56 protein-coding genes (1 of these 56 running past the window's edge) are annotated in these 57,671 nt (G+C 37.1%); 6 read left to right on the top strand and 50 right to left on the bottom strand.

Annotated features, from left to right (window positions below; translation table 11 throughout):
* The 32 genes from tsf to BAU28_RS13875 form a co-directional block, all read right to left on the bottom strand.
* A protein-coding gene (tsf, locus tag BAU28_RS14030; RefSeq protein ID WP_001018579.1) for a translation elongation factor Ts crosses the window boundary here: on the bottom strand, positions 1 to 518 show its 5' portion. Its footprint begins 370 nt before the window's first position; only the first 518 of its 888 coding nucleotides appear in the window; its start codon is at positions 516 to 518; its stop codon lies beyond the left edge, outside the window.
* A 103-nt stretch (positions 519 to 621) separates the two neighbouring features.
* The gene (gene rpsB / locus BAU28_RS14025; RefSeq protein ID WP_000111485.1) at positions 622 to 1,323 is read right to left on the bottom strand and encodes a 30S ribosomal protein S2; all 702 of its coding nucleotides are present in this window, start codon (positions 1,321 to 1,323) and stop codon (positions 622 to 624) included.
* Positions 1,324 to 1,673: 350 nt separating this feature from the next.
* Positions 1,674 to 2,453 (bottom strand): GTP-sensing pleiotropic transcriptional regulator CodY, encoded by a 780-nt coding sequence (gene codY, locus BAU28_RS14020; protein WP_000421290.1) that lies wholly within the window; start codon positions 2,451 to 2,453, stop codon positions 1,674 to 1,676.
* A 77-nt stretch (positions 2,454 to 2,530) separates the two neighbouring features.
* Positions 2,531 to 3,922 carry an ATP-dependent protease ATPase subunit HslU gene (gene hslU, locus BAU28_RS14015; RefSeq protein WP_002173094.1) on the bottom strand — a complete coding sequence of 464 codons (1,392 nt, stop codon included), beginning with the start codon at positions 3,920 to 3,922 and terminating at the stop codon, positions 2,531 to 2,533.
* A 22-nt stretch (positions 3,923 to 3,944) separates the two neighbouring features.
* On the bottom strand, positions 3,945 to 4,487 hold the full coding sequence (gene hslV / locus BAU28_RS14010; RefSeq protein WP_071718856.1) for an ATP-dependent protease proteolytic subunit HslV: 543 nt from the start codon (positions 4,485 to 4,487) through the stop codon (positions 3,945 to 3,947).
* 42 nt (positions 4,488 to 4,529) lie between these two features.
* The gene (gene xerC, locus BAU28_RS14005; RefSeq protein WP_082147959.1) at positions 4,530 to 5,429 is read right to left on the bottom strand and encodes a tyrosine recombinase XerC; all 900 of its coding nucleotides are present in this window, start codon (positions 5,427 to 5,429) and stop codon (positions 4,530 to 4,532) included.
* Positions 5,430 to 5,500: 71 nt separating this feature from the next.
* The gene (trmFO, locus tag BAU28_RS14000) at positions 5,501 to 6,805 is read right to left on the bottom strand and encodes an FADH(2)-oxidizing methylenetetrahydrofolate--tRNA-(uracil(54)-C(5))-methyltransferase TrmFO (RefSeq protein ID WP_071718855.1); all 1,305 of its coding nucleotides are present in this window, start codon (positions 6,803 to 6,805) and stop codon (positions 5,501 to 5,503) included.
* A 48-nt stretch (positions 6,806 to 6,853) separates the two neighbouring features.
* Positions 6,854 to 8,932: a type I DNA topoisomerase gene (gene topA / locus BAU28_RS13995; protein WP_002173098.1), complete on the bottom strand. Its 2,079-nt coding sequence runs from the start codon at positions 8,930 to 8,932 to the stop codon at positions 6,854 to 6,856.
* A 144-nt stretch (positions 8,933 to 9,076) separates the two neighbouring features.
* On the bottom strand, positions 9,077 to 9,946 hold the full coding sequence (gene dprA, locus BAU28_RS13990) for a DNA-processing protein DprA (RefSeq protein WP_071718854.1): 870 nt from the start codon (positions 9,944 to 9,946) through the stop codon (positions 9,077 to 9,079).
* Positions 9,947 to 10,034: 88 nt separating this feature from the next.
* Complete coding sequence (sucD, locus tag BAU28_RS13985) at positions 10,035 to 10,937, bottom strand: succinate--CoA ligase subunit alpha (RefSeq protein ID WP_000115186.1); 903 nt, start codon at positions 10,935 to 10,937, stop codon at positions 10,035 to 10,037.
* A gap of 19 nt (positions 10,938 to 10,956) precedes the next feature.
* Positions 10,957 to 12,117, bottom strand: coding sequence for an ADP-forming succinate--CoA ligase subunit beta (sucC, locus tag BAU28_RS13980; protein WP_002173100.1), 1,161 nt, complete (start codon positions 12,115 to 12,117; stop codon positions 10,957 to 10,959).
* A 194-nt stretch (positions 12,118 to 12,311) separates the two neighbouring features.
* Positions 12,312 to 13,085 carry a ribonuclease HII gene (locus BAU28_RS13975; RefSeq protein WP_071718853.1) on the bottom strand — a complete coding sequence of 258 codons (774 nt, stop codon included), beginning with the start codon at positions 13,083 to 13,085 and terminating at the stop codon, positions 12,312 to 12,314.
* A 56-nt stretch (positions 13,086 to 13,141) separates the two neighbouring features.
* Positions 13,142 to 14,032, bottom strand: a complete 891-nt coding sequence (ylqF, locus tag BAU28_RS13970; RefSeq protein WP_002173102.1) for a ribosome biogenesis GTPase YlqF — start codon at positions 14,030 to 14,032, stop codon at positions 13,142 to 13,144.
* Between the two features lie 20 nt (positions 14,033 to 14,052).
* Positions 14,053 to 14,604, bottom strand: coding sequence for a signal peptidase I (gene lepB, locus BAU28_RS13965; RefSeq protein ID WP_025148333.1), 552 nt, complete (start codon positions 14,602 to 14,604; stop codon positions 14,053 to 14,055).
* Positions 14,605 to 14,705: 101 nt separating this feature from the next.
* The gene (gene rplS, locus BAU28_RS13960) at positions 14,706 to 15,050 is read right to left on the bottom strand and encodes a 50S ribosomal protein L19 (RefSeq protein ID WP_001186516.1); all 345 of its coding nucleotides are present in this window, start codon (positions 15,048 to 15,050) and stop codon (positions 14,706 to 14,708) included.
* 146 nt (positions 15,051 to 15,196) lie between these two features.
* The gene (gene trmD / locus BAU28_RS13955) at positions 15,197 to 15,931 is read right to left on the bottom strand and encodes a tRNA (guanosine(37)-N1)-methyltransferase TrmD (protein WP_002173104.1); all 735 of its coding nucleotides are present in this window, start codon (positions 15,929 to 15,931) and stop codon (positions 15,197 to 15,199) included.
* Positions 15,931 to 16,446 (bottom strand): ribosome maturation factor RimM, encoded by a 516-nt coding sequence (gene rimM / locus BAU28_RS13950; RefSeq protein WP_071718852.1) that lies wholly within the window; start codon positions 16,444 to 16,446, stop codon positions 15,931 to 15,933. The genes trmD and rimM overlap by 1 nt, the downstream gene beginning before the upstream one ends.
* A 121-nt stretch (positions 16,447 to 16,567) precedes the next feature.
* Positions 16,568 to 16,795, bottom strand: coding sequence for a KH domain-containing protein (locus tag BAU28_RS13945; RefSeq protein ID WP_000737397.1), 228 nt, complete (start codon positions 16,793 to 16,795; stop codon positions 16,568 to 16,570).
* 14 nt (positions 16,796 to 16,809) lie between these two features.
* Positions 16,810 to 17,082, bottom strand: coding sequence for a 30S ribosomal protein S16 (gene rpsP, locus BAU28_RS13940; RefSeq protein WP_000268750.1), 273 nt, complete (start codon positions 17,080 to 17,082; stop codon positions 16,810 to 16,812).
* Between the two features lie 101 nt (positions 17,083 to 17,183).
* Positions 17,184 to 18,533 (bottom strand): signal recognition particle protein, encoded by a 1,350-nt coding sequence (ffh, locus tag BAU28_RS13935; RefSeq protein WP_071718851.1) that lies wholly within the window; start codon positions 18,531 to 18,533, stop codon positions 17,184 to 17,186.
* Positions 18,534 to 18,545: 12 nt separating this feature from the next.
* Entirely contained in the window at positions 18,546 to 18,878 is a 333-nt protein-coding gene (locus tag BAU28_RS13930; protein WP_000891061.1) for a putative DNA-binding protein, read from the bottom strand.
* A gap of 134 nt (positions 18,879 to 19,012) precedes the next feature.
* The gene (gene ftsY / locus BAU28_RS13925) at positions 19,013 to 20,002 is read right to left on the bottom strand and encodes a signal recognition particle-docking protein FtsY (protein ID WP_071718850.1); all 990 of its coding nucleotides are present in this window, start codon (positions 20,000 to 20,002) and stop codon (positions 19,013 to 19,015) included.
* A 14-nt stretch (positions 20,003 to 20,016) separates the two neighbouring features.
* Positions 20,017 to 23,586 (bottom strand): chromosome segregation protein SMC, encoded by a 3,570-nt coding sequence (gene smc / locus BAU28_RS13920; RefSeq protein ID WP_071718849.1) that lies wholly within the window; start codon positions 23,584 to 23,586, stop codon positions 20,017 to 20,019.
* Positions 23,587 to 23,734: 148 nt separating this feature from the next.
* The gene (gene rncS / locus BAU28_RS13915; RefSeq protein WP_025148326.1) at positions 23,735 to 24,472 is read right to left on the bottom strand and encodes a ribonuclease III; all 738 of its coding nucleotides are present in this window, start codon (positions 24,470 to 24,472) and stop codon (positions 23,735 to 23,737) included.
* Between the two features lie 59 nt (positions 24,473 to 24,531).
* Positions 24,532 to 24,765: an acyl carrier protein gene (gene acpP, locus BAU28_RS13910; RefSeq protein WP_000786062.1), complete on the bottom strand. Its 234-nt coding sequence runs from the start codon at positions 24,763 to 24,765 to the stop codon at positions 24,532 to 24,534.
* A 69-nt stretch (positions 24,766 to 24,834) separates the two neighbouring features.
* On the bottom strand, positions 24,835 to 25,575 hold the full coding sequence (gene fabG / locus BAU28_RS13905) for a 3-oxoacyl-[acyl-carrier-protein] reductase (RefSeq protein WP_048373926.1): 741 nt from the start codon (positions 25,573 to 25,575) through the stop codon (positions 24,835 to 24,837).
* Positions 25,575 to 26,519 (bottom strand): ACP S-malonyltransferase, encoded by a 945-nt coding sequence (gene fabD / locus BAU28_RS13900; RefSeq protein ID WP_025148324.1) that lies wholly within the window; start codon positions 26,517 to 26,519, stop codon positions 25,575 to 25,577. Before fabD ends, fabG begins: the two co-directional genes overlap by 1 nt.
* Positions 26,520 to 26,533: 14 nt before the next feature.
* Entirely contained in the window at positions 26,534 to 27,526 is a 993-nt protein-coding gene (plsX, locus tag BAU28_RS13895; RefSeq protein WP_071718848.1) for a phosphate acyltransferase PlsX, read from the bottom strand.
* Positions 27,523 to 28,116 carry a transcription factor FapR gene (gene fapR / locus BAU28_RS13890; RefSeq protein ID WP_000747352.1) on the bottom strand — a complete coding sequence of 198 codons (594 nt, stop codon included), beginning with the start codon at positions 28,114 to 28,116 and terminating at the stop codon, positions 27,523 to 27,525. The genes plsX and fapR overlap by 4 nt, the downstream gene beginning before the upstream one ends.
* Before the next feature lie 88 nt (positions 28,117 to 28,204).
* A complete protein-coding gene (gene recG, locus BAU28_RS13885; protein WP_071718847.1) occupies positions 28,205 to 30,253 on the bottom strand; it encodes an ATP-dependent DNA helicase RecG in 2,049 nt (682 codons plus the stop codon).
* Positions 30,254 to 30,566: 313 nt separating this feature from the next.
* A complete protein-coding gene (locus tag BAU28_RS13880) occupies positions 30,567 to 32,243 on the bottom strand; it encodes a DAK2 domain-containing protein (protein ID WP_048373932.1) in 1,677 nt (558 codons plus the stop codon).
* A 22-nt stretch (positions 32,244 to 32,265) separates the two neighbouring features.
* Complete coding sequence (locus BAU28_RS13875; protein WP_002173116.1) at positions 32,266 to 32,628, bottom strand: Asp23/Gls24 family envelope stress response protein; 363 nt, start codon at positions 32,626 to 32,628, stop codon at positions 32,266 to 32,268.
* 377 nt (positions 32,629 to 33,005) lie between these two features.
* On the opposite strand from BAU28_RS13875, the gene rpmB reads away from it, so the two are divergent.
* The gene (gene rpmB, locus BAU28_RS13870) at positions 33,006 to 33,194 is read left to right on the top strand and encodes a 50S ribosomal protein L28 (protein WP_000124776.1); all 189 of its coding nucleotides are present in this window, start codon (positions 33,006 to 33,008) and stop codon (positions 33,192 to 33,194) included.
* A gap of 73 nt (positions 33,195 to 33,267) precedes the next feature.
* Here the strand turns inward: rpmB and spoVM are convergent, their stop codons facing one another.
* From spoVM to BAU28_RS13785, 17 genes are all read right to left on the bottom strand, one after another.
* A complete protein-coding gene (gene spoVM, locus BAU28_RS13865) occupies positions 33,268 to 33,348 on the bottom strand; it encodes a stage V sporulation protein SpoVM (RefSeq protein WP_001213599.1) in 81 nt (26 codons plus the stop codon).
* A gap of 66 nt (positions 33,349 to 33,414) precedes the next feature.
* Entirely contained in the window at positions 33,415 to 34,095 is a 681-nt protein-coding gene (locus BAU28_RS13860; protein WP_071718846.1) for a thiamine diphosphokinase, read from the bottom strand.
* Positions 34,096 to 34,195: 100 nt separating this feature from the next.
* Entirely contained in the window at positions 34,196 to 34,840 is a 645-nt protein-coding gene (gene rpe, locus BAU28_RS13855; RefSeq protein WP_025148319.1) for a ribulose-phosphate 3-epimerase, read from the bottom strand.
* A gap of 2 nt (positions 34,841 to 34,842) precedes the next feature.
* Positions 34,843 to 35,724: a ribosome small subunit-dependent GTPase A gene (rsgA, locus tag BAU28_RS13850; RefSeq protein ID WP_025148318.1), complete on the bottom strand. Its 882-nt coding sequence runs from the start codon at positions 35,722 to 35,724 to the stop codon at positions 34,843 to 34,845.
* Between the two features lie 296 nt (positions 35,725 to 36,020).
* Positions 36,021 to 37,994, bottom strand: a complete 1,974-nt coding sequence (gene pknB / locus BAU28_RS13845) for a Stk1 family PASTA domain-containing Ser/Thr kinase (protein WP_071718845.1) — start codon at positions 37,992 to 37,994, stop codon at positions 36,021 to 36,023.
* Positions 37,995 to 38,002: 8 nt separating this feature from the next.
* Complete coding sequence (locus BAU28_RS13840; RefSeq protein WP_071718844.1) at positions 38,003 to 38,755, bottom strand: Stp1/IreP family PP2C-type Ser/Thr phosphatase; 753 nt, start codon at positions 38,753 to 38,755, stop codon at positions 38,003 to 38,005.
* Between the two features lie 4 nt (positions 38,756 to 38,759).
* Positions 38,760 to 39,848 carry a dual-specificity RNA methyltransferase RlmN gene (gene rlmN / locus BAU28_RS13835; protein ID WP_025148315.1) on the bottom strand — a complete coding sequence of 363 codons (1,089 nt, stop codon included), beginning with the start codon at positions 39,846 to 39,848 and terminating at the stop codon, positions 38,760 to 38,762.
* 4 nt (positions 39,849 to 39,852) lie between these two features.
* On the bottom strand, positions 39,853 to 41,187 hold the full coding sequence (gene rsmB / locus BAU28_RS13830; RefSeq protein ID WP_071718843.1) for a 16S rRNA (cytosine(967)-C(5))-methyltransferase RsmB: 1,335 nt from the start codon (positions 41,185 to 41,187) through the stop codon (positions 39,853 to 39,855).
* Positions 41,184 to 42,128: a methionyl-tRNA formyltransferase gene (gene fmt / locus BAU28_RS13825; protein ID WP_071718842.1), complete on the bottom strand. Its 945-nt coding sequence runs from the start codon at positions 42,126 to 42,128 to the stop codon at positions 41,184 to 41,186. The genes rsmB and fmt overlap by 4 nt, the downstream gene beginning before the upstream one ends.
* Before the next feature lie 23 nt (positions 42,129 to 42,151).
* Entirely contained in the window at positions 42,152 to 42,622 is a 471-nt protein-coding gene (gene def, locus BAU28_RS13820) for a peptide deformylase (RefSeq protein ID WP_002173124.1), read from the bottom strand.
* Between the two features lie 11 nt (positions 42,623 to 42,633).
* Positions 42,634 to 45,039: a primosomal protein N' gene (gene priA, locus BAU28_RS13815; protein ID WP_071718841.1), complete on the bottom strand. Its 2,406-nt coding sequence runs from the start codon at positions 45,037 to 45,039 to the stop codon at positions 42,634 to 42,636.
* A complete protein-coding gene (gene coaBC / locus BAU28_RS13810) occupies positions 45,036 to 46,241 on the bottom strand; it encodes a bifunctional phosphopantothenoylcysteine decarboxylase/phosphopantothenate--cysteine ligase CoaBC (RefSeq protein WP_002173126.1) in 1,206 nt (401 codons plus the stop codon). Before coaBC ends, priA begins: the two co-directional genes overlap by 4 nt.
* A gap of 200 nt (positions 46,242 to 46,441) precedes the next feature.
* Entirely contained in the window at positions 46,442 to 46,654 is a 213-nt protein-coding gene (rpoZ, locus tag BAU28_RS13805; RefSeq protein WP_000933964.1) for a DNA-directed RNA polymerase subunit omega, read from the bottom strand.
* Between the two features lie 2 nt (positions 46,655 to 46,656).
* The gene (gene gmk, locus BAU28_RS13800; protein ID WP_002173127.1) at positions 46,657 to 47,274 is read right to left on the bottom strand and encodes a guanylate kinase; all 618 of its coding nucleotides are present in this window, start codon (positions 47,272 to 47,274) and stop codon (positions 46,657 to 46,659) included.
* A gap of 13 nt (positions 47,275 to 47,287) precedes the next feature.
* Positions 47,288 to 47,551: an extracellular matrix/biofilm regulator RemA gene (gene remA, locus BAU28_RS13795; RefSeq protein ID WP_002173128.1), complete on the bottom strand. Its 264-nt coding sequence runs from the start codon at positions 47,549 to 47,551 to the stop codon at positions 47,288 to 47,290.
* A 67-nt stretch (positions 47,552 to 47,618) separates the two neighbouring features.
* Complete coding sequence (locus tag BAU28_RS13790) at positions 47,619 to 48,494, bottom strand: YicC/YloC family endoribonuclease (protein WP_071718840.1); 876 nt, start codon at positions 48,492 to 48,494, stop codon at positions 47,619 to 47,621.
* A 99-nt stretch (positions 48,495 to 48,593) separates the two neighbouring features.
* Positions 48,594 to 51,317: a calcium-translocating P-type ATPase, SERCA-type gene (locus BAU28_RS13785; RefSeq protein WP_071718839.1), complete on the bottom strand. Its 2,724-nt coding sequence runs from the start codon at positions 51,315 to 51,317 to the stop codon at positions 48,594 to 48,596.
* A 105-nt stretch (positions 51,318 to 51,422) separates the two neighbouring features.
* On the opposite strand from BAU28_RS13785, the gene BAU28_RS13780 reads away from it, so the two are divergent.
* Positions 51,423 to 53,132 carry an Rqc2 family fibronectin-binding protein gene (locus tag BAU28_RS13780; protein ID WP_071718838.1) on the top strand — a complete coding sequence of 570 codons (1,710 nt, stop codon included), beginning with the start codon at positions 51,423 to 51,425 and terminating at the stop codon, positions 53,130 to 53,132.
* Between the two features lie 51 nt (positions 53,133 to 53,183).
* On the opposite strand, the gene BAU28_RS13775 is transcribed toward BAU28_RS13780, so the two are convergent.
* Positions 53,184 to 54,365 (bottom strand): lysozyme inhibitor LprI family protein, encoded by a 1,182-nt coding sequence (locus BAU28_RS13775; protein ID WP_071718837.1) that lies wholly within the window; start codon positions 54,363 to 54,365, stop codon positions 53,184 to 53,186.
* 460 nt (positions 54,366 to 54,825) lie between these two features.
* Here BAU28_RS13775 and BAU28_RS13770 point away from each other — a divergent pair, with 460 nt between their 5' ends.
* The 4 genes from BAU28_RS13770 to BAU28_RS13755 all read left to right on the top strand — a co-directional run bounded on the left by BAU28_RS13770 (position 54,826) and on the right by BAU28_RS13755 (position 57,667).
* On the top strand, positions 54,826 to 55,896 hold the full coding sequence (locus BAU28_RS13770; protein WP_071718836.1) for a M24 family metallopeptidase: 1,071 nt from the start codon (positions 54,826 to 54,828) through the stop codon (positions 55,894 to 55,896).
* A gap of 84 nt (positions 55,897 to 55,980) precedes the next feature.
* Entirely contained in the window at positions 55,981 to 56,505 is a 525-nt protein-coding gene (locus tag BAU28_RS13765; protein ID WP_071718835.1) for a DinB family protein, read from the top strand.
* 207 nt (positions 56,506 to 56,712) lie between these two features.
* The gene (locus tag BAU28_RS13760) at positions 56,713 to 56,967 is read left to right on the top strand and encodes a YbeF family protein (RefSeq protein WP_025148304.1); all 255 of its coding nucleotides are present in this window, start codon (positions 56,713 to 56,715) and stop codon (positions 56,965 to 56,967) included.
* A 22-nt stretch (positions 56,968 to 56,989) separates the two neighbouring features.
* Positions 56,990 to 57,667 carry an HAD family hydrolase gene (locus BAU28_RS13755; RefSeq protein ID WP_071718834.1) on the top strand — a complete coding sequence of 226 codons (678 nt, stop codon included), beginning with the start codon at positions 56,990 to 56,992 and terminating at the stop codon, positions 57,665 to 57,667.
* Positions 57,668 to 57,671: the final 4 nt, after the last annotated feature.

The following is a 57,671-nucleotide window of genomic DNA, read 5'->3' as shown; positions in this document are numbered from 1 at the left end:
TCAGTAGAACCTTCAAGAACTGTTAATACACCAATGCGTCCACCCATGTGTAGGTAAGCACCGAATGCATCTGCATCAGTTTTTGATACGATTTCGAAACGACGAAGTGTAAGTTTTTCACCAATTTTAGCGATTGCTTCATTGATGTGCTCTTCTACTGTTTTGCCACCTTCAATTGTTTGAGCCATAGCTTCTTCAACGTTAGCTGGTTTGTTAGCTAATAAGTGAGCAGCTAATTCTTTAATTAAAGCTTGGAAACCTTCGTTTTTCGCAACGAAATCAGTTTCAGAGTTTAATTCTAAGATTAAACCGTCGTTACCGTTTGTTTCGATGAAAGTTAAACCTTCAGCAGCGATGCGGTCTGCTTTTTTAGCAGCTTTCGCAATACCTTTTTCACGTAAGAAGTCAATTGCTTTCTCCATGTCGCCGTTAGTTTCTGTTAAAGCTTTTTTGCAGTCCATCATACCTGCGCCAGTTTTTTCACGAAGTTCTTTTACCATTTGTGCAGTGATTGCCATATTTTTCATCCTCCTAAAATATGTATTTATACCTTTTATAAAGGTGTTTATACCTTAAAAAAGGTGATAAAAGGCCGAACCCCTTATCACCTTTCCAAATTTGTTACGCAGTAACAGTTTCTTCACCTTGTTTTGCTTCAAGGATCGCGTCTGCCATTTTAGATGTAAGAAGTTTTACAGCACGAATTGCATCATCGTTTGCTGGGATAACGTGATCGATTTCGTCTGGATCACAGTTTGTATCAACGATACCGATGATTGGAATGTGTAATTTGCGTGCTTCAGCAACTGCAATACGCTCTTTACGAGGGTCTACTACGAATAATGCACTTGGAAGACCTTTCATATCTTTAATACCGCCTAAGAATTTCTCAAGACGCTCTAACTCTTTTTTAAGTTGAACAACTTCTTTCTTAGGAAGTACTTCGAAAGTACCATCTTCTTGCATTCTTTCGATGTCTTTAAGACGCTTGATACGCTTTTGGATTGTTTGGAAGTTTGTTAAAGTTCCACCTAACCAACGTTGGTTAACGAAGTACATACCAGCACGAGTTGCTTCTTCTTTAATAGCTTCTTGTGCTTGTTTTTTAGTACCTACGAATAAAATGTCTCCACCTTCAGCAGCGATGTCACGCATCGTTCTGTAAGCTTCCTCAACTTTTTTCACAGTTTTTTGTAAGTCGATGATGTAGATACCGTTACGCTCTGTGAAAATGTAACGCTTCATTTTTGGGTTCCAACGACGAGTTTGATGTCCGAAATGAACACCAGCTTCAAGCAATTGCTTCATAGAAATTACTGACATAATTTAGTTCCTCCTAAATGGTTTTTGATATCCTCCGTTTACTTCATCTCTAAGCGAAACTACGAACGTAGCACCAACACTTAAATCAGTAAACGTGTGTACTTTGTACTGACACCACTGCTTACTATATCATACTGAAATATTACAATCAAGTCGAAAATGCGAACAATGTAAAACTTTCTTTTTTTCACGCTCAAATTCTAGTATTACCAACCTTCAATTCCTTTAAGCAAGGAATTGAAGGTTAATTAATAGTTTTCTAATGCACGTTGTCATGACGCCTTACGTAAGCAAAATCATTCTCTTAAAAAACAAAAAACTCTCCTCAACCGAGGAGAGTTTTTTATAAATTAGTTTGTTTTTAATTTAGCAAGTTCCTGTAGAAACTTGTCGTTTAGCACTTTAATGTATGTTCCTTTCATACCTAAAGAGCGAGACTCAATAACACCAGCACTTTCTAATTTACGTAGTGCATTTACGATTACAGAACGAGTAATTCCTACGCGATCAGCAATTTTACTTGCAACAAGTAAACCTTCTGTTCCATTTAATTCTTCGAAGATATGCTCGATTGCTTCTAACTCACTGTAAGATAATGAGCTAATCGCCATTTGAACAACAGCTTTACTACGTGCTTCCTCTTCGATTTCCTCTGCTTTTTCACGTAAGATTTCCATACCTACAACAGTTGAGCTGTATTCAGCAAGAATCAAATCATCGTCTAAGAACTCTTGACCCAGACGAGCTAAGACTAGTGTACCTAGGCGCTCACCGCCACCAACGATTGGTACGATTGTAGTTAAACCTTGACCGAATAATTCTCTATTTTCTACTGGGAATGCTGTGTAAGCACTGTTCACATCTAAGTTAGAAGATGTTTCTGTAATGTTGAATAAGCTTTGTGTGTACTCTTCTGGGAATTGACGCTCTGCAAGCATTTGCTTCATGCGTTCGTTCTCGATTTGTTGGTGAATCGCATATCCTAATAATTTACCGCGACGACTTACAACGAACACGTTCGCTTCAATTACTTCACACATTGTGTCAGACATCTCTCTAAAGTTTACAGGCTTTCCTGCTGCGCTCTGTAATAACGCATTTAATTTTCTCGTTTTTGCTAATAATTCCATTTCAAAAGTTCCTCCTACATGTTACTTACATATTTTTTCATCACTTGGAAACTAGGGCGAGTCACCTGATGACACTATTACAAAATAAACTGGCTCACATCTTTATTTTTAGCAATTGTCGCTAATTTTTCCTCAACATATTGAGGTGTTATCGTTATTTTCTCTAACGTAATTTCAGATGCTTCAAACGATAAATCTTCAAGGAGCTTCTCCATAATAGTATGGAGTCTTCTCGCTCCAATATTATCTGTATCCTGATTAACTTGATAAGCAATCTCAGCAATCTTACGAATAGCTTCGTCTGAAAATTCAATTTCTATACCTTCAGTCGCTAATAATGCCATATATTGTTTAATTAACGCATTGTCAGGTTCGATTAATATTTTAACAAAATCATCTACTGATAATTTTGTTAACTCTACTCGAATCGGAAATCTCCCTTGCAATTCCGGAATTAAATCCGACGGTTTAGACATATGGAACGCTCCAGCTGCAACAAATAAAATATAATCCGTTTTTACTGATCCGTATTTTGTTGCAACATTCGATCCTTCTACAATCGGTAAAATGTCACGTTGCACACCTTCACGCGATACATCTACGCTATTCGACTGCTTACCAGCAATTTTGTCAATTTCATCGATAAAAATAATCCCGAGCTGTTCAGCACGATAAACAGCCTCTTGTGTAACTTCATCCATATCAATTAAGCGCTGTGCCTCTTCATTTGTCAAGAGTTTTCTTGCTTCTTTTACAGAAAGTTTACGTTTTTTCGTTTTTTTCGGCATGATACTTCCTAGTGCATCTTGGAAATTCATTCCCATTTGCTCCATGCCAGTTCCTTGCAACATATCAAACATAGAAGACTGTTGTTCCGTCACTTCGATCGATACCACTTCATCTTCAAGAAGGCCTGCCGCAAGCTTTCTTTCCACATCTTGACGTTTCTTTTCGATTTCAACATCTTCCTGTGCATCAGATGTTTGGTTTGAATTTTGAGTACCACCAAAAAGCATTTCTAATGGATTTTTAAATCCAGATTGTTTCTCCGGACTCGGCACTAAAATTTCAACAAGACGTTGATTCGCTTGCTCTTCCGCTTTATCTTGAACTTTAACTACCATTTCCTCTTTCACGATACGAACGGATGTTTCAACAAGATCGCGGACCATCGACTCTACATCTCGACCCACATATCCAACTTCTGTAAATTTCGTCGCTTCAACCTTAATAAAAGGTGCTCCAACGAGTTTCGCCATTCGCCGTGCTACCTCTGTTTTACCAACACCTGTCGGTCCAATCATTAAAATGTTTTTAGGTGCAATTTCATCACGTAAATTTTCAGCTAATTTACTGCGACGGTATCGATTTCGTAGAGCTACAGCAACCGCTTTCTTTGCATCTTTTTGACCGATGATGTATTGATCTAATTTTTCCACAATTTGACGCGGAGTAAAATGTAAATGCATATAAAATGCCTCCCTTACGATTCTACAATTCTTCAACAACTATGTTGTGGTTCGTATAAACACAAATATCGCCTGCAATTTCTAAACTGGCATTCGCAATTTGTTTCGCTGTTAAATGTTCACTTGCATGTTGCTTTAAAGCACGACCAGCAGCAAGTGCATAATGTCCACCTGAACCAATTGCTAAAATACCATCATCTGGTTCAATTACTTCTCCTGTACCTGAAACAAGGAGCATCGTTGTTTTATCCATGACAATGAGCATTGCTTCTAGCTGACGTAACATTTTATCACCACGCCATTGTTTCGCCATCTCAACTGCAGCGCGCTGCAAGTTGCCATTATACTCTTCTAATTTTCCTTCAAACATTTCAAAAAGAGTAAATGCATCAGCAACTGAGCCTGCAAAACCAGCTAAAACTTTCCCTTGGAAAAGTTTGCGAACTTTGCGAGCTGTATGTTTCATTACAACAGCATTCCCCATCGTTACCTGACCATCTCCAGCCATTGCACATTCTCCATTATGATGAACTGCAAATATCGTTGTAGCGTGGAAATTTCCCATAGAAAAAACTCCTTTATATGTTTTTATAGCTTTAAAAGCAATTTATGCCCGCGGGTGATGCTTCATGTACACAGAACGCAATCTTTCTTTAGAGACATGCGTATAAATTTGTGTCGTCGACAAATTCTCATGACCTAATAGCTCCTGCACAGTACGTAAATCCGCTCCTTCATCCAACATATGTGTAGCAAATGTATGCCTTAACATATGGGGATTTATCCGCATTGTAAGTGAAGCCTTCTTAATGAGTTCGTTCAAAACATAACGTACACCCTGATCTGTTAACGGCTTACCTTTCGCATTTAAAAATACCATATGAGATTGTTCTTCAGTCTTTTGAGCTAACTGTTTTCTCCCGTTCTCTATATAAGTAATTAAAGCATCTTGTGCATAGCTTCCGAACGGAATATATCTTTGTTTTTTCCCTTTTCCCATCACTAAAATTGTTCCCACTGCAAAGTCAATGTCGGTAAGTTGCAAATTAACGCATTCGCTTACACGAATCCCAGTTGCATACATTAACTCTAATAAAGCTTGATTCCTTTGACCTAATGGCGTCTCTGTATCAGAAACTTCAAACAATTCCTCTAACTCTTCAGCATATAAAAACTTTGGGATTGACAATTCTTTCTTGGGGAGTGACGCAAGTGCAAACGGATTATCTTTTTGATAACCTTCACGCATCAAAAAACGATATAAACTTCTTAAGCTTGATACTTTCCTTGCGACAGATTTACGGGCTAACTTTTCATCGTGCAACGTCGTCAAGTATAAACGAACATCCGCGTATGTAACATCTAAAAAAGAGGATATGCCTTCTCGCTCCATAAATTGCACAAAATGTTCTAAATCATTTTGATAACTTGCAATTGTATATTTTGAATAATTTCTTTCAATTTGTAAATATCCAACGAATAATTGTAACAATTTCTTCACATTCACATCCATATAACTCACCTCAATAAAGGCTACTAAATCGTATCACAACTTAGTAGCCTTTGCAAGAAATTTAATTAAATATTTACAAAATTTTGAATTGTTTCTAAAGCGCGTGTAGCATATGCTTCATTTCGCTCTTGTTTCTTTTTAATTTTCTTCTCTAACGGTGCAAATAAACCGAAGTTTGCATTCATTGGCTGGAAGTTTTTTGCATTTGTCGCAGTAATATAATTTGCCATACTTCCCATTGCAGTTACAGGTGGTAATACAACTGGCTCTTCACCTTGTACAAGTCGAGCAGCGTTAATACCCGCTAATAATCCTGATGCTGCTGATTCAACATAACCCTCTACCCCAGTCATTTGACCAGCGAAGAATAAATCATCGCGTTGTTTATATTGATATGTTGGACGAAGCAAATTAGGCGAATTAATAAACGTATTACGATGCATTACACCATAACGTACAATCTCTGCGTTTTCTAGTCCTGGAATTAGCTGTAACACTTCTTTTTGTGGCCCCCACTTTAAATGTGTTTGGAAGCCTACAATATTGTATAATGTTCCTGCCGCATCATCTTGACGTAACTGAACAACCGCATATGGTGTTTTCCCTGTTTTCGGATCTTCTAACCCAACAGGCTTCATCGGTCCAAATACTAACGTCTGTCTTCCTCTACTTGCCATAACTTCTACTGGCATACAACCTTCAAAGAAAATTTCTTTTTCAAATTCTTTTAAAGGCACTGTCTCAGCAGCAATTAAAGCCTCATAAAAGCGATCGAACTCTTCTTCTGTCATTGGACAGTTTAAATATGCCGCTTCACCTTTATCATAACGAGATTTTAAATATACTTTATTCATATCAATGCTGTCCTTCTCAACGATTGGCGCTGCAGCATCATAGAAATAAAAATAATCTTCACCTGTTAGTTTTTTTAATTGTGCAGAAAGATCTGGAGACGTAAGTGGACCTGTCGCAATAACAGTTGGTCCCTCTGGAATTTCAGTGATTTCCTCATTCATTACAGTTACGTTCGGATGATTTTTCACATATTCAGTCACTTTCGCCGCGAATTCATGACGGTCTACAGCTAAAGCACCTCCTGCTGGTACAGAGCACTCATCAGCTGCACGAATAATGACAGAATCCATTAGGCGCATTTCTTCTTTAATAACACCAACAGCATTTGTTAATGTGTTTGCGCGTAGTGAGTTACTACATACTAATTCAGCAAATTTATCTGTATGATGAGCTGGTGTTTGTCGCACTGGTCTCATTTCATATAATTTTACTTGGACACCACGTTTTGCAATTTGATAAGCTGCTTCGCTTCCTGCAAGACCTGCGCCAATAACGTTTACTACTTGTGTTGTCATATATATCACCTTTCCTTTTCTTCCCGAAAAAAATGTGAGCAGTTACGCTCACATTTGTTGTTCTTCTTCATAATCACACGAAATACATTGTACTTGCACGCCTTTTTTCAACTTTTTCTCTACGAGCATACCTTCACACTTCGGACATTTACGACCAATCGGCTTATCCCAAGATACAAAGTCACATTCTGGATACGTACCGCATCCGTAGAAAAGACGTTTCTTTTTATTACTACGGCGTTCAATAATTTGTCCTTTATCACACTTCGGACAAGTAACACCGATTTCTTTTACAATCGGTTTTGTATTACGACATTCCGGGAAATTTGAACAAGCCATAAACTTCCCATATTTACCCATTTTAAAGACCATCGGGTGACTACATAATTCACAGTCTTCCCCAGCTGGTTCATCTTTAATTTCCACTTCACGCATTTCTTTTTCCGCTTTTTCTAAGCGCGGTTCAAATCCTACGTAGAAATCATCAACAATTTTCACCCAATTCGCATTTCCTTCTTCTACTTCATCAAGGCTTTGCTCCATATTGGCAGTAAATTCAATGTTAATAATCTCTGGGAAAAACTCTAAAATAAGTTCGATTACTATTCCACCAAGCTCAGTCGGAACGAAGCGTTTATTATCTAAAGCAACGTATCCACGTTTTTGGATTGTTTCAAGTGTCGGTACATAAGTAGACGGTCTCCCAATTCCAAGCTCTTCAAGTGTCCTTACTAGACGAGCCTCTGTATAACGCGGCGGAGGCTGTGTGTAATGTTGCTTCGGTTCTATATCTTTTGAAAATACAGTTTCACCTACTTCTAACGGTGGCAACATCTTATCCTTTTCTTCCGCACCATCATCTTTCGACTCTACGTACACTTTCATAAATCCTGGGAACTTTACAACTGATCCACTTGCACGGAACTGAACATTGTTATTAATGAGTCTCGCTGTAACAGTATCCATTATAGCAGATGCCATTTGACTTGCAACAAATCGCTCCCAAATCAGTTTATACAAACGGAGTTGATCACGACTTAAGAAACTTTTTAGTTCCTCTGGCTTTCTCATTACCGAAGTAGGACGAATCGCCTCATGCGCATCTTGTGCTTTCGACTTTTTCGTTTCTTTCTTCTTCTCTGTTCCTATGTATTCCGCACCAAACGCCTCAGTAATGTAATTACGAGCCTCTGTTTGAGCTGTTTCTGAGATACGTGTTGAATCGGTTCTCATATACGTAATAAGACCTACAGTCCCTTGTTTTCCAAGATCTATCCCTTCATACAGTTGCTGTGCAAGCATCATTGTTTTCTTTGCTCGCATATTTAACTTACGCGCTGCCTCTTGTTGTAAGGAAGATGTTGTAAACGGTAATGCAGGATTACGCTTTCGCTCTTTTCGCGTTACATTTTCAACCGAAAACGCATTGTCTTTCATCTTTTCGATTATTTCGTTCACTTGTGCTTCGTTCGTTAATTGAACTTTTTCACCATCTACACCGTAAAAGCTTGCTTCAAATGTGTCTTTCCCTTTCACAAATTCTGTTTTAATTGTCCAGAATTCTTCAGGTTCAAAGCTTTGAATTTCTCTTTCACGTTCGATGATTAAACGAACTGCTACAGATTGTACGCGTCCTGCACTTAATCCTTTTTTTACTTTCTTCCATAATAAAGGACTAATATTGTAGCCAACAAGACGATCGAGTATACGCCTTGCCTGTTGTGCATCTACTAAATCCATATTAATTGCACGAGGGTATTTAAATGATTCTTTTATTGCATCTTTTGTAATCTCATTAAATACAACTCGGCAATCTGATTCAACGTCCACATTTAACGTATTTGCTAAATGCCAAGCAATTGCTTCTCCTTCACGATCCGGATCGGCCGCGAGATAGACTTTCTTTGCTTTTTTTGCCGCTGATTTTAAATCTTTTAAAACGGGACCCTTACCACGAATGGTAATATACTTCGGGGTGAAGTTATTCTTTACTTCTATCCCCATTTGGCTTTTAGGTAAATCGCGGACATGTCCCATGGACGCGACGACTTTGTATTTTTTCCCTAAATATTTTTCAATGGTCTTCGCCTTAGAAGGCGACTCCACGATTACAAGGTAATCTGACATGCTAGTGCCTCCTTAAGAGGTGGATTCAAGTCTTCATCAATCTTATTGATTTCTCTTGTTTTTGTCAATCAAGAATGAATATACCATACAGCGACAATCTACCATTTGTCAATAATTGTTTAATAAAAACATAAAAATATAAGGTTAATTTAAAATTTCTTCAAGGATATCCTTTGTATTTCTTACTAGCTTTGCGCCTTGTTGAATTAGATGATTCGTTCCGGCTGCACTCTCTATAAATATAGGACCAGGAAGTGCAAACACCTCTCTATTTTGTTCTAATGCAAGGTCTGCAGTAATAAGGGATCCACTTCTCGCTTTTGCTTCTACAACTAAAACACCTTTACTTATACCGCTAATAATTCGATTTCTTTTTGGAAAATACCATTTTTTCGGCGCATAATGCGGCGGATACTCTGTCAATAACAATATATAGTCTTTCCACGTTTCATATAAACCTCTATTCTCCTTTGGATACATATAAGATAATCCGTGTCCTAATATTGCAATAGTCGGGCAATGCTGCCTTACCGTAACTTCGTGAGCAATTGTATCTATCCCTCTTGCAAATCCACTAACAATAAGCCATTCTTTTTCAAGTAAAGGGTGTAAGATAAACCTCATACTCTCCTTTCCATATAAAGACGGCTCTCTCGTTCCAACAATTGCCAATTTATTCACTTTATTCAGAAAACCTCTTTCTCCTTTTCCGTATAAAACAAAAGGGGGATCTTGTATTTCTCGCAGTAATTGTGGATAGTCCTTATCCCATATTGTTATATAAAATATTCTCTTTTTTTCTAACTGGGATACATATTGTTGGAGATTTGAAATTTGAAGAAAATTTACTAGTTCTAAAGATTTTTCCGAGGATATTCCAGTGTAATACTCAAACTGATTCGGACTATAAGTGTATATTCCCTTCAGTTCTGGATCAACATATAGTAGCCTCTCCATTGCCTTCCAATGATCTGCCAATATGTAATGAAGGTGCAATAATCGTTCTCTTTTCATCTTAATTCTCCTTACCCATAATTTTTATTATGTAAACAGAAAAAAGTGTAAAAAGGCACCTCAAACAAGGAGGTGCCTTTCAAAAAGATTAGTAGTTTTTACAAGTCTCAAATAATCCCTTTTCTTTTAAAACAGAGATTAATGTTTCACCCATAACAGCTGGTGTTTCTGCTACTTTAATACCGCAAGCTTCCATGGTTTTAATCTTTTCAGCAGCAGTTCCTTTGCCCCCAGAAATGATTGCCCCAGCATGGCCCATACGTTTTCCTTCTGGCGCTGTTTGACCACCAATGAAGCCTACAACCGGTTTTGTCATATTAGCTTGTACCCACTCAGCTGCCTCTTCTTCTGCCGTACCGCCAATTTCACCAATCATAATTACAGCATGCGTTTCTTCATCTTCATTAAATGCTTTTAACGCATCAATAAAGTCTGTACCGTTAACAGGATCCCCACCAATACCTACAGCAGTAGATTGGCCAATACCTTCTTGTGTTAACTGATGTACAGCTTCATACGTTAATGTACCAGAGCGAGATACGATACCAACATGACCTTTTTTGTGAATATATCCTGGCATAATACCAATTTTACATTCGTCAGGTGTAATAACACCAGGGCAGTTTGGTCCAAGTAAACGTGTATGTTTACCCGCCATATATCTCTTAACGTTTACCATATCTAATACAGGGATTCCTTCAGTAATACATACTACTAAATCAATCTTTGCATCAACAGCTTCCATAATTGCATCAGCCGCAAAAGCGGGTGGAACGTATACAACTGAAGCGTTTGCGCCTGTTGCTTTCACAGCATCTTCTACTGTATCAAATACTGGTACACCTTCAATATCAGTGCCACCTTTACCTGGTGTTACACCACCGACAATTTTCGTACCGTATTCAATCATTTGTTTTGTATGGAATAATCCTTGAGAACCTGTAATACCTTGAACAATAACTTTTGTATCTTTATTAACTAATACGCTCATTTTTCTCCCCCGCTTTCTATTAGCCCACTAGTGAAACAATTTTTTGTGCACCGTCTGCCATAGATTCTGCTGCAACAATATTTAAACCAGACTCATTTAAAATTTTCTTACCTAACTCTACGTTTGTACCTTCAAGACGTACAACTAAAGGCAACTCAAGACCTACTTGCTTCGTTGCTTCAATAACACCTTCTGCGATAACATCACACTTCATAATGCCACCAAAAATGTTAACGAAGATACCTTTTACATTTTTATCAGAAAGGATAATTTTGAATGCTTCTGTAACTTTTTCAGCTGTCGCGCCGCCACCAACATCTAAGAAGTTAGCTGGGTCACCATGGTAATGTTTAATGATATCCATTGTAGCCATTGCTAAACCTGCACCATTAACCATACAACCGATATTTCCATCTAAAGGAATGTAGTTTAAGTCATATTTAGAAGCTTCAATTTCTTTTGAATCTTCTTCATCAAGATCACGAAGTTCTAAAATGTCTTTATGGCGATATAACGCATTAGAATCAAAGTTTAATTTTGCATCTAATGCCATTACTTTACCGTCACCTGTTGTAACAAGTGGATTAATCTCAGCGATAGAGCAATCTTTTTCGATAAACGCACTATATAAGCCCATCATAAACTTCACAGCTTGTCCTACAAGCTCTTTTGGAATATTGATGTTAAACGCGATTCGACGCGCTTGGAAACCTTGTAAACCTACTGCTGGATCAATATATTCTTTAAAGATTTTTTCAGGTGTTTTTTCTGCTACTTCTTCAATTTCTGTTCCACCTTCTTCAGATGCCATTAAAACAACTTGAGAAGTTGCACGATCTAATACAAGACCTACATAATATTCTTTTTTAATATCGCAACCTTCTTCGATAAGTAAGCGTTTTACTTCCTTACCTTCAGGACCTGTTTGATGTGTCACAAGTGTAGTTCCTAAAATGCTTTCCGCATATGTACGAACTTCTTCTAAATTTTTCGCAACTTTTACTCCGCCAGCTTTGCCGCGTCCACCAGCGTGAATTTGTGCTTTAACTACACATACATCCGTTCCTAATTCTTTCGCTGCTTCTACAGCTTCTTCTACTGTAAATGCAACCTTCCCGTTCGGAACGCTAACCCCATAGCTTCTAAGGACTGCCTTACCTTGGTACTCATGGATATTCATGGTCCCATCCTCCCCTGTTTTCCTGTTTTACTCGAAAAGTTTTTTAATGTTGAAAAAACATTACATTGCCATTGTATAAGATGATTGGCACGCTGTCTACAATAAAGTGTCAGAAAACTGAAATCGCTTTATTCTTTTTTGAAAATAATAATGTTCATATACCAAAATAAAAAAATAAGCTGTATATTCACAGCTTATTTTTGAATCATATCTTTAATTGGTGCGAATGATTTCCGATGTTCCTCTAATACCCCATGCACTTCAATCGCTTCTAAATGCTGTTTCGTCCCATATCCCATATGTTGTTCAAATCCATATGCAGGATACTTTTCACCTAATTCTTTCATCATACGATCTCTCGTCACTTTCGCAATAATAGATGCAGCCGAAATAGAGACACTTTTCGCATCACCTTTAATAATTGATGTTTGCGGAATTGATGTAGGAAGCTTCATCGCATCGATTAATAAATATTCTGGTGTACATGATAAATTAGCAACAGCATCTAACATCGCTTGCTTCGTTGCTTGATAAATATTTATTTCATCAATAACTTGTGGTGATACAATGCCAACTCCAATCGCAATCGCATGGTCTTTAATTTCATCATAAAAACGCTCACGCTTCGCTTCACTTAATTTTTTTGAGTCATTTAATCCTGGAATATAAAAATCTTCTGGGAGGATGACAGCCGCCGTCACAACCGGTCCAGCTAACGGTCCTCGGCCCACTTCATCAATGCCAGCAATGTATGTGAGACCTTTTTCACGTAACGCATTTTCATATTTTGACATTTCTAAAAATTTTTCTCTTTCTTTTTGTGCTAATTCTTTTTGTTTATACCACTTCAAAATTAGTTTTTGAACACCTTTTCGCTCATCTTTCAATAACAGTTGAAAATGTTCATCCTCTTCACTCATAATTTCTTGCAATAAACATTCAGCTTCTTGAATAGTCATTTTTTGCATATATGTACACTCCCTTTTAAACGTAACCAAAAAGAAAAGACGCACAAACGCACGTCTTATACTTCTTCTACTTTTTCCACTTCTTCTACCTGCTCTGCAAATTCTTCTGGTGTCTCAAACGTCATTCTTCCAAGTTTACCACCACGAAGTTCACGAAGTATAAGCTCAGATGTTTTATCATAATCAATCATTCCGCCGCCCATTAAGCAACCTCTGTTTTTTCCGATTGCATCAAATAACTCCACGATATCTTCTGGAATCTCATTTAAATTATATCGCTCTTTCAAACGTTCTGGATAATGTTTCTCCATAAAACGTAATGCGTAAACAGCTACATCTTGTAAATTTAAAATTGAATCTTTAATTGCACCCGTTGTCGCTAAGCGAAGACCCACTAATTGATCTTCAAATTTAGGCCATAAAATACCCGGTGTATCTAACAGTTCCATTTCTTTCCCAACTTTAATCCATTGTTGGGCTGTTGTCACACCTGGGCGATCTCCTGTTTTAGCAATATTTTTCTTCGCCAACTTATTAATTAACGTAGATTTACCAACATTCGGTATACCTACAATTAATGCACGAATTGCTCTCGGTCTAATACCTTTAGCAACCATTTTGTCAAATTTTTCTTTAACCAACACTTTACAAGCCGCTGTAATTTCCTTCATCCCTTGTCCAGCTTGTGCGTTAATTGAAATTGCCATATGACCTTTTTCTTTAAAGTATGCAATCCACTGCTTCGTTAGACGGTCATCCGCCATATCCGCTTTATTTAAAACAACAAGTCTTGGTTTATGTGTAATAATTTCATCAATCATTGGGTTTCGAGATGATAAAGGTAATCGAGCATCTACAAGCTCAATTACAACATCAATTAACTTTAATTTTTCGGTTACTTGGCGTCTAGCCTTTGCCATATGTCCCGGGAACCATTGAATTACCATGTTGCCACCTTCTTTTTCTTTTATTTCACAATACGTGCATCTTTTAACGGCCAATATAACATATTTGCTTTACCAATCACTTGGTCCATTGAAATTGTACCAATTGAGCGGCTATCTTTACTAAAACGACGATTATCGCCTAAAACAAATAATTGACCTTCTGGAACAGTTTTCTTTCCTGTCATTTCTTCAAGAGTAAAATCATATGTAAGCGGTCCGTCAGCAAGTTGTTTTTTCTGCTTATCTAAATACGGCTCCTCATAAGGTTTCCCGTTAACATATAGTTTATCATTACGGTATTCGATTTCATCGCCTGGTAGGCCAATAATACGCTTAATATAATCTTTTTCTTCCGTCGCTCGGAATACAATAATATCAAAGCGCTTCGGATCACCTATGTGATAGCCAATTTTATTAACAATCATTCGATCACGGTCATGTAAAGTCGGCGACATCGATACACCATCTACGAGAATTGGGGCAAAGAAAAACTGTCTAATTACACCCGCTAATACAATGGCAATCAAAATTGCTTTAATCCATTCCCAAAGTGAACTCTTCTCTTTCTTCATGCTTTTCCCCTCCACAGTTATGTAAGCTGTTCGTATTATATCAAAATTTCATATAGATTGGAAAAAGGGAGCTTGCGTATTTACAAGCTCCCATACATGTCTTATCGAATTTCTTTAATACGTGCTTTTTTACCGCGAAGGTTACGTAAGTAGTATAACTTAGCACGACGTACTTTACCACGGCGAAGTACTTCGATTTTCGCGATTCTTGGCGTGTGAACTGGGAATGTACGCTCAACACCTACGCCGTAAGAAATCTTACGAACTGTGAATGTTTCACTGATTCCGCCACCACGACGTTTGATTACAACACCTTCGAAAAGCTGAATTCTTTCACGAGTTCCCTCAACTACTTTTACGTGTACACGTAAAGTGTCTCCAGGACGGAATGAAGGAAGGTCAGTTTTTAATTGGCCTTTTGTAATTTCTGCGATTAATTGTTGCATATTAAATTCTCTCCTTTAAACAGATGCTCTTATAAAGTCTTATTAAATTACAGCGGAACATCGTTAATATGGCCACTGATTTCAGTAGCACAAATGTTATAATAGCATATTGCTAGGACTGTTGCAATAGAAAATATATCAAGCCCTTATTGGTCTTCTTTTATCTGTTCCAGCCATTTCTCTTCTTGCTTAGATAATTCTCGTTCTTCCAATAAATCCGGTCTACGTGTGTACGTACGACGCAAGGATTCTTTATGGCGCCATTCATCAATATTTTTATGATTTCCTGACATTAGTACATCCGGTACCTTCATACCACGAAAATCAGCAGGACGTGTATAATGTGGGTGTTCTAACAAACCTGTGCTAAAAGAGTCTTCCACTTGTGACGTTTGATTCCCAAGTACTCCTGGTAAAAGACGTACAACACTATCAGTAACTACCATAGAGGCTAATTCTCCACCGGTTAATACGTAATCACCAATAGAAATCTCATCTGTTACAAGATGTTCACGAATTCTTTCATCGTATCCTTCATAATGGCCACATACAAAAATAACATGCTCTTCTCCAGCAAGCTCTTCTGCCTTCTTCTGCGTGAAACGCTCTCCTTGTGGACACATTAAGACGATTCTCGGTTTACGGTCTGTTTCCTTCGTTAGCTCTTCCACCGCATCAAAGATAGGTTGTGGGGTTAATACCATTCCAGCGCCCCCACCATACGGATAATCATCTACACTATTATGCTTACTAGTTGTATAATCACGGAAATTGACAACACGAAGCTCTACCGCTTCTTTTTCTTGAGCCTTCTTTAAAATTGAAGACCCAAACACACCTGTAAACATATCTGGAAACAATGTTAAAATGTCAATTTTCATTATAGCAATCCTTCCATTACATGAATGGTTACTAATTTATTTTCAATATTAACTTGAAGCACAACGTCATCAATGTAAGGAATTAAAAGATCTTGGCCCTTTGGACGTTTAATCACCCAAACATCATTTGCACCAGGGGATAGAATCTCTTTGATTGTCCCTAACGCTTCTCCTTCTTCCGTTACAACGTTGCAACCAATAATTTCATGATAGTAGTATTCACCTTCAGCTAGCTCGCCTAACTGCTCTTCTGGTACTTTTATTAAAGAACCTTTAAACTTCTCTACTTCATCTACATTGTTGTATCCTTCAAATGTTAATAAATCAAATGTCTTATGTTGACGATGAGAAGTTACCTTCACTGGAAGATAGTCTGTACCTTTCTCATTCGATATGTATAACGTGTTTCCTACCTTATATCGCTCTTCCGGAAAATCAGTACGAGAAATAACACGAATTTCTCCTCTTACGCCATGAGTATTTACAATTTTCCCTACGTTAAACCATTTTGTCATAAATAGTATGTCACCCCTGGTTTCTATATAAATTAAGCATCTCCATTTCATATACGGAACATGCAGTTTCTCTTTAAATGTTAAAAAAGGGAGAGGAAATAACTCCTCGCCCTTTTTACGTTTATTGAATTTCCAGTGTTACTTTTTCATCATTATGATGTCCCACTGAATACAAGAGCATTCGAATTGCTTTCGCAACTTTCCCTTGCTTTCCAATGACTTTTCCAACATCCTCAGGATGTACAGTTAATCGATACTTTATCTCTCCGTTGTAAAGTTCCTGTGTAACTTTTACATCTTCAGGATGATCGACAAGAGGCTTGACAATCGTCTCGACTAACTTCTTCATAGTCATTGCCTCAATTACTTACCTTGTTTAGATAAGTGGAATTTCTCCATGATACCTTGGTTAGAGAATAGGTTACGAACTGTATCAGATGGTTTAGCACCGTTTCCTAACCATTTTAATGCTGCTTCTTCGTTGATCTTAACTTCAGCTGGTTGAGCAACCGGATTGTAAGTACCGATTTCCTCAATGAAACGTCCGTCACGAGGAGAACGAGAATCTGCAACAACTACACGATAGAAAGGAGTTTTTTTAGCTCCCATACGTTTTAAACGAATTTTAACTGCCATTTATAAAGCACCTCCGAATTTATTTCACACAGATAATTATATTAGCAAAAAGACTATTGCTTTGTAAAGTATTTTTTCTTAACAGAGCCATCTTTTTTTCCTTACATGAATGGAAACTTCAATCCACCTAGTCCTTTTTTCTTACCTTTTTGCATTCCCGTCATCGTCTTCATCATTTTTTTCATATCATCAAACTGCTTGATTAGACGATTGATTTCTTGTACTGTTGTACCGCTACCTTTGGCAATGCGCTTTTTACGACTAGCATTGATTATTTCCGGTTGTTCTCGTTCTAATTTAGTCATAGAACGAATAATTGCCTCAATATGCCCAATTTGTTTTTCATCAACTTGCGCATTTTTCAGCCCTTTAATTTTATTTGCACCAGGAAGCATTCCTAACAATTCATCAAGTGGTCCAAGTTGACGCACTTGTCCAAGTTGTTCTAGGAAATCGTCAAGCGTAAACGAAAGCGTACGCATTTTTTGCTCAAGTTCTTTTGCTTTCTCTTCATCAACTGTAGCTTGCGCTTTTTCAATTAATGTTAAGACATCACCCATCCCTAAAATACGGGATGCCATACGTTCTGGATGGAACTCTTCAATCGCATCTAGTTTTTCACCCATACCAGCAAATTTAATTGGTGTGTTTGTTACAGCCTTAATAGATAATGCCGCACCACCGCGCGTGTCACCATCTAATTTCGTTAATACAACACCTGTTAACCCTAACTGCTCATGGAAACTTTGTGCAACATTTACCGCGTCTTGTCCCGTCATCGCATCGACAACAAGGAAAATTTCATCCGGTTTCGCAACTTCTTTAACTTTCGCTAATTCATCCATTAGTTCTTCATCAATATGCAGGCGACCCGCCGTATCGATTAAAACATAATCGTGATGATCTTCTTTTGCTTTTGCAATCGCTTGTTTCGCAATTTCAACAGGACTTACTTGATCTCCTAAAGAGAAAACAGGCATGTCCAATTGCTTCCCTAATGTTTCAAGCTGTTTAATCGCTGCTGGACGGTAAATATCCGCTGCAACAAGCATCGGTTTACGATTATGCTTTTTACGAAGCAAATTCGCAAGCTTACCTGTCGTCGTTGTTTTACCCGCACCTTGCAGACCAACCATCATAATAACAGTCGGTGGCTTATTAGCAACAGCAATTTTGCTTTGCTCTCCGCCCATAAGTCCTGTAAGTTCTTCCTGTACGACTTTAATTACTTGTTGTCCAGGTGTCAAACTTTTCATTACATCTTGTCCGACAGCACGCTCAGACACACGCTTTACAAAATCTTTTACTACTTTAAAGTTAACATCCGCTTCTAAAAGAGCTAGACGAACTTCTCTCATCATTTCTTTCACATCGGCTTCAGAAACTTTTCCTTTGCCGCGGATTTTTTGCATTGTCTGTTGAAGTCGGTCGGCTAATCCTTCAAATGCCATATTGCCGCCCTCCTAATCTAATTTTTCGATAGCTTCAACAACTTGTTTCATTTCTTCATTCACATGCTCTTCTTCGCTGATTAGCTGTTTTAGCTTTGCAACAAGTCGCTGTCGCTCTTGAAACTTTTGAAGTAATACTAATTTATCTTCATATTCTTCAAGCATCGCTTCAGTCCGTTTAATGTTATCATACACGGCTTGGCGACTTACATCAAATTCTTCCGCAATTTCACCAAGAGATAAATCATCTAGATAATAAAGCGACATATAACTTCTTTGTTTTTGCGTTAACAACGATTGATAAAAATCAAATAAATAGTTCATTCTCGTTGTTTTTTCGAGCATGTTGGATCATCCTTTGTTAAGTGATTTCCCTTTACATGAATTAGTTTACATGGAGTATAAAAGAGTGTCAAGTTTTTTTCTTAACATCACATATTTTTTTATACAAAAAGAAGCGGGAATACCGCTTCTTTCACTTACACTTCTTCTGTTTCTACCAAGTTCGCAAATAAACCATAAACATATTGTTCTGGATCAAACTGCTGCAGATCATCCATTTGCTCTCCTAATCCAACAAATTTCACCGGTACATCCATTTCGTTACGAATTGCTAATACGATACCACCTTTAGCAGTTCCATCTAACTTCGTTAAAACAATGCCAGTAACATTCGTTGCTTCACGGAATGTTTTCGCTTGGCTTAAACCATTTTGTCCTGTTGTTGCATCAATAACAAGTAATACTTCATGAGGAGCTCCTGGTACTTCACGCTCAATTACACGCTTCACTTTCTCTAACTCTTTCATTAAGTTTACTTTGTTTTGTAAGCGTCCTGCTGTATCACATAGCAATACATCCACTTTACGAGCCTTTGCCGCTTGTACAGCATCGTACATAACCGCCGCTGGGTCAGATCCTGATCCTTGTTTAATTACTTCTACACCAACGCGTTCGCCCCATACTTCTAATTGTTCAATCGCCCCAGCACGGAATGTATCTCCTGCCGCTAATAGGACAGACTTACCTTCCGATTTAAATTTATGTGCAAGCTTACCAATTGTCGTCGTTTTCCCAACACCATTAACACCAACAAATAAAACAACTGTTAATTGATTCTCTTGTATATTAACTTCATTACTAAAATCGCTGTCACCTTTGTAAATTCCCACTAACTTCTCAGAAATAACAGCCTGTACTTCTTTCGGATCTTGAATGTTACGACGTTGCACTTCTTCTTTCAGCTGATCAATTAATTCCATCACCGTCGAAACTCCGACATCTGCACTAATTAAAATTTCTTCTAATTCCTCAAAGAAATCTTCGTCTATTTTACGGTAACGATACACTAGGTCATTTACTTTATCAGCAAATGAATTTCTCGTTTTTTCTAATCCTTGTTTAAACTTCTCTGTTACCGTATCTGTTTGTTTTGAAATTTTTTCTTTTAATTTTTTAAAAAAGCTCATACTTCCCATCCTTCCTATTTACTTGCCACAAGTTCTTCGCCATCGTCTAAACGAACAGAAACAAGCTTAGACACCCCTGATTCTTGCATTGTTACACCGTACAATACATCAGACTCTTCCATTGTACCTTTCCGGTGTGTAATTACAATAAACTGCGTTTCATCACTAAATTTCTTTAAATACTGTGCAAAACGAGCAACGTTTGCCTCATCAAGAGCTGCTTCTACCTCATCTAGCACACAGAATGGAACTGGGCGTACTTTTAAAATACCAAATAAGAGCGCAATTGCCGTTAAAGCACGCTCTCCACCTGAAAGTAAACCTAAGTTTTGTAATTTCTTCCCTGGCGGTTGCGCTACAATATCAATACCAGTATTTAATAAATCTTCTGGATTTGTCATTACTAAATCCGCTCTTCCGCCTCCGAATAATTCAGAGAATACAGATTGAAACTCCGTTCGAATGCCTTCAAACGTAGTAGAAAAGCGTTTTTTCATCTCTTCATCCATTTCCGTAATAAGTTGATGCAATGTCGATTTCGCTTCTTCTAGGTCATCTCTTTGCTCTAGCAAGAATGTGTGACGCTCTGCTACGCGCTCATATTCATCAATTGCCCCTAAGTTTACTGTGCCTAACTCTTCGATGGATAGTTTAATTAGTTTCACCTTTTTACGTGCATCTTCTGCAGGCATCGTCATTGTATACTTCAGTTTTGCTGCTTCAAATGAAATAGTATATGTTTCACGCAAATGTTGCAATCTATTTTCCAACTCTACATCAAGTCGGTTAATCTTCACTTCTTGATCTTTCAACATCTCAAGAATATATTTATGTTTACCTATTGTTTCTTTCACATTGCGTTCTAAATACTCTACTCTCTCTTGTAATGTTACGCGTTGTTCACGGCGAGAACGAATTAGCTCCGAAGTTTGATTACGATCATACGCTTTCTTCTCAATCATATTCGTAATTTGTTCTTCACCACTTGAATTAGATGTCATCTCTTGTTTTAAGAATGCTAAATCTTCTTTCGTTTTTACAAGCGTCGCATCTGTCTCTTCTTTTTCCTTCGTCAATCGTTCAACTTTTTCTTTTTGATTAGACAAACGCTGTTGTTGTTCAGCCGCTTGTACTTTTAGCTCAGTCATTTCCTTCTGAACTTTTTCTTTCGAAGAATGTTGTTCACTCTTTTGTTTCGTTAAAGCGACGATTTTGCTATCTAATTCCGTAATCTCTGCTTGAAGAGTCGCTAAAATCTTTTCTAACTCTTCTCTACGCCCTTGCATTTTTACTTGATCTTGTAAAAATCCTTCAATCTCTAAATCGTAAATAGATAAACGATCATTAATACGATGTTCTTCTAATTCTAAACGACTAATTTCTTCTCTTAATTTCTGTTCATCTACACGCTCTGTTTCTACACCTTGTCGTAGTTCGCGTATTTGTACTTCTTTTTCTTGAATCTCTTGCTTTACTGCTTTAACAAAGTTTTCTAGCTTCGTTGTTTTTTCTTCCATATCAGCTAGCTTATTAGTCCACTCTTCCAGTTCACGTTGACGCCCCAATATAGAGGATTTCGCTTGTTTTACAGCTCCACCAGTCATAGAACCGCCTGGATTCACTACGTCACCTTCGAGCGTTACAATACGATAGCGGTATTGCAGTTGTTTCGCTAATTCATTTGCTCCGCGTAAATCTTTCGCAACAACAACAGTACCTAATAAATTTGAAACTACATTCTCATATTTATTATTGTACTGCACAAGTTCTGCCGCCACACCAACAAACGATGGATGCTGATTCACAATGCGTAATTGATCAAATGATAACGATCTACTTTTAATAACAGCTTGAGGTAAAAACGTTGCACGGCCATGCTTATTTTGCTTTAAAAATGCAATTGCATTACGAGCATGTTCTTCTGTTTGTACTACGATATGTTGCATCGCTGCCCCAAGGGCGATTTCCATTGCGATTTCATATTCTTTCGGCACAGTCAGAAGTTCTGCAACCGCTCCTTCAATGCCTTGTAACCTATTTTCTCTAGCCTTTAATACTTCACGTACTCCTTGATAGAAACCAGAATAGTCCTCTTGCATCTCTTCTAGCATTTCTTTTCGTGAGCGCGCCTGTTGCACAAATTGATACGCTTGATACAGTTTCGTTTCATTTTCACTATACTGCGACTTACATTTCCCAAGCGCAGCTTCTGTCTTCTGTATGTCGGAAATAATGCCAGCTACTTTCTCTTTCACTTGCTCATAACTTTCTACAAGTTTCGCCTTTTTCGCTGTAATTTCCATACGCATCTGTACATATTTTTCATTTTCTTCATCAAGTCGTTCATTTTTAGAGTTTTGCTGTTTAGATTGTTCTTCAATCATAGATAATTCATTTCGATGACTTGCTTGTTGATTTAAAAGTTCAATATAATCACCTTTTAAATTCTCAATCTGTTCCTCTAAATTCTCGGCAAAAGTTGCAAGTAGTTGCTCGTTATCATGCAATTTTGTCTCCAACTCTTTTACTTGATTCACAAATTGCATTAACGCTTCTGTACTTGTTTCAATTTCACCATCATAGCTTTTAGCTTTCTCTGCCAACTCAACAATTAGTTTTTCAAGTTGCTCACAATGCGTCGTTGCATTTTGCTTTCTTTCCTTTAACAACTCACGCTGTCCTTCTAGCTTTTCTAGCTCTTTACTAGAAAGAAGGAGAACTTCTTGTAAGGAGTCTACAGATTCATCAACCGCTTGTAATTGCCCACGTAATTCCTCAAGTTCTTCTTCACTTTTTTGTAAGTTCGTCGACATTTTGGCTTCTTCATCTTTATTATGCCCAAATTGATTTCGAAGCGCTTCCCACTTCTCATGTAATTCTTCAATTTCATGCACAATAAGCGCAGCTTCTACTTTCTCTAATTCTTCTTTTTTCTCAAGATAATCTTTCGCAATAGAAGCTTGTCTTTCTAACGGCTCTACTTGACTACTTAATTCGTGAATAATATCTTGTACACGATTTAAGTTTTCTTGTGTTTCCGCCAATTTCCCTTCAGCTTTCTTTTTACGAAGTTTGTATTTCAGCACACCCGCAGCTTCTTCAAATACACCACGACGTTCTTCTGATTTACTACTTAAAATCTCTTCGACTTTCCCCTGGCTAATAATTGAAAAAGCTTCCCTTCCCATACCAGAGTCCATAAATAAATCAATAATATCTTTCAATCTACAAGATTGTTTATTAATATAAAAATCACTATCACCTGAACGAGATACACGACGCGTTACACACACCTCGTTATACTCAATCGGTAATCGTTGGTCTTCATTATTTAAAGTTAATGTTACTTCAGCAACATTAACCGCTCTTCTCGTATCACTGCCAGCAAAAATAATATCCTCCATCTTTGCACCACGTAATGACTTTGCAGATTGTTCACCCAGTACCCAGCGAATTGCATCAGTAATATTACTTTTCCCGCTCCCATTAGGTCCTACTACAGACGTTACACCTGGAACAAAATCGACAGATACACGCTCAGCAAAAGATTTAAATCCTGCTATTTCTAATCTTTTTAAAAACACGAAAGGCCTTCCTCCTATTCTCCGTTGTTATAAACGTTGTCTGTACGAAAACAAGCTACTATACGGATTTCCCCCTCCTTTTACTTACAAATAAAAGGAAAGTTTCATTCTATGCATAAGGAATCCCCCTCATTCAAAGGGGGATTCCTTATGATTGTTCTTTTAACTTTTTCAATGCTTCTGCAGCAGCTTGTTGCTCTGCTTCTTTTTTTGACTTACCACTACCAAGACCTAACGCCACGTTATTTAACGTAACACGTGACACAAATTCTCGGTTATGGGCCGGTCCTTTTTCTTGCAAAATTTGATACTCAATATTGCCACTGCCATCACGCTGAATCAATTCTTGCAATTGACTCTTATAATCCATCACATGAGAAAAAGCACCTTCATTAATTTTTGGATATACAACTTCTTTTAAGAATCCCCAAACTATTTCTAGCCCCTGATCAAGATAAAGGGCACCAATAAACGCTTCAAAGACATCCGCTAATAAAGCTGGTCGTTCACGTCCACCCGTCATTTCCTCACCTTTTCCTAATAACACCAGGCTACCAAATGACAATTCGTTTGCAAAACGAACAAGAGATGGCTCACATACAATAGCTGCACGTAGTTTTGTTAACTCACCTTCGCTCATTGTCGGATATTTTTGAAACAGATACTGTGATACAGTGAGTTCCAATACAGCATCTCCAAGAAATTCAAGACGCTCATTGTCCTCATGCGGTTTTTTTCGATGCTCATTCACATAGGATGAATGCGTAAATGCTTGAATCAATAATTTTTCATCTGTAAACGTAATACCTATCTTTTCTTGAAACACTTTAAAAGCTTCACGATATTTTGTTTCGTATTTTTTTTCTCTATATTTTCGGTACGGCATAGGTCCCTCCAGATATAAGCCGAGAAAGCCCCGCTAAAAAACGGGACTTCACTCAAACATTATAGATGACTCTCTATGTAAGTCACAGCATCGCCAACAGTAGCAATCTTTTCAGCATCTTCATCAGAAATTTCCATTTCGAATTCATCTTCTAATTGCATTACAAGTTCTACTACATCTAGGGAGTCTGCGCCTAAATCTTCTTTGAAGCTTGCAGCTGGTACTACTTCAGTCTCTTCTACACCTAAACGATCAACGATGATTTTTGTTACACGCTCTAATACATCTGCCATTCCATTCACCTCCCCTCAAATATTATATTAAATATTGTCCAAAAAAACTAGGTGAAATCCATTCTTTTATTACATTACCATACCGCCATCAACATTTAACGTTTGGCCTGTAACATATTTGCTTTGATCAGAAGCAAAAAACGTTACAGCATTTGCGATATCTTGCGCTTCACCAAACTGAGCAGCAGGAATTACTTTTAACATTTCTTCTTTTATTTTTTCATCCAAAACATCCGTCATATCAGTCGCAATAAACCCTGGAGCAATTGCATTTACAGTAATACTTCGGCTCGCTAACTCTTTTGCCGATGTTTTTGTTAATCCAATCACACCAGCTTTAGCAGCAACATAGTTTGCTTGCCCTGGGTTTCCGATAACCCCAACAACCGAAGCAATATTTATAATTCGACCGTGACGTTGACGCATCATATAACGAGATACTGCTTTCGTACATAAGAAAACACCTTTTAAGTTTGTATTAATAACTGTATCCCATTCCTCTTCTTTCATACGCATTAATAAATTATCTTTCGTTACACCTGCGTTATTTACAAGAATATCAACTTGGCCAAACGTATCTACAGTTTGTTTTACCATATTTGTAACATCATCAGCATTTGCAACATCTGCTCTTACTGCAATTGCATCCGAACCTAATTTCTTTATTTCATCAACGACTTCATTCGCCTTTTGCTCATTACCAGCATAATTTACTACAACATTTGCCCCTTGTTTCGCTAAATCAATCGCAATTGCACGACCAATTCCACGTGATGCACCAGTTACTAATGCTACTTTCCCTTTTAACATCAGCTTTCTCCTCTCAAATTTGAAATGGTATCTTTTAATGTCTCTTCATCATATATCGCATATGCTTTCACTGAAGAATCAATCGACTTCATAAGACCAGCAAGTACTTTTCCAGGTCCGATTTCAATAAATGTATCTACCCCTTGATTCACCATGTTCTCAATAGATGGGTACCATAATACAGGCGAATAGAGCTGTTCAATTAGCTTTTCTTGAATATCTGTACCACGTGTAATAACGTCTGCCGTAACATTTGCAATAACAGGAATATCCGTGTCTTGAATTGTAATTTCATTTAAAACACTTTGGAACCTATCAGCAGCTGGCTTCATAAGCGAGGAATGAAACGGTCCACTTACTTTTAGCGGAATTGCTCTTTTAGCACCATTTTCTTTCGCTCTCTGAGAAGCAAGTTCTACTCCTTGCTTTGTTCCAGAAATAACAATTTGCTTCGTGCTATTCATATTAGCAATTTGTACTGCATATCCTTCACTTGTTACTTCTTCTGTAACTCGTTTCAGCATATCCGGATCTGCACCTAAAATAGCTGCCATTGCACCTTCCCCGCCTGGAACTGCTTCTTCCATATATTCGCCACGTTTCCTTACAGCATATACAGCGTCTTCGAAAGTTAATGCACCCGCCGCTACAAGAGCGCTATATTCACCTAAACTATGTCCTGCGACAAAGTCAGGTATAATATCATACTCCTTCAAAGCTGTTAAAATTGCAAAACTCGTTGTTAATAATGCAGGTTGCGCATTTGTCGTTAATGTTAACTTTTCTTGCGGTCCTTCAAAAATCACTTCTGAAAGAGAATCATGCAAAACTTCATCCGCTTTTGCAAATACTTTTGCAACCTCTTTATTATTCTCCGCTAACTGTCTACCCATTCCAACTGCCTGTGAACCTTGGCCCGGAAAAAGAAATGCTATTTTTCCCATTTCAAATCCTCCTCTTATTGAAGCGGCTCCTTCTCCATTACACTTGAAATTGTAGGAATTACTTCTTTCGCTACCATTTCTCTCGTTTGACGAATCGCACTAAATATCGATTGGTCATTAGAAGAACCGTGAGCCTTAATGACAGGAGCTTTCAATCCAAATAACGCCGCTCCTCCATACTCCGAATAATCCATTTTATCTTTTAATACCATAAGTTTTGGTTTTAATACTGCTGCTGCTAATTTACTCGTAAATGAACTCATTAGTTGCTCTTTTAACATAGAGAATAACGCAAGTGCTGTTCCTTCTAATGATTTCAACGCTACATTACCCGTAAAACCATCACATACAACAACGTCTGCTACACCTTGCAATAAGTCTCTTGATTCAACGTTTCCAACGAAATTAATTGGCGCATCCTTGAGCATAGCAAATACTTGTTTTGAAAGCTCGTTTCCTTTACCATCCTCTGTTCCAACGTTCAAAAGTCCAACTCGAGGGTTTTTAATCCCTCTTACCTTCTCTGCGTAAACAGATCCCATTACTGCATATTGATATAAATGAATTGGTTTTGCATCAACGTTTGCTCCAACATCTAACATAACAAAACCTTCTCCATCAACAGTTGGCATTGTAGGTGATAAAGCTGGCCTTTCAATCCCTTCCATACGACCGACAATAAACAATCCAGCCGCCATTAAAGCTCCTGTACTCCCTGCTGATATACAAGCATCCGCAACACCATCTTTTACTTGCTGCGCTGCAAGTACCATTGAAGCTTGTTTCTTTCGACGAACCGCTCTTACTGGTTCATCTGTCGCTTCGATTTTTTCATCTGTATGAAGTATAGTAATTCGCTCTTCACTCGTTAAGTATTGACGAATTTCCTCTTCTTTCCCTACTAACGTAATATGTATATCTGAATATTCCTTAATAGCTTTCATTGCTCCTAATACTACAGCCTTTGGAGCATGATCGCCTCCCATTGCATCTATTGCGATTTTCATAAGTTGTTACCTTCCTCACTATAATTACTAGATCGATACATTTCAAAAGTGCCTGTAAAAACAAGTTCTTCTCCAACAAAGCTTCGCACTTTGACAACCGTCCGTCCTTTATCATTCTCTACATCCTCAACACGCGCTTTTGCAACAACGCGCTCTCCTAATTTTACAGGACGAATGTATCGAATAGTAGACTTTGCAGTTAAAGCTAATTCTTCATCAATAACCGCAACAGCTAGTGAGTTTGCTTGTGCAAACAAATGATGCCCACGAGCAATTTGATTTCTTTTAAATACATGTTCTACCTTTACTTCAAAGATAGAAATAGCATGTCTATCTAATTCTATATCGATAATTTCTCCGACAACCTCTTCTAACGGTAAAGATTTCACATCTTCTTCATGTTGCTTTGTAGCTACATGCTTAATTCGCTCTCTTAATTCAGGAATAGATAATTCCATACGATCAAGACGAACAGTTTGTATGCTCACCTGAAATTTTTCAGCTAAATCTTCATCCGTAATAAAAGGATTCGTTTCTATTGTTTGTTGTAATAATTCTTGTCTTTCTTTTTTACTTCTTCTTTTTTTCATACCGCACCATCCATTTTTATGACTAGGTACTAACAGTAGTATATAATCATTAAAAGTAGAATGCAACAAAAACTTTTGTTGACTCCCTTTAATCGAGCTTCTCTCCTTGGAACACACCTGTTCCATCAAGATAAGTACGCAGCGAAGCATACTGATCATTGTGCCAAAATGCTTCTGATTCTACCAATATTGCCGCATCTTGTCTAGCAGTTTCTAACGCCCGATAATCATGTACCATATCAGCAACCTTAAATTCTGGCAGACCACTTTGCTTACTTCCAAAGAAATCCCCAGGACCTCGTAACTCTAAATCTTTTTCTGACAATACAAATCCATCATTCGTTTCAGTCATAATACGCATTCGCTCTTTTCCCGTTTCCGATTTCGGATCCGCGATTAATAAACAATATGATTGTTCACTACCACGTCCAACACGCCCCCTCAGCTGATGGAGCTGTGATAAACCGAAACGCTCTGCGTCATAAATAACCATAACAGTCGCATTTGGTACGTTCACACCTACTTCAACAACTGTTGTCGATACAAGAATTTGCACTTTATTTTCACTAAACTGTCCCATTATCTCTTCTTTTTCCTGAGATGATAGCCTTCCATGCATTAACCCAACTTGGCATTTCCCTTCGTAATGATGAGTCAGCATACTATGTAAATCGATAGCATTTTGCACATCAAGCTTCTCAGACTCTTCAATAAGAGGACAAATAACATATGCTTGTCTTCCTTTTTTTATCTCTTTCTCCACAAAACCGAGAACACGATCTAACATATCATGTTTTGCCCAATACGTTTCAATTACCTTTCTACCAGCTGGCATTTCGTCGATAATAGAAACGTCCATTTCTCCAAATGCAGTGATTGCTAACGTACGCGGAATTGGGGTCGCCGTCATAAATAACACATCTGGACTTTCACCTTTCTCCCGTAAAACCCGGCGCTGCGCTACACCAAATCGATGTTGTTCATCGGTAATAACGAGACCTAACCTATGAAATATAACTTCATCCTGAATTAAAGCATGCGTCCCAACAAGGATATCTATTTCTCCTTGTTCTAATTTCGCCAAAATTTCTCGACGTCTCGCACCCTTAACAGAACTTGTTAGTAATTCAACCTTCATACCGAAATGCGAAAATGTCTCAGCGAGCGACTGATAATGTTGTTCAGCTAAAATTTCTGTAGGAACCATCAAAGCGCCTTGGTAATGAGCCAATTTCGCCGCATAAAGAGCAATTGCAGCGACAACTGTTTTCCCAGACCCTACATCACCTTGTAATAATCGATTCATTCGATAAGGAGATGTCATATCTTTCATAATTTCATCTACAACTCGGCGTTGTGCGCCAGTTAACGGAAATGGAAGCGCATCGGTAAACTCTTGTAACTCTACTGACAAAATTTCTTTCTTCGTCCCTTTCGAATTTTCCCTTTCCATCTTCCGAAGTGTTTGCATTTTCAACTGAAACAAGAAAAACTCCTCATATACAAAACGGCGACGCGCTTGCTTTAAGTCTTCCTGTCCCACTGGAAAATGTAACGCTCGAAGCGCTTCATAGCGTGGTAATAATTTATACCGACTTAACAAACCGTCTGGTAATACTTCGACTATGGAATCTCCATACTCCTTAAATGCTTGCGCAACAAAACGGCGCATCTGTTTTACTGTCAGTTTTCCTTTCACTGAATATACAGGCTCTACTTCTTGTTGACGTAAAACTGGTCCAAAATGAAGTTCTGATACAGCGATTGTTTGGCGATGCTGATCCCATTTACCAGTAATTGTTACCGTTTCCTCTAACTTTAACTTCTGTTTATAGTATGGTCTATTAAAACATACAGCTGTAATTAAATAACGACCAACGAGGACACGAACTGTTAGACGCGACTTCTTCTTCCCATAATATTGCAGTAAAGGAGCACTATGAACTTTCCCCTCAACTGTCACACGCTCATCATGCTTCACTTCAGCAAGATCTTTCATCGCATAGTCTTCATAACGGTACGGAAAATGTTCTAATAGATGAGAAACTGTATAAATTCCCATCTCGTGTAATAACTCAGATGTTTCTCCTCCGATTCCCTTTACATCCGTAACAGGAACTTGTACAACTTCATTCAAGATTCTCACGCTCCGTCACATTATTTTCTTTGTTTCACTCTATTGATTAACCATTAACATCATTAACATCTGTAATCGCTCTCTTTCACCCTATATATTCTATCATAGGCATTCTAAGAGAAACTACTCTAATCCCTCTATATAAAACAAAGTTATACAACACGTAAGAAAAGAGCCTCACTTTTAGCAGCAAGGCTCTTTTCTATCATCAATATGCTAGCCTTTTGAATAAAAACTAGTAATAAATTTCATATCACTACTTCTTATCCATTAGCAAGTAAGTAATCCATTTATTTTCAAAACGAATCTTTTCTTATTCTACAGAGAAGATGAAAGAATACACCGGTTGGTTCCCTGCATGTACTTCTACTTCTGCATCTTCAAAGCTCTCTTCTACAAACGTAACTAATTCAGCCACTTCTTCATCTGTTGCATCTTCACCTTGTAGAATCGTTACGATTTCAGAATCCTCATCAATTAGCGCTTCTAGTAATTGCTTCGCAGCTCCTACTTTTTCAGCATTTGTAGATACAATTTTCCCATCTGCAATACACATGAAATCATCTTTTTGAATTGCTACACCATCAATTTCCGTATCACGAACAGCATACGTAATTTGACCTGTTTTCACATGGGATAAAGCTTCTTTCATGTGTTCTTCATTCTCTTCTAACGTTCCAACTGGATTAAATGCTAACATAGCAGCCATACCTTGAGGAACTGTTTTTGAACGAACAACAATAACTTCTTGATCTACCACTGATGCTGCTTGTTCTGCTGCCATCACGATATTTCCGTTATTTGGTAAAATGATAATTTTTTCAGCATTCGCCTCTTCAATCGCCTTCACGATATCCTCCGTACTTGGATTCATCGTTTGGCCACCTTCGATAACTTTTGTTGCGCCAATGCTCTCAAATAAAGTTTTAATACCAGATCCCATAGCTACAGTTACAATACCATACGGTTGTTTCTCTTTTGGCTGATTCGTTTGTTCAGGCATCGGAGTAGGTTCATCTAATAAAGCAGTATGCTGTTCACGCATATTTTCTACTTTGATCTTAATTAGACTACCGTAACGCTGTCCGTAGTTCATAGGATCTCCAGGATGTTCCGCATGAATATGAACCTTTACAACCTCATCATCCGATACAACAAGTAGTGAATCTCCGTACACACTAATATCTTCACGGAATTTTTGTTCAGAGAAATTATGTTCCTTCATTTTTTCAGGCTCTAATTTCACCATGAATTCCGTACAATATCCATACTTAATATCTTCTGTACTCAATTGGCTTTGTACACTACGGTGATGTTCTGCGCGTACCATTTCATTCATAGATGGTTGTGCAGGCGCATCAGAAGAAATCGTTTCTCCTTTTAAGTCAGCTAAAAATCCTTCGTATACAACAACAAGACCTTTACCACCGCTATCTACAACGCCAACTTGTTTTAATACAGGTAATAAATCTGGCGTACGATTTAACGATGCATTTGCTTCTTTCACAACGTCTTCCATAAACAAAACAAAGTCGCGCTGTTTTTTCGCAACTGTCACTGCATATTTACCCGTTTCTCTTGCAACCGTTAAAATCGTTCCTTCGATCGGTTTCATAACCGCTTTGTAAGCCGCCTCTACTCCAGCTTCTAAAGCTGCAGCAAAATCAACTGTTGTTAATTCTTCTTTTTGTTCAATGGATTTAGAGAAACCACGGAACAATTGAGATAAAATAACACCAGAGTTACCACGTGCTCCCATTAATAATCCTTTGGCTAAACTTACGCCGACTTTACCAGCATGCTGTGAAGGATTTGCTTTCACTTCACGTGCGCCTGAAGTCATTGATAAGTTCATGTTTGTACCGGTATCGCCATCTGGAACTGGAAATACGTTTAATGCATCAACAAGCTGAACATTATTTGTTAAATTATTCGCTCCTTGAATGATCATTTGTGATAAACGTTTCCCATCAATTTTTTGAATTGACACAGATTTTCCTCCTTAATGCACATTACAAGTTTATTACTTTAACTCCTTGTACGTAGATGTTTACAGAATCTACTGCTAGTCCTACAGTTTGATCTAATGTATATTTCACTTTCGTCTGCACGTTATGTGCTACTTCTGAAATTTTCGTACCATAGCTCACAATAATATACATATCAATATGTACTTCATCTTCATTTTTACGAACAATTACGCCTCTAGTGAAGTTTTCTTTTCGTAAAATGTCTGTTAATCCATCTTTTAATTGATTTTTTGATGCCATACCTACGATACCGTAGCAATCTACTGCGGCACCTCCAGCAATTGTTGCAATTACATCTGTACTAATATCAATTTGACCGTACTTCGTTTTAATTTCAATTGACATCTCGTTTCCCCCTTCATAAATGGTGAAAGTGAGCTAGACTACTTTAGTTACTATCATATAATCTTTTTAAAGAAAATTCCATCGTTCTTTCTTTTTCACTCTCATATTTTATGTTTTAAATTACATTTTTTTATGATGAGCAAAATAGTCCATTGTTATTATACAACATGTACCACTATAATATGTCAAGCAATTTTTCTTGATTTCAACTTTTCTTCATTGATATATAGTGTCAAGTAATTTTTCTTGATTTCTTTTTCCTACGGTGTTGCATTCTCTTTTTAGTTGTGTTAAATTATAGTAGTGTTTTTAGCATCGCATAAAAGACTAACATTGAAAAATTACGTATGGTAAGGTATCAAGGGAGGGAAATATAAATGGCTCGTGTTTGTGCTATCACTGGAAGAAAAGCTCGTTCTGGTAACTCTCGTTCTCACGCAATGAACGCTACAAAACGTAAATGGGGCGCTAACCTTCAAAAAGTTCGCGTACGCATCGACGGTAAAGTTCAACGTGTTTACGTTTCTGCTAGAGCATTAAAATCTGGCAAAATCGAACGTGTTTAATAATAAAAAAAAGAGCCGCTAGGCTCTTTTTTTACTATACCAATGGAAAAAGCACCGGTAATAGGTGCTTTTTTTAGTCTTTTTTAAAGGTATTTAACATCGCACGAACAATTCCACCAAGAAATTTAGGTAACTTAATTGTATAAAATCTCATGGTTTCCCTCCTAATCCCCATTACTCCACTTGTTCACTATATGATGCAAGGAGCAAAATTGTTTCTTCAATCAGTGCTTCTTATCATCATTAATATGCCAGAAGTAAATGAAAAAGTACCTTTTTCCTTAATGAGTTCATTACTAATACAAAGTGTCGATCCCCACTCTATTGTTTTATTAGTAAGAGGGTACTTAAAACCGTGAAGTGTAATGCCTTCCACCCTTTCAGTAACTGGTACAAATGATACGTATGGAAAATGTTCATTTCCTTCAATTATATACGTACCAAGCTTTTTCACCATTATTTCATTTTTATTGTCCACAATACACATTTCTATATTTACTTCTAATCCCTTTAAAAGCATCTGAATATTTGCTAAACCGTGATCAAGCCTTCCACCAGTAGCACCAAAAATACGAATTAATTTTGGTCTCTGTTCTAAAGCCCAGCTAATTGCAATTTCTAAATCTGTTTGATCTTTTTCTCGTGGGACAATATGTAATTCATTTGTCTGCTGTCCCATCCATGCTAATTCATCATCAGTAACTGAATCATAATCTCCAAACGCAACAGCCGGAGTGATTCCTCTTTTCAACAAACGGTACACCCCTCTATCAACGGCCGCCCACACTACTTCTTCATTTTCATATCGAGAAAAATCTGCGCAGCATTCTGCAGGTCCTCCCGCTAAAATATGAATAATCATTTTTCCTTCCCCTTCTATTGTAAAAAGGCAATCTGCCATTCGGTAGATTGCCTTTCTTCTTATTTTCTGCTCTAACATGTATAAATAGTGAAGTCTTAATGAACTAGAGGCTTCACTAGGATAAAAGTTCGTTTATTCTTTATCCACGAATTACACGAATTGCTTCACCGCGGTCTTTTTGATTGTATACTGCTGATCCCGCTACAAGAACATTCGCTCCTGCTTCAATACAAAGTCTTGCCGTTTCAGCGTTGACACCACCATCAACTTCGATTTCCACTTGTAGATTTCGCTTTTTAACCATTTCTGCAACTTGTTTAATTTTCGGTAATACAGAATGAATAAACTTCTGTCCGCCAAATCCAGGATTTACTGTCATAAGTAATACCATGTCTATATCTTCTAATACATGCTCAATCGTTGAAACTGGAGTATGTGGATTTAATACAACCCCTGCTTTAATGTCATGAGATTTAATTAACTGAATTGTACGATGTAGATGAGGACAAGCTTCTACATGGACAGTAATAATATCCGCTCCCGCTTTTGCGAAAGTGGGGATATAGTTATCAGGATTTTCAATCATTAAATGTACATCTAACGGTAATGATGTAATCGGACGGATTGCTTCTACAATTAATGGTCCGATCGTAATATTTGGTACGAAATGTCCATCCATTACATCGACGTGAATGTAATCAGCTCCGCCTTTTTCTACATCTTTAATCTCTTCCCCTAATTTTGAAAAATCTGCTGATAAAATCGATGGTGCAATTTTAATCATGACTAATACCTCGGCTTTCTCTCTCTAATTTCTTCTACGAATTGTTTGTAATTCTTATAACGATATTCAGTAATCTTTCCTTCTTCAACCGCAACTTTCACCGCACATTTCGGTTCAGAAAGATGTGTACACCCTCTAAATTTACAGTATTGGCTCGCTTCTTTCAACTCTGGAAAACAATATGTAAGATCTTCTACTTCTATATCTATGAAATCCAGTGAACTAAAACCAGGTGTATCCGCAACTAGTCCGCTTCCAACTGTAATTAATTCCACGTGTCTTGTCGTATGCTTCCCGCGTCCTAAATGTGAAGAAATATCATTTGTTTTCAATTCTAAATCTGGACGTAATACGTTTAACATTGAAGATTTCCCAACACCAGATTGGCCTGCAACGACAGAAATACAGCCTTCTAAGAATGGTTTCAAAATGTCGATACTTTCCGATGTATTTATAGAAGTAAACAAGACATCATAACCCATTTCACGATAATCATTTGCATAAGATTCAACAGTTTCTCTCATTTTTTCATCTACTAAATCCATCTTACTAATACAAATAATCGGCTTAATGTTATGATATTCAATCAATACTAAAAATCGATCTAACAGTCCTGGATTAAAATCTGGTTCTACTGCAGAGAAAACAAGAATTGCTTGATCAACATTAGCAATAGGAGGTCTAACAAGTTCATTTTTTCGATCAAACACTTCTAACACATAACCTTCATTCGGATTATCTGCTTGAAATACAACTTGGTCTCCTACAAGTGGCGTAATTTTATTCTTTCTAAATACACCACGCCCGCGACATTGTGTAATCCCTTCTTCATGCTGCACATAATAAAACCCACTTAAAGCTTTTACAATTTTTCCTTCTGGCATATAATTCTCCTTTATTTTGTATAAAGTGAAACTGTAATTAGAAATGAATGGACTAAAGCTCTTTAAACAATTATTTCAAAACCCACCAAATATATACCCAGGTTAATATATTTAATCTACCATCAAATTCAAAATACTATTTACAACAATATCACTTTTATAGCTTTTTGAATCATATATTTTTGCCTGTTATACCGTCCACTATGTAGACAGCATAACAGGCAAGAGTAATAAAGTGAAACTTTAATCAGTGAGGGTTTTGGCTATCCCCCATAACAAGACAATGGAATTCACTATTATTGAGATGGATACGGCACTTCTTTGTCGATAATCGTTACTCCATCCCGAACAATTTTATAGTGTCCCTTTGCACCTTCTTGAATTACAAAGTCTAAAGAAATAGTGGCCGACTCAGTAATTGTTCTCGTTTCAACTGGTCTATCCATTTTTTGCTGCATATCTTCTTTATAAATTTCTATTGTTTGTGGCTTTTTCTCACCTGTTGCAGGAGGCTCATATGGGATAGAAATGTTATCCACTTTTACCGTTTTCGTCACTTTAGGCTTCGGACCATCAGAGATAATAATCGTTACTTTATCTCCTTCTTTTAAAGCTGTCCCAGGCTTCGGAAATTGTGAAATAACAAGACCTTTATCAACCGTATCTGAATATTCCCTTTTTATATCAGAAACAAGTTTTCTTTCATTTAAATAACTTTTCACGCTATTTTCAGTCCAGCTTGAAAAATCCCCTGGTCTAATCTGATAAGGCCCTTTACTTATCCAAATCTTTACTTCTTGTTCTCCTTCTACAACCATTTGGTCAGGTGTTGGTATTTGTTCTACAATTTCACCTTTAGGTTTATCATTTTCAATATAATTTGGTGTAACTTGTTTATATTTCTCTTCTAGCTCAGCTCTTATACTCTCAAAATCTTTTCCTGTCAAATCGCGCATCTTACTTTTCTTTTTCCCACCTGATTGATAGATAGTAATTTTAGAGTTTTCTTTCACTACTCTTCCTGCTATAGGATCTGTTTTTATCACTTTTCCGACTTCAACATTATCTGTATATACAATATTAGGTTCAGTAACTTCAAACCCCTTTTCAACTAATGCATTTACAGCTGTCGTATACTTCATACCAGCCACGTCAGGAACCTTCACATCTTTCGGAATAAAGAAGCCTGGAATAACAGTAAGCGCTAATGTTATCCCTATTGCTAAAAGTAAAAATGTTGTAATTAAAACCTTCAGCCATTTGTTACTTCGTTTTTTCTTCTTACCGGATTCGGTCGCTTCTTTTCTTACTTGTTCATCCACTTTACTTCCTTTTAATACAATCGTTTCATCACTTACATTTTGAAATAATTGTTCTTGTTGAATAATTGGAATCGCTTTCGTCGCTTCCATATCTTCTGGTATGTAAAATGGTTGTTCATTTATTCGTTCTGGGTATAGCGCTGTTTCAATATCTCGTTTCATCGCATTAGCAGATTGATATCGATGAAACGGATCTTTCGCAGTTGCCTTTAATATAATATTTTCAACACTTTGTGGAATATTTTCATTCCATCTTTTCGGAGATGGTATTTCATTTTGTAAATGTTTTAAAGCAATTGCAACAGCAGATTCACCAGAAAATGGTTGTCTTCCTGTTAACAATTCAAACATAACAATCCCAAGTGAATAAATATCTGATTGTTTATTCGCTATACCGCCGCGCGCTTGTTCTGGTGATAAATAATGCACCGAACCGAGCACCGAATTTGTATGTGTAATCGTTGTTGCACTTGTAGCTGTCGCAATTCCAAAGTCTGTGACTTTTATCACTCCATCATCTCGAATCAAAATATTGTGCGGTTTAATATCACGATGTACAATCTCAAAATGATGGGCATGTGCCATGGCGGACGTTAACTGCTCCATAATATCAAGAGCTTCTCCTATCGGTAACATTCCTCGATCAATTATGTATTGCTTCAATGTTCGTCCAGGTACATATTCCATTACAAGATAATATATACCATCCTCTTCCCCAACATCATACATATTCACAATATTTGGATGCGACAACGTTGTAACAGATTGCGCTTCTCGATGGAAACGTTTAATAAACTCTTCGTTATTTGAATAGTCGAGTCTTAATATTTTTACCGCTACATCTCGGCCGAGTATATCATCATGAGCTAAATATACATTGGCCATTCCTCCACCGCCAATCATTTTTAGCAGTTTATAACGGTCATTTAAGCGTTTTCCAATCAGCACGTTGCACTTCACCTACTTTCGTTTGTCGAATCCGCATAATCAATAAGAACGAGGGTGATATTATCTTCTCCACCACGATCATTTGCTAATTGAATGAGATGCTCTCCTTTCGCCTCGAGCTGTTCATTTAATTGTAAAATTTGTTGCATATCAGTCATAGGTACTTTGTTAGACAATCCATCAGAGCAAAGAAGTAATTGATCGTCTTCTTCGAGCACCAATGTTTTTACATCTAGTTCGACCTTTTCTTCTGTTCCTAACGCTCTTAACAGAACATTCTTTTTCGGGTGATATTCTGCATCTTCTTTTGAAATTTCACCGTGCCTAACAAGTTCATTTACAAGTGAGTGATCTTCCGTTACAAGCGCTATCTCTCCCTCTGATACCATATAACAACGACTATCTCCTATATGACCAATTGTTACAAAACTAGGTGTACAAATCGCTACGATAACCGTTGTTCCCATGCCATTACACTCTACATGTTGCTTAGAGTACGCATATATGCGCTCATTAATAATTCCAACGTTAGTATGTAACCACTTTTCTATCTTTTTAGGCTCATTCATATTATGCGTTTGCTTCCAATAATCATGGAATAATTGAATGGCCATCGAGCTGGCTACATCGCCAGCTCGATGACCTCCCATTCCATCTGCTACTACCGCTAAAATATTTCCATCTAAATTGTGAAAAACTCCTGCACTATCTTCATTATGTTGACGAACTTTCCCTTTATCCGATAGAAACACGGCTTTCATCTCGTCACCTCGTCTCTTCTTTGCGCTCCTTCGCACGCAACTGACCGCAGGCTGCATCAATATCATGACCTTGTTCACGGCGAATTGTTACATTCACTCCACGATCTTTTAGCGTCTTTTCAAATAAGAAAATTTGCTCACGTGGCGTACGTACGTAATCACGTTCTGGCACGTAGTTTACCGGAATTAAGTTCACATGACATTTTACACCTTTTAAGAGCGCAGCAAGTTCTTCAGCGTGCTCAACTTGGTCGTTTTCTCCTCCAAATAAGCCATATTCAAATGTAATACGACGCCCTGTTCTATTTACATAGTATTTAATAGCTTCCATTAAATCAGGTAGCTTATAAGCACGGTTAATCGGCATTAATTTTGAACGTAACTCTGTATTTGCAGCATGCAATGAAATCGCAAAATTGATTTGCATATCTTCTTCAGCGAACTTATAAATTTTCGGAACAATTCCACTTGTTGAAACTGTCATATGCCTTGCACCAATATGAATTCCTTTTTCATGATTTACAATGCGTAAGAATGACATTAAGTTGTCATAATTATCAAACGGTTCTCCAATTCCCATAACAACAAGAGAACTTACACGTTCTTCTGTTTCATCAAGCGCACGCTGAACTTCTACTACTTGCGCTACAATTTCTCCAGCTTCTAGGTTTCGTTTTAACCCACCAAGTGTAGATGCACAGAACGTACATCCAATACGGCAACCAACCTGTGTTGTTACACAAATGGAATTTCCATATTCATGTCGCATTAATACCGTTTCAATAGAGTACCCATCGTATAACTGGAATAAGAATTTAATTGTTCCATCCGAAGACGTTTGTTTTACTAACGTATTTAAAGTAGTAATATCAAAGGAATTCGACAATTTATCGCGCAATCCTTTAGAAAGGTTTGACATATCCTCATAATTTTTTACACGTTTTTTATATAACCAATCAAAAATTTGTCCTGCACGGAATTTAGGTTCCCCTTGTTCCTTTAACCAATCTTGCATTTCATGAAGTTGTAAAGAGTAAATTGATGGTTTCTTTGTTTCTACATTTTTCTTTTGTTTTTTTACAGTCGTTTCCATGATGCTACACCTTCTTTCTTAAACAAGCAATATAAAAGCCATCTGTTGCAAAATAATGCGGTAAAATTTGTATTTGACCTTCATTAATATACGGACTTAATTTTTCTGGCATACGCTCTTTAATCGTAGTATCCCACTCAAATTCAGGATGCTCTTGTAAAAATTGCTCTATTACTTGTTCATTTTCTATTTTTTCAATTGTGCACGTACTATAAACAAGGCGACCACCTTGTTTTAACAATGGTGCTATTTTTTCTAATATCGCAAGTTGAATCGTTGATAATCGTTCACTATCGCCCTTATCTTTGCCTAACTTAATATCAGGTTTACGTCTTATAACACCAAACCCAGAACATGGTGCATCTACTAATATTTTATCAAAAGTTTCATTTTCGAAATACTCTTGAACTTTTCTAGCATCTAATGCCTTTGTTTCTACATTTTCTAGACCAAGTCGATCTGCTTGTTGTCTAATTAAACGCACTTTATGCGCGTGTAAATCAAGTGACATTACTTTACCTGTTCCCTTTAAACGCTCGGCTATATGCGTTGTTTTACCACCAGGAGCGGCACAGCTATCAAGAACTGTATCTCCCTCATTCGGTTCTAAAGCACGTGCAACAAGCATAGAGCTTTCATCTTGAATAGAGAGAAATCCTTTTTTGAACGCTTCTGTATGCGCTACATTCCCTCTTTCAATTTGAATTGCATCATCTGACAAATCGCCACGTTTCGCTTCTATACCCTCATTTGCTAATAGCTCAATCGCTTCTTCTACCGTAACTTTATCAACATTCACACGTGCTGTCGGTACAGGTGGTATCATATTTACTTCACACATTTTCTCTGCTGTCTCTAAACCATATTCAGATGCCCAGTCTTGTACAAGCCACATTGGATGACTTGTTGCAATCGCAAGACGTTCTACCGGATTATTGATTTCTTCTAAAGAAGGTACACCTTCTCGCTGAATCGAACGCAATACTCCGTTCACCATGCCTGAAATCCCCTTATGCCCACGACGCTTCGCAATCTCAACAGCTTCATGAATAGCAGCTCTTTCCGGAACTCGGTCTAAATATAGCATTTGATATAAAGATAAGCGAAGCAACACTCTTACCCACGCCTCAACCTTTTTTCTTAAAAATGGTTGTAAATAATAATCTAGTGTGTCACGACGTTGAATCGTTCCATATACAATTTCAGTTAATAAACCAATATCTTTTCTGTCAATTGTACTTTTTTCAATCAAATTATTTAAAAGTAAGTTACTATATGCACCACTTTTTTCTACTTGAATTAAACCATCAAGAGCTAACTCACGAACATTTTGTCTCATGCATTTTCTCCTAACTTCGTACCAATTTCAGGTTTTGTTCCACGTAAAAATTGTGAACAACTCATACGTTTTTTACCAGACGGTTGCAATTCAGTAATTTTAATACCTGTCTCATTCCCTGTTGCAACAACAAATCCATCTTCTTCATGAGCTACTACTGTACCTGGTTCAGCTTTCTCTGCCATAGAGACCTTTTCTCCCCACCATACTTTAACAACTTGTCCTGCTAAAGTCGTATAAGCAACTGGCCATGGATTCAATCCGCGAATGTGATTGTATACTTCTTCACCTGTTTTTGTCCAATCAATTTTCTCTTGCTCACGTTTTATATTATATGCAAACGTTACTTCATCTTCATTTTGTTTAATTGGTTCTAGTTTACCCTGAATTAGTAAAGGAACCGTTTTAGATAAAAGGTGCGCACCCGCTTCGCTTAACTTATCAAATAAAGAACCTGTTGTTTCACGCTCTTCAATTTCAACTTCTACTTGCGTTAAAATATCACCAGCATCTAATTTTTCTACCATATACATAATTGTAATACCTGTTTTCTCTTTTCCTTGCATGATTGCATAGTGAATCGGTGCACCACCGCGAAGTTCTGGAAGTAATGAAGCATGGACATTAATACATCCGTACTTTGGCGCTTCTAAAATTTCATTCGGTACAATCTGACCGAATGCAGCTGTTACGATTAAATCCGGCTCTAACGCTAATACTTTTTCATATTCGTCTTTTTCACGAATTTTCAGTGGCTGTAACACCGGAATACCATGCTTCTCCGCTTCTACTTTAACAGGCGTAGGTGTTAAAACCTTTTTTCTACCTACTGGACGATCTGGTTGCGTTACAACACCCACTACGTCATATCCATCCTCGATAAGACGACGAAGCACCGGCACAGAAAAGTCCGGTGTTCCCATAAATACTACTTTTATCATTCAAAAACCGCTCCTTTTAACACCTATTCTAATTCGTTTTCTTCATAATATCTCGTCACTTTAGATGTGAATAAAACACCATGTAAATGATCGATTTCATGCTGAATTGCACGCGCCAAGAAGTCTTTCGCTTCTAATAAGAATATTTTCCCGCGGCGATTTTGCGCACGCACTTTAATATAATCTGCACGCTCCACTTCACCATAAAGTCCCGGAAAGCTTAAGCAGCCTTCGGGACCTACTTGTTCACCACGTTTTTCTAAAATAACCGGATTAATTAATTCGATTTTCCCCGTATCATCACCGATATCAACAACAGCTACTTGTAAGCTTACACCTACTTGTGGCGCAGCTAAACCAACGCCGTCTGCAATTAACATTGTTTCATGCATATCTTTTAACAATTTCACTAACTTTTTATCAAAGTTAATTACTCTTTCGCATGGTGTTTCTAACACTTCATTTGGATGCTTTACAATTTCTAAAACTGCCATATTTCCCTCCGCTACATTAACATTGTTGGATTAAAATCAATTGAGATTTGTAGCTCTTTTTGCATTTCTGCTTGATAATGTTCATTTACCATTTTGAGCACGTTCTTTAAGTTTGGTTCCCGTTTGTATTTTATCATGCATTGGTAACGATATCTATCTTTTATCCTTGGAATTGCTGAAGCAACTGGCCCTAACACCATCGTTTGCTGTGAACAATGCATTCGTAAATGACCGACAATTTTTTCCGTCACTTGGACTGCCTTTAATAATTCTGGATGGGATACAGTGACAAGTACAACGTAGTAATATGGCGGATATTGCCTCATTCGCCTCATTTGCATTTCTTGTTCAAAAAATACATCATAGTGTTGATTCTTTGCTAATTCTACACTGTAATGTTCCGGCGTATACGTTTGAATTACAACTTCCCCTGGCAATTCATGTCTTCCTGCACGTCCACTCACTTGCGTCAATAGCTGATAGGTCTTTTCACTCGCCCGAAAATCAGGTAGGTGAAGCATCGTATCCGCCGTTAAAACACCAACAAGCGTCACCTTCGGAAAATCAAGTCCTTTTGCAATCATTTGTGTTCCAAGTAATATATCTGCTTTCTCTTCACCAAATGCCTTTAATAATTTTTCATGCATTCCTTTGCGGCTTGTTGTATCCACATCCATTCGAATGACTCGCGCTTCTGGAAATAGTTTTGTGATTTCTTCTTCAACCTTTTGCGTCCCTGTACCAAAGAAACGAATATAAGTACTATTACAAGCAGGACACTCTGTTGGCATATTTTCTTCATAACTACAATAATGACATTTTAAACGATGGTTCATTTTGTGATATGTCAGCGAAATATCACAATGCGGACATTGTACGACATACCCACAATCACGGCACATCACAAACGTAGAATGACCCCTTCTATTTAAAAAGAGAACCATTTGTTCTTTCTTTTCTAATCGATCTGCTATTTTTTCATGCAGTGCCTTTGAAAACATTGAGCGATTTCCATCACGAAGCTCTTCCCGCATATCAACAATTTCTACCGTCGGCAAGGCTTGTTCATTCATACGTTTTTCCATCGTCAGTAGCTCATAGACACCTTTTTTTGCTCTAGCAAACGATTCAAGTGTCGGCGTTGCACTTCCTAGAACGATTGGACACTTATGATATTGCCCTCTCCACACCGCTACATCTCTTGCATGATACTTCGGATTATCTTCTTGCTTATAACTCGATTCGTGCTCTTCGTCAATAATAATGATCCCTAAATTTTCAAATGGAGCAAAAATAGCTGAACGCGCACCAACTACAACTTTCACTTCTTTTCTTAAAATCTTGCGCCATTCATCATATTTTTCTCCGACAGAAAGCGCACTATGAAGAACCGCAACTTGCGAACCGAACCTACCTTTGAAGCGATCTACCATCTGGGGCGTTAACGCGATTTCAGGAACAAGCACAATAGCTTCTTTTCCCTTTTTCAGCACCGCTGCTATAGATTGTAAATACACTTCTGTCTTACCACTTCCTGTAACACCATATAGTAAAAATGGATTGTAAGTTTCATTTATAATCGATGACAAAATCGGTGTAATTACTTGTTTTTGTTCCTCAGTAAGTGGGAATGGTTTCGTTTGTTCAAAATTATCATCGTCATACGGATTCCGGTATACTTCTACATACTTTTCTGAGATTAGCCCCTTCTTAACAAGTGCTTTTATTGGTGCATCTGTTATTTGTAATTCTTCTGTTAAAATTTTCAACGGTACACTTTTATAATTTTCTACAAAATAATAAAGTACATCTTGTTGTTTTCTACTTTTCAGTTCAAACGCCGCTAATTCTAGTTTATCTTCCGGCAATTCTGGTTGAACTACTCTTTGTTTCTTCTTTTGTACTTTATCCTTTACTTGATAAACTACTTCAATCGTACCATTTTTAATTTCTTGTTGAATAGTGCGATATAGGTGTGGCTGCGCCTCGATAGCTTCCCAATCTATCGTTTCCTTCCCCTGAAATAAACAAAGAATTTCTGGCGTAACTTCTTCTTGTTTACGAAGCTGTAGACGCTTTTTATACGTTGCTTTTATCGCTGTCGGCAGCATCACTTGAAAAGCTGAAATCATATAACATAACGTTTCACTTGTAAGCCAATACCCAAGCTTTAATAACTCCTCATTTAAAACTGGAGTGACATCTAGTATTTCATAGAGTACCTTTAATTTTTTACTTTCTACGTCAACCGAATCCTTTATACCAATAATAAAGCCTTGCAATTTCCTCGGGCCGAATGGGACTACTACACGCATTCCTGTTTGCACAATATCTTCCCATTTTTTAGGGATAATATAATCAAACGGTCGATCTGTTTGACGTGCAGGTACATCAACAATTACACTCGCAAACTTCATAAACGATCATCTTCTAACATCATTTCAATTTGCTTTAATATTTCACGAGCTACTTCTTTCTTCGTTAAAAGTGGCAACTCAATAATCTCTCCATCTTTTCTATACATTGTCACAATATTTGTATCTGTACCAAATCCAGCTCCTTGGGCTTTCACATCATTCGCAACAATCATATTTGCATTTTTCTCACGTAATTTTCTCGTTGCGTACTCCTCTATGTTTGTCGTTTCGGCTGCAAATCCAATAAGTAACTGTTGGTCCTTCTTCTCACCTAACGTTTTTAAAATGTCCACTGTTCTTTCTAATTCAATAACAGCATCGCCATTCTTCTTTTTCATTTTATTATCATGAACATATTTCGGGCGGTAATCTGCAACTGCAGCTGTTTTAATAACAACATCCGTATTGGAATAATACTTAAGTACAGCTTCTAACATATCTTGTGCAGATTCCACTTGTACAGTTGTTACATGTAGTGGTGGAGTTAGCGATGTCGGTCCTGAAATAAGTATAACCTCAGCTCCTAAGTTTGCTGCCACTTCCGCAATTGCATATCCCATCTTTCCAGAAGAAAAATTCGTCATAAAACGAACCGGATCAATCTTTTCACGTGTCGGTCCAGCTGTTATTAATATTCGCTTTCCTTGCAATGGCTTTTTCTCTGAGAAAGATGCCTCTAAACGCGCAATAATCGTTTCAGGCTCTTCTAATCTTCCTTTTGCTACATAACCACATGCTAAAAAACCTTCCCCAGGCTCAATGAATGTATATCCTAAAGTTTTTAACGTCATCATATTTTTTTGAACAATTTTATTTTCATACATATGCACGTTCATAGCAGGTGCAATCCACACTGGCGCTGTAGTAGCTAACAAAGTAGTTGTAATCATATCGTCAGCAATACCACCAGCTAACTTTCCAATACAATTGGCTGTAGCAGGTGCAACAAGTACAACATCCGCCCAATCTGCTAAATCAATATGAGCGATAACCGCCGAGTCTTTCTCATCGAATGTATCTGTATATACATCATGACGAGAAAGGGCTTGAAATGTAAGAGGAGTAACAAACTTCATTGCTGACTCACTCATCATCACTTTTACAAGTGCCCCCGCTTGTGTCATTTTACTTGTTAACGCAGCTGCTTTAAAAACCGCAATGCCTCCTGTTACACATAGAAGTATCTTTTTCCCTTTTAGCATATGACTCGTCCTCTTTCTTTTTCAAACTTATTCTGCTGAAATGGAGTTTTTCCAGCTCGTCAGTGCTAGTATTTCGTTTCTTCTTTATACAAGTTCTTTTCAGCTCTGTCGTAAAAAAATAACAACCTACTTGTAAATAGGTTGTTACCGTTACATAGAAAATTATAATGTCTATGTTTTAATTTGTCGAAAAGATGGTCTTAATCAATTATTTTGTCTTCGCTTGGTACATATTTTAATACTTCTGCATCGATTTCTTCTAATGATTTACCTACACATTTATGAGAAACAGGTTGTTCAATAACACAGTTGTCAGCAAGTTGCATTTCACGAGCACGCTTCGCAGCTACTGTTACAAGCGTATATTTAGAATCGATTTTTGTTAATAATGAATCAATTGATGGATTTAACATAATTATAGACCCTCCGTCATTTCTTTATAATATTTTGCTACTCTTTCGCGGCGGCAATGTTCGCCAACCACAATTGCTTTAATTCTGTCGCAAGCTAATTCAACTTGATCGTTTTCTACTACATAGTCATAAGCGTCCATCATTTCGATTTCTTCTTTCGCTACCGTTAAACGATTTTCAATAACATCTTCAGTTTCTGTACCACGACCGACAATTCGGTTCTTTAGTTCAGATAAACTTGGAGGTGCTAAGAAAATAAATACACCTTCAGGAAAGGCTTTTTTAACTTGAATTGCTCCTTGCACTTCAATTTCTAGGAACACATCTTTTCCTTCTTGTAATGTTTTTTCAACATAATCAATTGGTGTTCCGTAATAATTACCAACGAATTCAGCCCATTCAAGTAACCTCTCATTACGAATCATTTCTTCAAATTCTTCTCTCTCTTTAAAGAAATAATCCACACCATCTACTTCACCTTCACGCGGTTTACGTGTCGTTACTGAAATAGAGTACTGAAAACGCGTATCTTCATGGCTAAACAGCTCTTTTCGAACCGTTCCTTTCCCGACCCCAGAAGGTCCTGAAAGAACGATGAGCAATCCTCTTCTACTTCTCATAAATATGTAAAACCTACCCTTCCTCACTTAAATCTTCTTTATTATTCAAACGATGTGCAATCGTCTCTGGCTGAATTGGACTTAATACAATATGCCCATCATCCATAACAATAACCGCCCTTGTTTTTCTCCCATACGTAGCATCAAGCAAAGCATTATGTTCACGTGCTTCCTGTACTGTTCGTTTAATAGGAGCTGACTCCGGACTTACAATAGCAATAATTCGATGAGCAGATACAATGTTTCCATATCCAATATTTAAAAACCTCATGGCCATAGTTTGCGCCTCCTAGTAAGTCTATCCGATTTCTCCACCACGTATAACTTTATATATTTTTTGAAAGCTACTCAATATTTTGTACTTGTTCACGAATTTTTTCAAGGTTATTTTTCATTTCTACGACATATTTTGAAATTGTTAAGTCATTTGCCTTAGAACCAATCGTATTAACTTCTCTATGCATCTCTTGCACGATGAAGTCCATTTTCCTTCCAACAGGCTCTTCAATTTGCAGTGCTTCACGAAATTGATCTAAATGACTTTGTAAGCGTACTAGTTCTTCGTGAATATCTGAACGCTCTGCAAATATTGCCACTTCTGTTAGCAATCGTTGTTCATCTAAATCTTGACTATGTAATTCTTTTAAGCGATTTTCTAATCGTTCACGATATTTTTGTGTAACAATTGGCGCATGTGGGATAATTGCATTTACACAATTGTGAATCTCTTGCAAACGATACGCTATATCTTTATGTAATCGTTCTCCTTCGCCCTCTCTCATCGTTTTCAACATATGAGCAGCTTGGCGAACAGCCTCATATAAACTGTTTTCAAATTGTACATTTACATTTTCTATTTCTTCAACTGCCGTTACTTCTGGCATTCCCATTAATTGTTGAAGTGTAATAGAATCTTGTAATTGAAATTTTCCTTTTATATCTTCCATAATGGATTGGTACTGTTCAAGAAGCTCCCAATTCACACTTAATTTTCTTTCAACAAGCCCTTCACCTGTTATACTAATAGACACTTCAATACGTCCACGGCGAACTTGTTCTGCAATTATTTTACGAATTTTATCTTCAAACACCATCATTTGCTTCGGAAGTCGAATACTCATTTCTAAAAAGCGATGGTTCACCGACTTCATTTCTACTGTAATTTGAAAAGTATCGTTTTCTACTTTCGACCTTCCAAATCCTGTCATACTACAAATCATCTTTATCACATCCAAGCCATGAAATAACTCAATGAAAAAGGTAATAGAGATGCAACTCTACTACCTTCTGTAAATTATATCACATTTTCATATTATTGACTATTTCAAGTTTAATCCCTTCTTATATAACAGTGGTTTTTTCTTTTCCTCCTTTTTTCTTGTTAATAAGGATCCTACTAATAAGAATGTCGGAATAGATGATAATCCTCCAATTAACAACCAATCTCGTGCTTGTATCGGCAATGTGCTAAAAATCGGTTGTAATGGCGGATAATAAATAACTACAAGCATTAACAATAAGGAAATAATAACCGCTCCTACTAAATATATATTTCCAAATGGGTTGCGATGAAATATAGAATGTTCACTGCGACAATCAAATACATGAATAAGCTGAGCAAGTACTAATGTTGCGAATGCTACCGTTTGTGCATACTTCAATTCGTTCGGATGCTGGTTAAATGCAATAATAAACGCTACTAATGTCACTGCTCCGATTAGAAAACCACGACTTATAATTTTCCACGCAAGCCCTCTAGCAAATACCCCTTCTTTCGGATGGCGTGGCGTTCGCTTCATCACATCTCCTTCAGCTTTATCCAACCCTAATGCCATCGCTGGTAAACCATCAGTAACTAAGTTCACCCACAAAATTTGAATCGGAACCATCGGCAATGGCAAAGCAAGTAACATCGCAAATAACATAACTAAAATTTCACCAACATTAGATGCTAACAAATACCGAATAAACTTCCGGATATTTTCATATATGTTTCTACCTTCTTTAATCGCCGATTTAATCGTGGCGAAGTTGTCATCTAACAACACAAGTGAAGAAGCTTCTTTTGCAACATCTGTCCCTGTAATCCCCATCGCAATCCCTATATCGGCTGTTTTAATAGCTGGAGCATCGTTCACTCCATCACCTGTCATAGCTACTATATGCCCCCTATTTTGCAATGCCTTAACAATTTTCAATTTATGCTCAGGAGACACACGAGCGAATACATACGTATCTTCTACAATATTTTCTAATGCCTCCACATCCATATTCGCAAGTTCTACTCCTTCTACAACGCGTCCACCCGGTGGTAAAACCCCTAACTGTTCCGCAATTGCCATTGCTGTCACTTTATGATCTCCCGTAATCATTACCGTTCTAATACCAGCTTCCTTACACTCTTTCACCGCTTGTGCAACTTCTGGTCTTGGCGGATCTATCATTCCTTGTATTCCAACAAGCATAAAATCCTGCTCGACTTCTCTTTCATGTTCAATTGAATCTGTAATTTTTAACGGTTTAAATGCCACCGCAATCGTTCGTAAAGCTTGACTTCCCAAACTATGAATCGCTGCCTGTACTTCTTTTCGGTACAGTTCACTTAAAGGCTGCTGTTTATTTCCCCATAAAATTGTTTGGCTCATTTGCAAAAGAACATCTGGTGCTCCTTTTGTAATAACAAATTTTTTGCCTTCACGATCACGAACGATAACGCTCATCATTTTTCTAGTTGAATCAAAAGGAAATTCACGAATGACTTCAAACTTTCCTTTAAGAGCTTCACGTGATATCCCCGCCTTCATTGCTGCTGCAACGAGAGCTCCCTCTGTTGGATCTCCATCTAACACATACGTCTTTTTCTTTTGAATAACATTCGCATTATTACATAAACAGCCAAATGTAAGTAGTTGATAAAGTGATTTCGTCTTAGCAGGGTCAATTACTTTTTCACCCTTCATAAACGAACCTGTTGGCTCATAACCTTGACCTGTTACCTTCCACAATTCTCCACCTGACCACATATGCGTTACCATCATTTTATTTTGTGTCATTGTTCCTGTTTTATCTGAGCAAATAACAGAGGCGCAGCCTAATGTTTCTACAGCCGGCAACTTTCGCACAATCGCCTTCTTTTTAATCATGCGCTGTACGCCAAGTGATAACGCAACCGTAACGATTGCTGGCAATCCTTCCGGAATAGCCGCAACAGCGAGCGAAACCCCAGCCAAAAACATGTGATACACTTCATTCCCTTGATATACACCGGCTAGTACAACAAGAGCTGTCAAAATAAGAGCGACAATAATCAAAATTTTCCCAAGCTGTTCTAATCTTCTTTGTAATGGCGTTTCCATTTGCTCAGCATTTTGCAACATATTTGCAATTTGCCCCATAGCTGTATTCATTCCAGTTGCTACGACTACTCCTGTTCCAGCACCTCTCGTTATCATCGTCCCCATAAATGCCATGTTTTTTTGATCCCCAATTGAAACATCTTGACCTTGTAACGCCTCTACCTTCTTTTGTACAGGCACTGACTCTCCTGTAAGAGCCGACTCTTCAATATATAAACTTGAGGATTCTACAAGTCGAACATCCGCGCCAATACGGTCACCACTTGAAAACTTAATAATATCACCTAGTACAAGCGCTTTAGACGGTGCCTTTATCCACTTTCCATTTCTTAGTACAGTAACTTGAGGAGCGGCCAATTCTTTTAAAGCTTCCAACGATTTTTCAGCTTTCCTCTCTTGAAAGAAACCTAGGATACCATTAATAATAACGATTGCAACAATTGCAATAGAGTCGATATACTCTCCTAAAAAAGCCGAAATAATTGTAGCACCAAATAAAACAAGCACCATAAAATCTTTAAATTGCGCTAAAAACACCATAAGCGCAGAAGGGCGCTTTGCTTCTTCCAATTCATTTGTACCAAATTTCTTTAATCGCCCCTCTGCTTCTTGCTCTGTAAGACCTACCTCCACATTCGTATTCGTTCTTTCCTCCACTTCATGTGCACGCATTTCATACCAGTTCATTCTGCCATCGACCTCCTGATTCCAGACATACTCTAATGAAAGCTTATTCAGCCTCGTCCAAAAAAATGCTATAATTAACTTTTAGTTAGAAAGGAGTGTTCATTCATGGCATTCGATGGATTATTCACAAGAGCGATTACACATGAAATTGCAAATTCTCTTCAAACAGGAAGAATTTCAAAAATATATCAACCCTCAAAATATGAAATTTTATTACATATTCGAGCAAACGGAAAAAACCAAAAGCTGATTCTTTCATCTCATCCTACATATGCGCGTATGCACTTAACGAATCAAAACTATGATTCACCAGCGATACCGCCGATGTTTTGTATGCTTCTTCGCAAACATTTAGAAGGTGGGTTTATTGAAAAAATTGAACAAATTGACTTGGAACGTATTATTCAAATTACAGTTCGCAGTCGTAATGAAATCGGAGACGAATCTTTAAAAACATTAGTAATCGAAATAATGGGACGACACAGTAACATTATCTTAGTAGATACGAAAACAAATGTTATTTTAGATAGCTTAAAACACGTTTCTTTAGCCGTAAACCGTCATCGAACTGTATATGCGGGAGCTGAATATGTTGCACCACCAGCCCAACATAAAATCAACCCACTGCACATTGAAAATGCGGATGATTTTATTAGACCACTAGACTTTTTATCTGGAAATATGGATAAACAGCTTGTCGGAGCTTTTATGGGGATTTCCCCACTCTTTGCAAAAGAAGTAGTGAAAAAAGCAGGTATGGTAAATGAAGAAGCATTATCTGAAGCTTTCTTCATCTTGCAAAAACCCCTACTAACGCATCAGTACGTGCCAACAATGATAACTGCAAATGGAAAAGAGTTCTTTTACCTATTCCCTCTTTCTCACTTGCAAGGAAATGAAAAAACATTTTCGTCTGTTAGTGAGTTGTTGGATCGTTTCTTCTTTGGTAAAGCAGAGCGCGATCGTGTAAAACAACAAGCTCACGATTTAGAGCGATTTATGCAAAATGAAAAGTCAAAAAATGAAAAGAAGCTAATTAAACTAGAAAAAACATTACAAGACGCTGGAAAAGCAGATAAATATCAATTATTTGGAGAGCTACTTACAGCCAATATGTATGCTTTGAAAAAAGGGGATAAAGATATTGAAGTTGTTAACTATTACGACGAAAATAGTGGAACTGTAAAAATCACATTAGATCCTTTAAAAACACCATCTGAAAATGCACAGCGCTATTTCCAAAAGTACCAAAAAGCGAAAAATTCGGTTGCTATTGTAGAAGAACAAATCGAAAAAACAAATGAAGAAATTCTTTATTTTGATAGCTTACTGCAACAAATGGAAGCTGCTTCTTCAAAAGACATTGAAGAAATTCGTGAGGAACTAGCTGAAGAAGGTTATGTGCGTAGTCGTAAGACGAAGAATGCAAAGAAAAAACCAACTAAACCAATATTGGATAAATATTTGGCTAGTGATGGCACAGAAATTTTCGTCGGTAAAAATAATAAACAAAATGATTATTTAACAACGAAATTCGCTCGTCGTGATGAGATTTGGTTACATACGAAAGACATACCTGGGTCTCACGTTGTCATTCGTTCTTTGGAGCCTGCTGAAGAAACTTTACTAGAAGCTGCTAAAATAGCCGCTTATTTCAGTAAAGCAAAAGATTCTAGCTCTGTTCCTGTAGATTTCACAAAAATACGCCATGTCAAAAAACCGAGCGGTGCAAAACTGGGATTTGTTACATATGATAATCAACAAACAATATATGTAACGCCAGATGCCGACACAGTAATGAAATTAAAAGCATAAATACTTAAAAATGCGTTGCTTGTAAGCAACGCATTTTTTTATGTTTTTAGTTTAGTTCATATATCCATTAACTAATTCGTAACATCTTTCTTTTGTCATCTTATATTTCTCCTCTGAAGCTTCTATACGTCTCATCGTTCCATTGTTTGGATCAGTACCAATTGCTTTAACTTTACTTTCTTTTTCTTTAACCCACGCAATTTGTTTCGTTTTTAACGACTGAAATGCATCAGGGGACATAGTATTTTTTAATGTGTTGTAAATTTCATTTAATTTACTATCCCACAATTGATAATTTCCTTCTATTTCATTTACTATATCGTTTGTTGTCATAACGTTCGTATGTTTTTCTTGATTTTCTAGAGCTGCTAACTCATTTAGAACCTTAGTTTTACCTAATGCTGAAGAAGATTCTTTTTTGAGCTGCTTCTCTTCTTTTGAGCTAATATACGTACTGGAATCATTTCTCTTAGCTGTTTCTTGTTCTTGAATAACATCTTCTTTCGTTATCTTTTCTTGTTTTTTATCATCTACATTGTATGTAATAACAGATGTTTGGGCGTCCACAGCAACTACCCCGTTACTTTCTTTAAAAATATATTTCTTATCGCCACTATTCTCTTCTCTAACAAAAGAGACATTCTTGAAACCTTGAACTCTAAGAAGTTCGTTAGCTTCTTCTTTAGTTAACTTTAAATCTGCTGGAGTATTTGATGACCATCTATCCATTAACCATTTTCCATCTTTATAAACTAAAATAAATTCCCACGTCTCCGCTTCATTCCCCATATCATTTGCAAGGGTGAGTGTCTCAATCTTTAAAACATCATTTTTCTGCGAATAAGTTAGCCTCACTTCTGGCTCAATATGAATAGGGAATGGCAACATATCCGTTTCTCTTGACCTATTAAATGTATCAAGCAATCCAGGAAGCTGATTCTCTACAAACTTATTTGAAACTAATCCCTTAACCCCTTTTTTAGCTATATCCAAATCTCCAGGATTATTTCGACTCCATCCATTTTCTTTTTCCATTTCACTAAAAGAGTTTGCAATTTCATCCACACTCTTTCTTACGATCTTTTTAGCTTCTTTCTCTGTCACCTCCGGCGCTTCATCCAGCTGATCAACTTTTTCATTGAGTTGAACGTTGTTATTACTTTTTTCACAGCCTGTTACAACAAGCATACTAATCGCTAAACAAAATGACATTAATTTACTTAATTTCTTCATGTACTCACATTCCTCATTCATTTATATTCGTTACGCATTCCTATCTTCGAGAGAAATCCAACAATTACCTATTATATCAATAATCATCATTTGTTTATATATTAAATTTTATATTCAAATAAAACAAAGGATATGTTACTTTTCCAAATGTATAATCTAAAAATCGTGTATACTTTTCTTTCCTAACTTCAATATTGTCAAAAAATTTGACACGCTATTTCGTATTTGTATAAATTTTTTTACAGTGTGTAAAGAAAGTGAATCTTGAATCGATGTATTTTTCATTCCCCCACTGATAAATTGAAGCAATCTGTATTTCACGAGCAGCCCACCTTCCACAAATAGTGGGCTAAATTTCTTACCTTCTCTAAAATATATGCAATTCCCACTATCTTTTCTCTAAATATAGATTTTGGCACGCTACTTGCTTTATTCAATACTGTGAAAAGGGGGCATTAACATGACTTTAAGAATTAATAAAATACAAAAACAACTACATAACTACGGAATTGATGGATTACTTATTACAAAAAAAGAAAATCGTCAATATGCAACAGGCTTTACAGGTAGCGCTGGCGTCGTCTTAATCTCTGCGGATAAAGCTATTTTTATAACCGACTTTCGCTATGTGGATCAAGCGAAATCACAAATAAAAGAAGCCGAAATTATTATGCATAAAGGAAATTTAGAAGAAGAAATTGCAAATCAAGTATCGAAATTAAACATTCAAAAACTTGGAATTGAAGAAAACAACATGACATTGCAACAATATAAGAACTTACAAAAATATATACATGCTGAAATGGTGCAGGTATGCGAAGTTATTGAAGATATTCGTATTATTAAGGACACACCCGAAATAGAAACAATAAAATTTGCCGCTACTATTGCTGACGAAGCTTTCCACCACATTCTCAACTTTCTAAAACTAGGAATAAGTGAGACCGATGTCCGAGATGAATTAGAATTTTTCATGCGAAAAAGAGGAGCTACATCTTCATCATTCCAAATCATTGTAGCTTCGGGTGTTCGTTCTTCTCTCCCCCATGGAGTTGCATCGGATAAAATAATTGAGCATGGCGATATCGTTACATTAGATTTCGGTGCACTTTACAATGGCTATTGTTCCGATATAACACGGACTGTAGCGATTGGCGAGCCATCCGAAGAATTCAAAAAAATATACAATGTTGTACGAGAAGCATTAAAACGTGGAACCGAAGCAATTAAGCCCGGCGAAACTGCGAAAAGTATCGATGATATAACAAGAGATTACATTACAGAACATGGATACGGTCAATATTTTGGCCACTCTACCGGGCACGGTCTTGGCTTAGAAATACATGAACCTCTTCGTCTATCTCAAGAAAGTAAAGCTACTTTACAAGAAGGCATGGTTGTTACAGTGGAACCGGGAATTTACATACCAAACTGGGGCGGTTGTAGAATTGAAGATGATATCGTCATTACAAAAGACGGATATGAAGTTATTACAAAAGCAAATAGAGAGCTAATTGTTATCCCTTGTTAAAAATTATGAACTTTTTAACAGGAGTTTTTCTCTGCACATAGAATTCCTTCTCTGGAGTATCCGTTTAAAGAGGGGGAATTTAAATTGAATTTTGTAATTGATAAAATAGATGGTTTACAAGTTGAATTTTCAAAACTTGTTTCCATGATGAATTACGCTCGTTATACAACAATGCAAGCGGTGGAAGGCTTAACAACTGAAGAACTTGATTATTTATATGATGATGAGGCAAATTCAATCGGCATGTTATTGTACCATATGGCCGCTATTGAATTTTACTACCAAATTCATACCTTTGAAGATCGTGAACCGACAGATGCTGAATTAAAACGGTGGTTACCTGCTGTTGAGTTAGGGGATCTTGGACGTGAGAAAATAAAAGGAAACTCCATAGAATTTTACATAAATACATTACAAGAAGTACGCTCCAAGACGATTGAAACTTTTCAATCGTTGCCTGATGAATGGCTATTTAAAACGACAGACTTTTGGTATGACAAACCAGCAAATAACTACTTTAAATGGTTTCACGTATTTGAAGATGAAATCAATCATCGCGGACAGATTCGTATGATTAAAAAGATGCAAAAAGCTCATTCAGTAAAGTAAGAAAGTGCCACCTTATCCGGTGGCACTTTCTTCTATTCATTAGCAAATATTATTTTATTTACTCACTATCATTACTTTTTTTATTCTTAGAAAAGATACGACTTTCAAAAGGGGTTTTTTGTCACTTAGCGAAATTATTTTAGGAGAGCAATTATTCAAAACGTTTATGAGAACCAAATAACTTCTACTAAAAAAGGGGACATAACTATGAATGAATTGATTTTCTTCTTATTAATTTGTCCATTACTTATCTTTATTGTTTCAATAATTGGAACACGTAGAACGAGAATGTATTACGTAATGCCAATTGTAACGTTTGCTAGTTTTTTAATAATAGGTGTTATCGCCTTTACTCCAAAATTTTTCTTTTGGGTTGGTATGTACAGCATCTTCTCATTTATCGTTTCTTATATGACTCTATTATTTGTGAGAGGATATGAAGTTGCAGAAAGCAATAAGTAGTTAGTAGTAAGGGGATTGTAATATGATTTTCTTTGATATCGATGGAACTCTACTTGATTATGACGCAGCTGAGAGAAATGGCATTTCACATTTCTTCCAGAAGTATAATGATATTTTTCTAGGAAACGAATTAGAGGCCACGAAACTGTGGCATGAATTATCCGAACAATACTTCAATAAATTTTTATCCAATCAATTATCCTTTCATGAGCAACAAGCATTGCGAATGTATCATTTATTTAAAGCATATGAAGTACATTTATCACTTAAGGAATCTAAGCAAAGATTCAATCAATATATCGAACTGTATAAAAAAAACTGGATTGCATTTGAAGATGTACTATATACATTACAATCCTTAAAGCAAAAAGGATATTCATTAGGTATCATTAGTAACGGCGATTATGAACAACAAATTGAAAAGTTGACCGCTTTAAATATTCTACAATATTTCAGCTATATTTTTACTTCTAGTAAAATCGGGATTTCAAAACCCGATCCAGCAATTTTTCAAATGGCCGGATTACAATCTAATTTTGAACTAAAAGATTGCTATTATATTGGCGATCGATTAGAAACGGATGCAATTAGTAGTACAATAGCTGGAATGCAAGGGATATGGTTAAATCGGGATAACTCGCAGCTCAAGTGCGATATTCCTACTATATGTTCTTTACATGAAATTTTAACAATGATATAAAAAA

Origin of the sequence: Bacillus paramycoides, assembly GCF_001884235.1 — a bacterium.
GTDB classification, from domain to species: Bacteria; Bacillota; Bacilli; order Bacillales; family Bacillaceae_G; genus Bacillus_A; species Bacillus_A paramycoides.
This window is presented reverse-complemented; position numbering and strand designations above follow the sequence as displayed.

What these genes read in the sequence shown, in the direction of transcription:
- plsX (WP_071718848.1), bottom strand. Translation starts at nt 27,526, where the DNA reads ATGAAAATCGCAATAGATGCAATGGGAGGCGATCATGCTCCAAAGGCT.
- rpe (WP_025148319.1), bottom strand. Translation starts at nt 34,840, where the DNA reads ATGATTAAAATTGCACCATCGATTTTATCAGCAGATTTTTCAAAATTA.
- acpP (WP_000786062.1), bottom strand. Translation starts at nt 24,765, where the DNA reads ATGGCAGATGTATTAGAGCGTGTAACAAAAATCATCGTTGATCGTTTA.
- trmFO (WP_071718855.1), bottom strand. Translation starts at nt 6,805, where the DNA reads ATGACAACACAAGTAGTAAACGTTATTGGCGCAGGTCTTGCAGGAAGC.
- BAU28_RS13780 (WP_071718838.1), top strand. Translation starts at nt 51,423, where the DNA reads ATGGCATTCGATGGATTATTCACAAGAGCGATTACACATGAAATTGCA.
- fmt (WP_071718842.1), bottom strand. Translation starts at nt 42,128, where the DNA reads ATGATAAAAGTAGTATTTATGGGAACACCGGACTTTTCTGTGCCGGTG.
- fabG (WP_048373926.1), bottom strand. Translation starts at nt 25,575, where the DNA reads ATGTTAAAAGGGAAAGTAGCATTAGTAACTGGTGCATCACGTGGAATT.
- rpoZ (WP_000933964.1), bottom strand. Translation starts at nt 46,654, where the DNA reads ATGTTAAATCCATCAATTGATTCATTATTAACAAAAATCGATTCTAAA.
- gmk (WP_002173127.1), bottom strand. Translation starts at nt 47,274, where the DNA reads ATGAGAAGTAGAAGAGGATTGCTCATCGTTCTTTCAGGACCTTCTGGG.
- lepB (WP_025148333.1), bottom strand. Translation starts at nt 14,604, where the DNA reads ATGAAGAAAGAGAAGAGTTCACTTTGGGAATGGATTAAAGCAATTTTG.
- BAU28_RS13875 (WP_002173116.1), bottom strand. Translation starts at nt 32,628, where the DNA reads ATGTCAATTGAAATTAAAACGAAGTACGGTCAAATTGATATTAGTACA.
- BAU28_RS13790 (WP_071718840.1), bottom strand. Translation starts at nt 48,494, where the DNA reads ATGATTTGTAGTATGACAGGATTTGGAAGGTCGAAAGTAGAAAACGAT.
- fapR (WP_000747352.1), bottom strand. Translation starts at nt 28,116, where the DNA reads ATGAAAAAAAGAAGAAGTAAAAAAGAAAGACAAGAATTATTACAACAA.
- sucC (WP_002173100.1), bottom strand. Translation starts at nt 12,117, where the DNA reads ATGAATATCCATGAGTACCAAGGTAAGGCAGTCCTTAGAAGCTATGGG.
- BAU28_RS13860 (WP_071718846.1), bottom strand. Translation starts at nt 34,095, where the DNA reads ATGGCAGATTGCCTTTTTACAATAGAAGGGGAAGGAAAAATGATTATT.
- remA (WP_002173128.1), bottom strand. Translation starts at nt 47,551, where the DNA reads ATGGCCATGAGGTTTTTAAATATTGGATATGGAAACATTGTATCTGCT.
- BAU28_RS13760 (WP_025148304.1), top strand. Translation starts at nt 56,713, where the DNA reads ATGAATGAATTGATTTTCTTCTTATTAATTTGTCCATTACTTATCTTT.
- rimM (WP_071718852.1), bottom strand. Translation starts at nt 16,446, where the DNA reads ATGACAAAATGGTTTAACGTAGGGAAAATTGTAAATACTCATGGCGTA.
- ftsY (WP_071718850.1), bottom strand. Translation starts at nt 20,002, where the DNA reads ATGAGCTTTTTTAAAAAATTAAAAGAAAAAATTTCAAAACAAACAGAT.
- rsgA (WP_025148318.1), bottom strand. Translation starts at nt 35,724, where the DNA reads ATGCCAGAAGGAAAAATTGTAAAAGCTTTAAGTGGGTTTTATTATGTG.
- fabD (WP_025148324.1), bottom strand. Translation starts at nt 26,519, where the DNA reads ATGGGAAAAATAGCATTTCTTTTTCCGGGCCAAGGTTCACAGGCAGTT.
- spoVM (WP_001213599.1), bottom strand. Translation starts at nt 33,348, where the DNA reads ATGAGATTTTATACAATTAAGTTACCTAAATTTCTTGGTGGAATTGTT.
- sucD (WP_000115186.1), bottom strand. Translation starts at nt 10,937, where the DNA reads ATGAGCGTATTAGTTAATAAAGATACAAAAGTTATTGTTCAAGGTATT.
- rplS (WP_001186516.1), bottom strand. Translation starts at nt 15,050, where the DNA reads ATGCAACAATTAATCGCAGAAATTACAAAAGGCCAATTAAAAACTGAC.
- BAU28_RS13785 (WP_071718839.1), bottom strand. Translation starts at nt 51,317, where the DNA reads ATGAACTGGTATGAAATGCGTGCACATGAAGTGGAGGAAAGAACGAAT.
- hslU (WP_002173094.1), bottom strand. Translation starts at nt 3,922, where the DNA reads ATGCATTTACATTTTACTCCGCGTCAAATTGTGGAAAAATTAGATCAA.
- rpsB (WP_000111485.1), bottom strand. Translation starts at nt 1,323, where the DNA reads ATGTCAGTAATTTCTATGAAGCAATTGCTTGAAGCTGGTGTTCATTTC.
- coaBC (WP_002173126.1), bottom strand. Translation starts at nt 46,241, where the DNA reads ATGCTAAAAGGGAAAAAGATACTTCTATGTGTAACAGGAGGCATTGCG.
- codY (WP_000421290.1), bottom strand. Translation starts at nt 2,453, where the DNA reads ATGGAATTATTAGCAAAAACGAGAAAATTAAATGCGTTATTACAGAGC.
- topA (WP_002173098.1), bottom strand. Translation starts at nt 8,932, where the DNA reads ATGTCAGATTACCTTGTAATCGTGGAGTCGCCTTCTAAGGCGAAGACC.
- ffh (WP_071718851.1), bottom strand. Translation starts at nt 18,533, where the DNA reads ATGGCATTTGAAGGATTAGCCGACCGACTTCAACAGACAATGCAAAAA.
- BAU28_RS13775 (WP_071718837.1), bottom strand. Translation starts at nt 54,365, where the DNA reads ATGAAGAAATTAAGTAAATTAATGTCATTTTGTTTAGCGATTAGTATG.
- BAU28_RS13770 (WP_071718836.1), top strand. Translation starts at nt 54,826, where the DNA reads ATGACTTTAAGAATTAATAAAATACAAAAACAACTACATAACTACGGA.
- BAU28_RS13755 (WP_071718834.1), top strand. Translation starts at nt 56,990, where the DNA reads ATGATTTTCTTTGATATCGATGGAACTCTACTTGATTATGACGCAGCT.
- priA (WP_071718841.1), bottom strand. Translation starts at nt 45,039, where the DNA reads ATGAAGTTTGCGAGTGTAATTGTTGATGTACCTGCACGTCAAACAGAT.
- BAU28_RS13945 (WP_000737397.1), bottom strand. Translation starts at nt 16,795, where the DNA reads ATGAAGAAGTTAGTCGAGACGATTGTCAAGCCTCTTGTCGATCATCCT.
- rpmB (WP_000124776.1), top strand. Translation starts at nt 33,006, where the DNA reads ATGGCTCGTGTTTGTGCTATCACTGGAAGAAAAGCTCGTTCTGGTAAC.
- hslV (WP_071718856.1), bottom strand. Translation starts at nt 4,487, where the DNA reads ATGGGAAATTTCCACGCTACAACGATATTTGCAGTTCATCATAATGGA.
- trmD (WP_002173104.1), bottom strand. Translation starts at nt 15,931, where the DNA reads ATGAAAATTGACATTTTAACATTGTTTCCAGATATGTTTACAGGTGTG.
- ylqF (WP_002173102.1), bottom strand. Translation starts at nt 14,032, where the DNA reads ATGGTAATTCAATGGTTCCCGGGACATATGGCAAAGGCTAGACGCCAA.
- BAU28_RS13975 (WP_071718853.1), bottom strand. Translation starts at nt 13,085, where the DNA reads ATGCAAAAAATGACTATTCAAGAAGCTGAATGTTTATTGCAAGAAATT.
- BAU28_RS13930 (WP_000891061.1), bottom strand. Translation starts at nt 18,878, where the DNA reads ATGCTCGAAAAAACAACGAGAATGAACTATTTATTTGATTTTTATCAA.
- rncS (WP_025148326.1), bottom strand. Translation starts at nt 24,472, where the DNA reads ATGCCGTACCGAAAATATAGAGAAAAAAAATACGAAACAAAATATCGT.
- rsmB (WP_071718843.1), bottom strand. Translation starts at nt 41,187, where the DNA reads ATGAGACAAAATGTTCGTGAGTTAGCTCTTGATGGTTTAATTCAAGTA.
- def (WP_002173124.1), bottom strand. Translation starts at nt 42,622, where the DNA reads ATGGCAGTTTTAGAAATTGTAAAGCATCCAAATGAAGTGTTAGAAACA.
- rlmN (WP_025148315.1), bottom strand. Translation starts at nt 39,848, where the DNA reads ATGGAAACGACTGTAAAAAAACAAAAGAAAAATGTAGAAACAAAGAAA.
- BAU28_RS13840 (WP_071718844.1), bottom strand. Translation starts at nt 38,755, where the DNA reads ATGAAAGCCGTGTTTCTATCGGATAAAGGGAAAGTTCGTCAACATAAT.
- dprA (WP_071718854.1), bottom strand. Translation starts at nt 9,946, where the DNA reads ATGAAAAGAGAACGATTATTGCACCTTCATTACATATTGGCAGATCAT.
- rpsP (WP_000268750.1), bottom strand. Translation starts at nt 17,082, where the DNA reads ATGGCAGTTAAAATTCGTTTAAAACGTATGGGAGCTAAAAAAACTCCT.